A 57,671-nucleotide genomic window follows, 5' to 3' on the forward strand; every position below is an offset into this window, starting at 1 on the left:
CTCTGTGAAGGTTCTCGGAACAATCGGGTGCCCATCAAACATAATTGGTTCGCTATCCAAAAATCCTAGCTCTGCAAGCACTTTCATTTTTTCCCAATGGCCCGGATAGCGCACGGTCTTCTCGTATAAGTTTTTGACTTTGTCTTTAAGTGTGAACGCAGTACTATGTGCATCTGTATTCACCATTTCACATTCGCCCACGGGTTCAGGAAAACTTATTTTTTCGAGTCCGGTGAGCGGTGGCAACTTTACAATCTCCCCGTTTTTAATAGCAAGGGCTGGTTTCGTATAAAGGCCTAATACACTTTCCAAACGGAAGACAACTTGGTACCAAAGAGGGGGAATTGGATGTCGCGGAATCCCTCCACAAATCATGACCGCTTCTTCAGCTTCATCAAGCAGTTCTATTCCTTGGGCGGCCAAGAAGTTCGTTATACCAGGAGCTACTCCACAACCGGGTACAATAATGATTCCAGCCTCCATGGCTTGTTGGCTAAGCGCATTTTTTTCAGTAAAATTCGACCCGACCAAGTCGACAAGATGGCAACGGGAAGTGATTGCAGCTTTGATTGCCGTTAAACTTAAGGAGTGGGGAAGACAGGCAATTGCCAAATCCGCATTTGATAAAACAGCTGCTATATCTTCTTCAGTTGCGAGGGCAGCCGTTTGGCCTTGAACCTTTGTGCTTTTTGCTGTTTCAAGACATTTATCTATCCCTTCTTTTCTGACGTCAACAACGGTTACCTTCGTAATCTCTGCAAAATGGCTAACTTCCCGGACAACAGTCGTTCCAATCATCCCTGCACCTAGCACGACGACATGCACATTAAATACCCCCTGTAATATATAGTTTTATAGATAGGTAGCGGCATCCAAAAAGATGCCACTACAATGGTTATCAGTTTTCAAGTGGGTCTGTACCAAACCATTTTTTATATATTGATTTATACGTACCATCTTCTTTCATTGATGCGAGAGCTTCATTCACTTTAATAACAAAGTCTTCATTCCCTTTGTTAACTGCCATGCCAATTTCATCTTTGTTTAAAATTCCGCTCGCAATTTTAATTGGTAGGTCCGCTTCTTGGATATTGTAGCTGATCAATAATTGATCGTTGATAATGACATCCAGTCGTTTATTTGTTAAATCTTGAAGATAATCGCTAACAGATTTGTAGAGTTTTACATCAGCCCCATCCACACTTCTTGCAACTTCTTCAAATGTTGTTCCCCCGCCAACGCCAACTTTTTTTCCTGAGATATCTTCTAATGCTTTAATATCATCGGTGTCGTTGCGAGTAACCAGGACAGAACCAGTAATAACATACGGATCTGTAAAATCTACACTCTTTTTCCTCTCCTCGGTAACAGTCATTTGGCCAATGACGATATCGAATTTATTGGCTTTTAGCCCGCCGATTAGTCCGTCCCACTTGGTAGCAATGAACTCAACTTCAACACCAAGCCGTTTTCCAATTTCATTTGAAATATCTACGTCAAACCCTTGAAATTTATTTTCATCGTCTAAAAAGTTGAATGGCGGATAAGTCCCTTCGAAAGAGACTCTCATCACTTTGTCTTTTTCAATTCTCTCAAGGACACTGCTTGAGCTTTTGTTTGCTTTCGTATCCCCCTCGGCTTTCGTGCATCCACTTATAATGCCTAGGGTCAAAATTGCAGTGATCATTAGTAAAAATCTTCTCTTCATCTTCTAACCTCCTTATATTTAATAGAAGTAAACGCTTACAATTATCTACGACCCTCCTTGTTTTTTAAGATTGTTTTGTAGTCAGTAGTTAAAAGGGAATTGAATTGTAGCTCAAAAATGTAGTACAATTCATTTACTATATAATAAATCACAATATTTTGTTAGTCAATGATTTCAGAAATATTAATTAGGGTGGAGGAATATTGTTGAAAAAATCTTCAATTGAGAAGACGGTTTATTTCCGATTGCGGAACGCCATTTTGAAAAGACAGATTGCGCCCGGCACCCAACTGGTTGAACTGACAATATCGAAGGAACTGGATGTAAGTCGGACTCCAATTAGAAATGCGATTAAACTACTTTCTGAAGAAGGGATGGTGGATATGATTCCGAACAGGGGCGCATTTGTTGCCAATCCTACAAAAAGTGAAGTTGAGCAGGCATACCAGCTTCGGTTAGAATTGGAATTGATGGCTATCCGCGCTTCATTGTACAAGTTGGATGAAGAAGATTTTGAAGAGATGTGTGCCTGTATGCAAGAAGAAAAATTAGCTCTTGAAGCAAAAGACATGGAACGTTATTTAAAGGCGAATAAAAGCTTTCACATGGTAGCTGTCAAAAAAGCAGGCAATACCTTTCTTGCAGAATTCTTGGGGGTTTTGATGAATAAAATTGATATTTATATAATGTTATTCGATAGCTTTTTTGACAATTCCCCAACGACACCGAAAGGGCCATGCGAGCACTTGGCAATTGTGGAAGCGATGAGAAGCAAGAGAATGGAAGAGCTTGAAAGATTGGTCCGGATTCACGTTGAGCATGCTCTAGAAAGTCTGCGAGACCGGGTGAGGGAATACAAAATGCCTAATGAAATATTTAAGGAATTGTATGGAAAGAAACAGTAAGCAAGTCTATTTTAGATGTGTTTACGATAGAACAGAAAGCTGAAAAATCGAGGATACTCAATTTTCACTCCTCATAGCGGGGGTTGAAATAAGCCCCCGCTTATTAATATCTTCCTTTATTCCAATAAACCCGTATCCTCTAAAAATTGTCGTGCGACGTCCTCCGGTTTTTCACCTTCAGCGTTCACCCTGTAGTTCATATCCCGCATCTCGTCGTCCGTCACTTTGCCGGCGAGCTGGTTTATGACCTCCTCGAGTTCGGGATACGTTTCGAGCGTTTCTTTCCGCAAGAGAGGGGCCCCTTGGTACGGCGGGAACAGCTCTTTGTCATCTTGTAGGACGGTTAGTTCATACTGTTGCAGTTCACTGTCCGTCGAATAAGCATCCAACAAGTTAATGTCCCCAGATTGGATTGCCTGGTAGCGGAGTTTCGGCTCCATCGTTTGGACGGAAGGGAAGTCGATTCCGTACAAACTGCGGATGCCGCGGTAGCCGTCTTCACGATCGTTGAATTCGAGGGTGAATCCGGCTTTGACTGCACTTTGGACTGCGACGAGATCGGAAATTGTTTTGACGCCGTACTGTTCCTCGAACGACTTGGATACCGCGATCGTGTATGTATTGTTATACTCCATCGGCGGCAGGAGGACGAGATCGAATTGTTCGGCAAGCCCTTGTTGTGCCTGCTCGTATACTTCGTTCCGGTCATTGCTGACTGCAGCCTCTTTTAAGAACTCCGACAGCGCTGTCCCTGTGAACTCAGGATAAATGTCGATGCTCCCTGATTGCAACGCGTTGAAGACGAACGATGTTTTGCCGAGTCCAGGTTTCAGTTCGACGGACAAGTCCGTCTCTTCTTCAATGAGAAGCTTGTACATGTTAATTAATATTTCGGGTTCCGCCCCTAATTTGGCGCCGATGACAATCTGTTTCTCATTGCTTGAAGGAAAGAGGGGAAGGACGATGATGAGTATGGCAACGACGAAAAACGTTGCTAGTGCAATGGAAGCTCGCCGGAACGACAACCCCTCGAATTTTCTCAGCAACAAGTCGAATGACAGGGCGAGAAGTGCGGCAGGTATTGCGCCGAGCACGATAAGGGAAGGGTTGTTCCGGTCGATGCCGAGCAAGATGAGATCGCCGAGACCGCCAGCGCCGATCAGTGCAGCAAGTGTGGCGGTTCCTACAATTAGTACCATCGATGTCCGGATGCCTGCCATGATGACGGGCATGGCTAGAGGCAGTTCGACTTTCGAAAGGCGTTTCCATCGGTTCATTCCCATCGCGGTCGCCGCCTCAATCAAGGAAGGGTCGATTCCCTTAATGCCTGTATAGGTGTTGCGCAAAATCGGCAGCAATGCATACGCAACGAGTGCGATGATGGCAGGAATTTTGCCGATGCCGAACAACGGGATCAGCAGCCCGAGCAAAGCGAGTGACGGAATCGTCTGCAGTACGGCACTTGTCCCGATGACTGTTTCTGCAATCCGTTGCCGGTTTGTCAAATAGATGCCGACTGGGATTGATATGAGGATGGCGAAGAAAAGGGCGATGAGGGAGATTTGGATGTGCTCGATTAACGCCCACGCTAATTCGCCTTTCCGATCTTGAAAAACGTTTAAGATGTCACCCATGCGCTACTTTTCCTCCTTCGTGCCCGTTTGCCAAATAGGCGATAATTGTCTGTCTTGAAATGGTGCCGGTCGGTTCGCTTTCTTGCTGGATGACGGCTCGATCTGATTGGGATAGCGCATGAAGCACTTCATCCCACCCGGCGTCGATGGACAATACGGGCAATTGTTCCGTAGAAGTCGACATCGGTTCGATATGTTCGGCTAAAACGAATGGTTTCAGGCTACCGCTCTGGATGAATTGACGGACGAATGGTGTAGCAGGGGTTAACGTAATTTCATCCGGGGTGCCCAGCTGTTCGATTTTGCCATCCTTCATAATGCAAATACGGTCTCCAAGCTTCAACGCTTCTTGAATGTCGTGGGTGACGAATACAATCGTTTTCTGAATGGACTGTTGCAACCGCACCAAGTCATCCTGCAACTTCCCCCTGCTGATCGGATCAAGCGCGCTGAAGGGCTCGTCCATTAAAACGATATCGGGATCTGCGGCAAGGGCCCGGACGACGCCGACCCGCTGCTGCTGGCCGCCGGAAAGTTCATGAGGCTTCCGATGCCGGTATGTATCCGGATCAAGTCCTACCATTTCAAGAAGTTCCGTCACGCGGTGATGGATCCGGCTTTTATTCCAATTTTTCAGCTCCGGAACGATCGCGATGTTTTCCTCAATCGTCATATGCGGGAACAATGCGATTTGCTGCAACACATACCCGATCCGCCACCGCAATTCATGGATTGGGTACTCGCTGACCTTCTTGCCGTCGATCCAAATCGTCCCGTCCGTCAGTGGAATGAGGCGATTGATCATTTTTAACGTTGTTGTCTTGCCGCAACCGCTCGGCCCGATCAGCACAAAAAATTCCCCTTTGGCAACCTCTAAATTGACTGAATCAACGACGAGCGTTTGATTATCATACGATTTTGTTACACGGTCAAAACGTATCATCGAATCCACTCCTTTATTTCACCATCGTGACATAAAAAAGCGTTTAATGAAAATGATTTGGTAATCTATGGACGGAATTTGTTGCATAGGATTAATAAACACCCGTGCATCGGTCAAACATAGTTGATATGGAAATATGAAGTTTTTCTATCTTGCTATCTATTCAGAATTTTGATATTCTGAATAAAACCCGAGTAAATCAATAGGATATAATTGATTGCGCGGATGCGATGAAAAGGAGTGGGGACATGTCGACGAAAGAAAAGAAGATGAATGTGGAAAGCTTCAATTTGGACCATACGAAAGTGAAAGCGCCGTTTGTGCGTCTTGCCGGGGTGAAGGAAGGGATCAATGGAGACGTCATCCGGAAATACGACATCCGTTTTTGCCAGCCGAATAAGGAGCATCTGGAAATGCCTGCGATTCATTCATTGGAGCATATGATGGCGGAGTTCAGCAGGAATCATTCGGACAAAATTGTAGACATTAGTCCGATGGGATGCCAGACGGGATATTACTTGGCGCTCATCAACCACGACGATTACGAAGACGTGCTCGACATATTGGAGAAGACATTGAATGACGTCTTGATCGCCGACGAAGTGCCTGCTTGCAATGAAGTCCAATGCGGATGGGCCGCGAGCCATAGCCTTGAAGGCGCAAAGAAAGCGGCGAAAGAGATGTTGGAAAAACGGGACGAGTGGACGACCGTTTTTGAATAAAGTTTCGGCTAATGGGGTTTGATTTTTCTCTTAAATAACCCCAAAAAAACGATAGCATTCCTACGATAAAAGGCGTACGATTGACATGATGCCAGGCAGAATAAATCTGCTTATGCAATGTTCATCGTACGCCTTATTGGCGATATACATAACGAGAGGAAAAAGGAATAAATGAATATATTATCCGGAAGAATCGAGAAGGATTTCTTAGGGGAAAAAGAAGTTCCCAATGATGCATATTACGGGATTCAAACGATACGTGCGACTGAAAACTTTCCAATTACGAAGGAGCGCATGCACCCGGAGTTGATTCGCGCGATCGGGATTGTGAAGAAAGCGGCAGCTATTTCGAATGTGCTTGTCAATGACTTGCCTGAGGATGTAGGGCTCTTCATCGTGGAAGCGGCGGATGAGGTCGTTGAGGGGATATTGACGGACCAGTTCATCGTCGACCCGATTCAAGGAGGTGCCGGCACTTCATTCAACATGAATGCCAATGAAGTGATTGCGAACCGCGCACTTGAAATGATGGGGCGTAAAAAAGGCGATTATGGATACATAAGTCCGAATAACCATGTCAATATGTCGCAGTCGACAAATGATGCATTCCCGACGGCGATTAAAATTGCGACTCATCAAATGGTCAATCAGCTGCTGGAAACGATGGAGCGTTTTGTGGACGAGCTGAGGGCGAAGGAACTGGAATTTGACGGTGTCATCAAAATGGGGAGAACTCACTTGCAAGATGCCGTTCCTATCCGATTGGGCCAGGAATTCAGCGCGTATCGGAGTGTCATCAAACGCGATATCGAACGGATCGGGAGGACGAGAGTGCACCTTTCCGAAATCAATATGGGCGCCACCGCAATCGGCACAGGGGTCAATGCAAATGTGCGATACATTGAAACCGCAGTGGAACAATTGCGTGCAATCAGTGGCTTGCCATTGAAATCTGCCTGCAATCTGATCGACTCGACACAGAATACGGATGTGTACACAGAGCTTTCTTCCGCTTTGAAAATTTGCATGATCAATCTCTCGAAAATGGCGAACGATCTGCGGTTGATGGCGTCAGGTCCGAAAGCAGGTTTGAATGAAATCAATCTTCCGGCAAGGCAGCCAGGTTCCTCCATCATGCCAGGAAAAGTGAATCCGGTCATGGCGGAAGTGATGAACCAGATCGCCTTCCAAGTAATCGGCAACGACCATACAATCAGCCTCGCGTCGGAAGCCGGCCAATTTGAATTGAATGTCATGGAACCTGTGCTTGTCTATAATTTATTGCAATCATTGACGGTTATGAACAACGGCATCGAAGTGTTCCGCAAGTACTGCATTAGCGGCATCACCGCGAACGTAGCACAAATGGAAGAGTATGTAGAAAAAAGCATCGGCACGATCACGGCGCTAACGCCATTCATCGGCTATGAGATGTCATCGAAAATCGCACGTGAATCGTTTGAAACAGGCATCCCGCTTAAAGAACTCTGCCTGCGTTACGAAGTGCTCACCCTTGAAGAACTAAACCGCTTGCTCGACCCTCATCAAATGACAGAGATGAAAAAGGAAGGCATAACACCCTATTAATTTTCAGAATATTTCCGGTGCCTGTGCATCGAACAATTCAGACTATACACTACAATTGTATAAAGTTGTTTAGTAAAGGTTGATTTGGCGACTATTTAGTCATTGAAACATGCATGAATATTAACTTGATTGAATTGTCATAAATGTGTCTTGCACAGGCACCGTCTGTGGATAAATAGAATGCCCTCGGAAACGGTAAACCGATTTCCGAGGGCATTTTCATTTTCATTCAAACAATCGATTCGAAGCTTAGCCTTCCGCTCCGCGATAGCCTGTTTCCGCTTTGAAACGTACTTCCGCATAAGAGACTTCCGCGGCTTCCGCACGTTTTGCGCCGAAGTGTGTACCGATGATGGCGGCTAGGAACCCGGCTGGAATGGAAATGATCGCCGGATTGACGAACGGGAAGAGCGGTTCACCGACGAAGAATGCAGCTCCTTCGACCGGGTTGATGACGTTCGGGCTGACTGCGACAAGGACGAGGGCAGTGATGAGCCCTGTCAACATGGAAGCAACCGCACCAGTCGTGTTAAATTTGCGCCAGTAGATCGTGAACAGGATTGTCGGTACGTTCGCGGACGCGGCGATACAGAATGCGAGCGAGACGAGGAACGCGACATTGAGTTTTTCCGATCCAAGTGCAAGCAAGATGGAAACGACAGATACACCGATTGCCGCAAGACGCGCTGCTCTGACTTGCTGCTTTTCCGTCACTTTTCCTTTTTTGATGATTTCTGCGTAAATATCATGTGCGATTGCCGACGCGCCGGACAGCACGAGCCCTGCAACGACTGCGAGAATTGTGGCAAACGCAACGGCGGCGACGAATGATTCAAGCATATCCCCACCGAGCACTCCCGCAAGCATAGGAGCTGCCATATTGCCCGCCGCGTTTTCCGCGACGATAGCGTCCCTGCCGACGAATTTGGCGGCACCAAATCCGAGGAAGATCGTCATAACATAGAAAATCCCGATGATCCACACTGCGTACACGACGGAAGAACGCGCCGTTTTTGCGTCTTTTACCGTAAAGAAACGCATAAGGATGTGTGGCAGACCCGCGGTTCCAAGAACAAGTGCGAGAAGCACGGAAATAAGGCCGATCGGATCTTTATAGACAACACCGGAATGTAAGAATGACTCTCCGTGTGGCGTCGCATTCCGCATAAGATCGAACATGCCGACGAAATTGAAATTGAATTTCATAAGGACTAGGAAGGAAATAACAATTGTCCCAATCATGAGTAGTATCGCCTTGATGATCTGCACCCAGCTCGTAGCAGTCATTCCGCCGAATAAAACATAGACCATCATCATGACACCTACGATGAGGACGGAAATCCAGTACTCGATGCCGAATAGCAGCTTAATGAGCGCACCTGCGCCGACAAGTTGAGCGAGCATATAGAAAAGGACGATTGTAATCGTATTGAGTGCTGCAGCCCCACGGACTTTCTTTGCTCCGAACCGGGAACCGATCATATCGGCCATCGTGTACTTTCCAAGGTTCCGAAGCGGTTCCGCGATTAAAAACAGAACAACGAGATAAGCAGTCAACCAGCCGACGCTGTAATAAAAACCGTCAAAGCCGTTCAGTGAAATGGCTCCGGCAATCCCTAGGAACGACGCGGCCGATAAATAGTCCCCTGCAATGGCCATTCCGTTCTGCCATCCCGTCAACGAACCGCCGGCCGTATAAAACTCACTAGCCGTGCGCGTTTGTTTAGCTGCCCAATAGGTGATGTAAAGCGTCAAAGCGATAACTGCAAAAAAGATTGAATAGGACCAAAAACTCATGATTGATTCCCCCCTTATTTCTGGACGTGTTTTCCGAGCAATTGCTCGACGTCTTTATCGAATTCTCTTGCCTTTTTTACATAAATCTGAGTAAGCACCCAAACCATGATGAACATGCCAAAAGCATAGACCCACGTCCACGTCATCCAGCCAATCGCCCGCGCTTCAAGAATTGACGTATATCCCGTCAATATCGGAAGCATTAAATAGATTGCAAAAAAAGCAATGACATAAGGGCGGAAAAAGTTTTTCTTCTTTTTGACCAATTGCTTGAACTCCGCTGTTTCGATGAGCCGTTCATAATCGAGCAGACCGTCTGTCATTAGTCGCCTCTCCCGCTCAACAGTTGTCTCCGATTTCTTCATCTTAACTGTCATTCATTTCATCCCCTTTGCTACAAAATGTACGCCATCTCGCAGTATACGAGAGTCGATCCCCACATCAACTCTGAGCATTTTAGAAGACTGCAAGGATGTCATATTGTACAACGTACCAAAATAACAGAAAATAATCAATATTATATTTATAAAACTATCAGAGAAATGTGGTGGTGGGTAAAAGGTAGTAACCGAGACTGTTTTCAGAATCTTTTCGGTGCCTGTGCAACAAACAATTCAGATTATACACTACAATTGTATAATGTTTTTTCCCGTGATTGATTTATAAAATCGGTCGTTATTGAAGTGTGCATGAATATAAATGATAGTGAATTGTCATAAATGTGTGTTGCACAGGCACCGGAAAACGCACCGGAAAACGAGCTTAAAATAGAAAAGATCCATCCTTGAGTGTACGACTCAAAAGGATGGATCATTTTTACTCTGCTGTGCCGTTTCGGTCAAATCCTAAATACCGCGTGCCTTGAAAGGTGAGGAGGCCGAGGTCGCTTTCAGCTAACATGCCGTACTCACTTCCGGACATCTTCAATTCCATCCGGTCGCCGCTTTCCACTTGGAACGTGACGTAGTAAGACGTGTGTGCAGAAGAATCACCGCTCCCGCCCCATGTATCCGTGCGCTTCGTCTTCACTTGGGCAGGAACCGTCAGACGCGGCGAGCTATTATTGGCGGACCATTGGCCGGCACCTTTAACGAGCGCAAAAATTATTCCGCCGATCACAATAACAAAAATGACGAAAATAAAGATCGGTACAGCACTAAACATAAAATCGTCGAACGGGGAAAAGCCCATTTCACCACCACCTACTTCATCGATTGCTTCTTATTTTAGATAGAAGCCTTAGAATCTCAAAATACAACCATACTAATGTGACCATTAAGCCGAATGCGCCATACCATTCCATATACTTCGGCGCTCGCTGTTCCGCTCCTTTTTCAATGAAATCAAAATCAAGGACGAGGTTCAGCGCGGCGACGACTACAATGGCGACGGAAATGAGGATGCCGACGATTCCTGTCTCGTGTATGAAAGGGACTTCCATTCCGAAAAAACGAAGGATGAAGTCCGCGATATAAACAAAAAATATCGCACCGGTCGCAGCTACGACGCCGAGCTTGAAGTTTTCGGTTACTTTAATCAAACCTGAACGATACGCAAACAAAAGGGAGAATAACGTTCCGAGCGTCAACAGGATTGCCTGCGTCGTAATCCCTTCAAATTGGGATTCGAATATAGCGGAAATCCCTCCGATAGCTAGCCCTTCCAACAATGCATAGAGTGGGGCAGTGTAAGGAGCTGCCCTTTTCACAAAAATAGTAATGAGGGCTACGACGAAACCACCGAGGAGGCCAATCCACAGCCACGCCTCAATGTCATTCCCCGAAAAATGCTGATGCCAAGTGAAGACCGCCGTTGCACACAACAACAGGAACAGGATGAACGTCTTGTTCACAGTTCCTTGAATGGTCATCGACATTCCGTTTTCTGACCGTAAATCTTTAAAGGTATTTTCCCCTAAGCTTGGGTTCGCTGACCTCATGAGCTATCACGTTCCTTTCTATATGTAATTAAAAGAAAATCGTAACACGCTAGTTTACTATACGGAGAAGGTTGAGAATAGTTTCATGAATTTGAAGGTCTTCATGAGCGAACATCTTTAAAATACAAATTGAAAAAACCCCCCTTCTAGGCCGGAAATGGCATTAGAAGGGGGATTTTTCATGGGCGATTTACATGTTGATCTACAAGAATAAGATTGCCATCCGGATCTTCAAGAGTGAAATGCGCAACCCCGACACTATCTTCATCCGCCTCGGTGAGCAGCTGAACGCCTTTCTCTTTGAGCTGCTGTTGAAGGTCACGGACATCCGTAAATGAATCCAGACTTTCGGCATTTTGATTCCAGCCTGGATTAAAGGTGAGAATGTTTTTTTCGAACATCCCTTGGAAGAGGCCAATAATGGTATCTTCATTTTTCATAATGAGCCAGTTTTGGTCAATGTCTCCTCCAAACGATTGAAATCCAAGGTTTTCGTAAAATGCTTTCGATAGATGAATGTCTTTGACAGTGAGACTGACAGAGAATGCTCCTAGTTTCATTTTTCATTCCCCCTCTTTCTTAGTTTTTGAAAATTCGGGCGTTGAGATTAAGTATAAATGAAGGATTTGGAATGAACAACATTCGTCTTGCACATAGGAATTCCGTTTTTGGACAATCTAACAAGAAAATATCGGATGAGGGGATGTTTATGCAAATAGAATGGTCGTCCGATTGGAAAGAGGGCTTTGTCGAACGGTTGGAGAATCGCAAAGCTTGGGATAATTGGACGTTGTATAAAATGTGTTATGACGTGGAGAAGGCGAAGTTGATAACCGACTTCCACGGCCTCCAATGCCCGAAATACTTACCCGAACTGAAGCCTTTTCCTCATCAGTTGGAGGCGGCGGAAACGGTCATCGAGCGGATGAACGGGAAGGCGATTCTTGCGGACGAGGTCGGTCTCGGGAAAACGATTCAAGCCGGTTTGATTTTGAAAGAGTATTTAATTCGTGGCCTCGTGAAAAAAGCGCTCATCCTCGTCCCGGCTTCACTCATCAATCAATGGATCGAGGAGCTGAATTATAAATTTCACCTTCCAGTGATTCAATATAAAAAAGCGTATGATCTGGACTACTGCAATATCGTCATTGCAAGCATCGATATGGCGAAGAGGAGTCCTCATAAGGAAATCATTTATAACCAGGACTTTGATTTAATTATCATAGATGAGGCGCATAAATTAAAGAACCCGAAAACAAAAAACTATGAGTTCGTGCAAAACTTGAAGAAAAAGTTCTGTCTGTTATTAACGGCGACACCTATTCAAAATGACGTATTCGAGCTGTTCAATTTAATTTCTTTATTAAAGCCAGGGCATCTAGGCAATTTCGAGACATTCCAATCTGTCTTTTCTGCGAGCAAACATAATGTGGAAGAGGACGAGTTTTTAAAGGAATTGATCAACCAAGTGATGGTGCGCAATTCAAGGCATGACACGGGGATTGAATGGACGACTCGGCGTGTCCAAATCATTCCGCTTGAGTTCAGTGAAGAGGAAAAAGAAGTGTACAACATGATTTCAGAGTTGAAAAATGTGTCTTCCGTCTTTTCGGGCGCCTTCTCGATGATCACGTTGCAAAAGGAAATTTGCAGCAGTAAGGAAGCAGCCTTCCTGACGTTGCATGAAATGCATCAGAAACTGACGAATACGGAAGAAATTGCTTACACCGAGGAACTGCTTCGGAAATTGGCAGCACTTCAGGTCAATACAAAAGCGGAAAAGGCGTACGAAATCATTAAGGAAGCGAATGGCGAGAAGGTCATCATTTTCACGGAATACCGGGCAAGCCAAGCCTTTTTAATGAATTATTTATATGAAAAGGGCATCGTCAGCGTCCCATTTAATGGGAAGTTCAGCAAAAGTAAGCGCGAGTGGATGAAGCAATTGTTTAAGGAGAAGGCGCAAGTGTTGATTGCTACAGAGTCGGGAAGTGAAGGGATCAACCTTCAATTCTGCCATCACGTCATCAATTATGATTTGCCGTGGAACCCGATGAAATTGGAACAGCGGATCGGCCGTGTCCACCGGTTAGGGCAAGAGCATGATGTTAATATATACAATTTGGCTATTAAACATACAATTGAGGACCATATATTGGAGTTGCTGAATGTGAAGATTGGCGTCTTTGAAAAAGTCGTCGGCGAGTTGGACGATATACTATCGGAATTCAAATTGACTATTTAGCAAGGAGGATGCACATGTACCCGCAGCAAATTCATCAATACGTACGGCAATTTTTTATCGAAAACAATTGTACGATTTTACGTGAAAATGAGCATTTCATTACCGTTCAATTGACGATTGATATGGATAAAAAAATAATGAATCGGCCGTTTTATTGGAAATACTTGGAGAGCACGGGAGATGAGCCAAATCCTGCGCAACTGACGTTGATCACTGATAAAAACAGGCTCGCTGAAAGTATTGCCGGGGAAGTCGTGCACTACGGCTCGCCCCGGCTCAATCAATTGTTCCGGGTGACGAAAGAGCTCGGCTCCTTCGCGCAAATGTACGAAAGGGCAGGGAATAGGTCTGGTGGCCAAACGATCTTGACGCCGTGGGTAGGGGTCAATTATAAAATAACGTATTCGAGCGATCGAACGCAGGAGATCCTTTATTCATTAGGCATTAATTTGATGACTGGAATGATCATCAACAGCTTTCAGGAATCGATCAGCGGATTGGAATTGGGAAGTACGATATCGCCGAACACATTTCACTTGCCGTATATCATCACACCGCTGCGCGCTTTGGAACGGTTGGACTCGGTGATCGAAAACCTTATCCAGAAAGATGACCATACATGGGCGGAAGAAGCAAAGGAAAGACGACGCAAAGACCTCCTTGTACTCGAGTACTTTTACAGAGAGATTGAAGAAGCCGACCGCCCCGAATGCTACCGAATCGAGAAAAATGCAATCGAAGAACAATACGAAACAAAAATAAAAATCGATATCATCAACGGCGGGCTGTTTTACTTGAAAAAGAATTGATCCTAATTGACCCGGAATTTGAACCGGTGCCTGTGCAGCACACAATTCAGATTATGCACTACAATTGTATAATTAAGATGTGTGAATGTTGATATAACGGTGTTTTTGTGATTTTTAATTGCATAAATAATTAGCGTATCGAATAGTCATAAATGTGTGCTGCACAGGCACCGACACAATTCTGACTTCTTCTCATGCTTTGGCTTTGTTTTAAAATAATAATATAATCTGATAAACTATATATAATAATGTAAAGGAGCGGTGATATATGAAAAAGTTTATTAACGCGACTATATATGGAGACCCAGAATCTCACGAGATATTAATAGAGAACAATCAATTTAAAGCGATCGGCAATGATTTAGGCAATGCAGATGAAGTGATTGATTTGGAAGGTCGTTTAGTGTTGCCGCCTTACGTTGATCCACATTTGCACTTGGATTATATCTTCTCAGGACTCGGTGAAGGGAATGCCAACGTGTCAGGTACATTATTTGAAGGGATTCAGCGTTGGAGTGACAATAAAAAATCATTGACCGAAGAACTCGTGCGCGAGCGTGCGATAAAAGGGATTCAAAAAGAAGTGAGCAAAGGGGTTCAGTTTATTCGTACCCATGTCGATATTACGGACCCTAACTTGACCGGGATGAAAGCTTTACTTAAACTTCGCGAAGAATTGAAAGATATCGTGACATTACAGCTTGTTGCATTTCCTCAAGAAGGATTCTTCCGCTATAAAGGCGCGGAACAGCTAATGGAAAAGGCACTTCAAATGGGTGCTGACGTTGCAGGAGGCATCCCTCACTTTGAAATTTCCTATGAGCATGGTGTGGAATCATTAAAACGCATTGTCGATATGGCAATCAAATATAATGTAATGATTGACATTCACTGTGATGAGAACGATGATCCAAATAGTCGGTTCTTAGAAGTGCTGAACGCGATTGTGATGGAAAAAGACTATGGCGAATATACAACAGCGAGTCATACGACGAGCTTTGGTTCTGTTGAAAACAGCTATGCGAATAAAATGTTAGGGTTGTTCCGAGAATCCAAAATCAACTTCATCTCTTGTCCAACTGAAAACGCACATTTACAAGGCCGTGGCGACAGTTATCCAAAACGTCGTGGCTTAACACGAGTGAAAGAATTATTAGCGAATGGAAACAATGTGGCTTTTGCACAAGATTCCATAGCGGATTACTGGTACCCGTTAGGGAATGGAAATATGATGAACATTTTGGACAACGGCATTCATTTAGCGCATTACACGCATATTGATGAAATTAATAAGGCGCTCGACTTGATCACATTTAACGGTGCGAACGTTATGAGAGTGAATGATGAGTATGGAATCGAAGCAGGGAAGCCGGCCAACTTTATCGTATTGGATGCACATGATGCATATGAAGCAATCCGCGAACGTGCGGAAGTACTTGCCTCCATTCGGAATGGAGAATACCTGTTTAAGCGTAAACCAAGGAAAAATGAGATTGAAATTGATTTTCTGAAACAATGAAGCGTTTACTCCCCTCAGCGCAGTAATGGCGAGGGGATTTTCCTTATTGACGGCGCGTACAAAGGACTTTCCCGCGTTATGTCGAAATAAGATGATTATAGCTAGATGAAAAATGGGAGGCATACATAATGGATCGAGAAGAATCGCGGAGGCTGGCATTTAAGGTTCCAGACCTTCGGAAAAAGGAATTGCGGTCAAAACTGACAGCTTCCGAACAGCAGGAATTGAATAAAGGGAGAGCCATCATGGCTGAAACATACCCAAATCGCACATCCGAGCAATATGCGGACAAGGTCAGATTAATGGCCATCAGAAACTTTACAATAATAGACACTACACGCAAGGAATCACTCTTCCAAAAGCTATTCAAACAGGAGAATCCAAAAGAGTACAGACTTCGGTTCCCGAATGAGGAAGAGGACGTGGCGGAGTATACCTTTCCTTTCACATTCGGCCTTGAACTCCGTGACTTGATGGAGGATGTCGGACTCGGGCTGGATTGGTCGAAAATGTTACCGGTCGATGACGGGATGTGCCATACAGATCCGCTGGAAGAGGATGATAAGGAATGGTTTGAAGGTTTCCCGGACCCTGCTTGGTGTGCAGGCAAACTGCAAGAGGCGAAAAAGCTGGAGGAGACAGCCACTGCTCATAGCGAAGAGATGGTGCAGGCGATCCAGTGGATCCAGACACATTGGGAAAATGGATATAAAATCTACGCGGACATCGACCCTTGGGAAGAGGATGACCTATGAGATAAAAATAGTAGAAAGGGCGAGCACTTTAATGAAGAAGAAAATTTTTGGCGTGCACGATGACAATACGTTGCGTCAATTCAAAAATTGTTTGCGGACAGGGCAGGTGGCGGGCGGCGTGTTATGTGCCGATGGGCATTATGGCTATAGCCAGCCGGTCGGTGGCGTAATCGTGTATGACGGCCAAATTTCGCCCTCGGGTGTCGGGTATGACATCGCATGTGGAAATAAAGCGGTCCGAACCAATTTGAAGTGGACGGATATCAAAAAGGATCTTCCGCGTCTTATGGATGAAATTGCGTCATCCATTTCGTTCGGCGTCGGTCGGAAAAATAAGGGACGGGTGGACCATGAATTATTCGATGATCCGGATTGGGCCGTGTATGAGGAAATCGGCAAGCAGGAGCATGATCGACTGAAGAAATTGGCAAAGGACCAATTGGGTACCGTCGGGGCAGGGAACCATTTCGTCGATTTGTTAGTTGAGAAAGAGACCGGTGCAGTATGGGTGGCGAACCACTTTGGCAGTAGAGGATTCGGCCATAAAACGGCGAGCGGATTTTTGAACTTGGCAAACGGGCGGGAGTTCTCCGATCGCGCGCCGGGAGAAAGCATGGAGCAGGCACCGACGTTAATTGATTTGGATAGTGAATTGGGCGAACTTTATTACCGTGCGATGATGTTGAGCGGGAAATACGCTTATGCCGGGCGGAATTTCGTGATGGATGAAGTGCTTTCCATCTTAGGTGCAACTTCTGAATTAGAGGTGCATAATCACCATAACTATGCTTGGAAGGAAACCCACTTCGGCAAGGAGTACATCGTCGTCAGAAAGGGAGCAACCCCTTCAGCTCCAGGGCAAATGGGCTTCATTGGCGGGAGCATGGGTGACATTTCCGTCATTGTCCGAGGTAAGGATAATGAAGAGAATGCCAATGCCTTTTATAGTACAATCCACGGGGCAGGCAGGATCATGAGCCGGACCGAAGCGGCGGGCCGGATGAATTGGAAAACTCGTACGCGTAGGGGCGGGAAAATTACTCAAGAGCGGATGGATCAAGCCATCGAAAAGTTTGGTGTGGAGTTGCGCGGTGGTGGACCGGATGAAAGTCCATTCGTTTATCGTAAATTGCGGGACGTTCTTGAAGCCCACAAAGACACGATCGAGGTCCTCCATACATTGAAACCGGTCGGCGTCTGCATGGCTGGTGCCAATGAATATGACCCGTTTAAAGATTGAGGTGCCTGCGCAGCACATTATTCAGTTTATTCACTACAATTGCATATAGAGATAATGGAAAGTGGAACACGTCAGTGTTTCACTTTTTGTATTTGAATATAAATGCGATTTGTTGAATTGTCATAAATGTGCCGTGCACAGGCAGCGTTTGAAAAGTTTCGGTCAAAGGTACCGAATTATAGCCAATTCTATTTCGTTGGCAAAAGTATCTTGTACACTTTAGAACCAAAACTATTAGATGGAATTTTTGAAATACACCTAACAATCTGATGTTGGTTATGCTATATTTAATTGTGAAAATATAAAAGGGGGAAATGAACTATGAAGAAATTCGGTGCTTTAGTTTTATTGTTGTCCTTTATGCTTGTGGTTGCAGCATGTGGCTCCGATAAGGGTACTGGTTCAGAGGCAGGAACAAAATATAGAGTCGGAATCGACAATACGTATCCGCCTTTTGAATTTGAAGTAGATGGCAAACTTACGGGAATTGATATTGATATTATTTCAGCGATCGCAAAGAACCAAGGATTTGAAATAGAGTTTGACGCAATGGATTTTGGTGGAATTATCCCAGCGATGCAAGCAGACCAACTTGATATTGCAATCGCGGGTATGAGTATAACTGACAAGCGTAGAGAAGTTGTTGATTTTTCGGATCCATACTTTGATGCAGGTTTGTCATTAGTCATTAATGGCAAAACGACAGATATTAATTCACTTGAGGATTTATCAGGCAAAGTGATCGCTGTTAAAAATGGTACGACTGGTGCAAGTTTCGCTCAAGAACATGAAAGTGAGTATGGCTACCAAGTTGTTCAGTTTGATGACAGCCCGGCAATGTTCCAGGAAGTTCAAAATGGAAATGCTGATGCTCTTATTGAAGACTACCCTGTCATTGCATATGCAATCTCACAAAACAACCTCGATTTAAAAATTGTAGGGGAACGTTTAAACGGGGACCAATATGGAATTGCAGTTCTTAAAGGAAAGAACAGTGATGTTCTAAAGAAAATTAATGATGGATTACAAGAACTTCGTGATAGCGGGGAGTACGATGAGATTTTGGCTAAATACCTTGGTGAATAAATAGAAACGTAAAAATATAGCGTGTTTTTCGCGCTATATTTTTTTATAGACTCGGAAAGATAAAATTCACGATAGGTCCTTTACCAATCACGTCTCTGCTGTCGCTAAAGCAGTAGGTGATTCGGAGTGTTCTCAAAAGGAGATGAGTAGATGGAAACAATAATTGCCGCATTTCCCTATCTAATACTAGGAATGAAAGTGACACTCTATATCTTTTTCTTTTCAATTATTTTTGGTTTTTTAATTGGATTACTAACTGCTCTTATGCGGTTAACAACTATAAAACCGCTCAATTGGATTGCAAAAGTGTTTGTGGATATTATTCGAGGAACTCCATTTATTGTTCAACTATTCTTCATTTATTTTGGATTGAATGGACTGGAGTTCGTTTCATTAGACCGGACAGTTGCTGGGATATTAACTGTTTCAATTAATGCAGGGGCCTATTTTTCTGAAATAATCCGTGCGGGAATTCTGTCGATTGACAAAGGGCAAACTGAAGCTGCGAGATCCCTCGGTCTTAATAAAGTGCAAACGATGCAAACCATTGTGTTGCCACAAGCGTTTAGAACGATGTTGCCGACTATCACGAATCAATCCATTATCAGTTTCAAGGATACTTCCCTCTTATCCATTATCGGGATCGCTGATATTGTCCAAAGAGGAAAAGTACATGCGAGTACAACGTTTAAACCTTTTGAAGTATGGTTGACAGTTGGTGTCATTTATTTTGTAATCATCTACCTCATGTCGTTACTTTCCAGCTTTATTGAAAGGAGGTACAAAATTAAATGACGTTAATTCAAGTGAGAAATTTAAAAAAGTCTTTTGGGGAACTTGAAGTACTAAAAGATATAAATGTTGAAATTAAGGAACAGGAAGTTGTATGTGTAATCGGACCATCTGGTTCAGGTAAGAGTACGTTTCTAAGATGCTTAAACCGCTTGGAAGGGATTACGGGCGGGCATGTAATAATTGACGGAAAAGATATAACAGATCCGAAGCTTGATATTAATAAAGTAAGAGAGAATGTCGGGATGGTTTTTCAACAGTTTAATTTATTTCCACATATGACCGTTCTTCAAAATATTATGCACGCCCCTTTAAAACTACGAAAAGGTGATAAGCAGTCTATTGAAAAGCAAGCCCTTGAGTTGCTGTCAAAAGTCGGATTGTCCGATAAAGCGCATGCTTCGCCAAGCGAACTTTCAGGCGGACAAAAGCAGCGTGTGGCAATTGCTCGGGCGTTAGCAATGAACCCTAAAATTATGCTTTTCGATGAACCAACTTCAGCACTTGATCCCGAAGTTGTAGGGGAAGTGCTTTCTGTAATGAAACAACTTGCGTTAGAAGGAATGACAATGATCGTTGTGACGCACGAAATGGGTTTTGCGCGTGAAGTTGGGGACCGTGTTATTTTTATGGATGGGGGCTATATCGTAGAAGAGAATACACCAGAAAAATTGTTTGGAAATCCACAAGAAAGCCGAACAAAAGCATTTTTAAGTAAAGTACTATAACTCCCGATGTGTGCCGGCACCGTTCAGTTTATTCACTACAATTGCATATTCTAAAAAGTAAAAGTCAGCCAACATAATCTTTTGTTGGCTGACTACTGTTTATTTATACATTTACGTTATTTCGACATGTTCAATGCGGATTCCGATACATAGAAGTCTTTTCCGTTATAAACGGTTACACCGTCAAGGGTCTTTGTGAATGACTTTTTGTTTTGCGTTACATGGGCCACGTTTTTATTCACAGGCAGTTCGATCCTTATATTTTGCTTTTCTGCGATGAATACAGGGTTGTTCTCGTCTGTCATATCAATACGCGTCTGATAGCCCTTTTTCTCAAATGACTCGCGTGCGTTGACAAAAAGCTTGTCCGTTGTTTCTTTAAGATCGAATCCGAGGAATGCAGCCATTGATTTTGCAATGTCTGTGTTATCTATCAATCCGTACGGTTTTGATGGACCGTAGGCGTATAGGAAGACATCTTCCCCGGTATGACCGCCTGTCGAGAATCCAATATTCGCGCGATTTGAAAGCATTTTCGTCATATCCGATTGTAATGATTTTGAAGCTTTTAATGCTTCGATTTCTTCTTCTGTCAGGTCATCTAAACCATATAATTCAGCTACTTCTTTCATATTGGAACGATCGTCGTTTAATTGCTTTAATGCACCTTCAACAGTCATCGTAGCTTTCTTCAAAGGATCAACATAAGCCGAAACCGGAATTGTAGAGTAGTTGCCATTTGTGTTGACATTCCCCATTGTAATACCGCTGTTCGCATGGTCACTCACTGCGATTACCATTGTGTTTCCATCTTTTTTCGCAAATTCCAATGCCTCGTTAACTGCATCGTCAAATGCTAGTACATCACTGATGATGCCGACCGGGTCATTTGCGTGCGCCGCCCAATCGACTTTACTTCCTTCAACGAATAGGAAGAAGCCATCTTCATCTTTGGACAGTGTATCGATCGCTTTCTTCGTCATTTCGGCAAGCGTTGGTTCTTGATTGCTCGTGGCTTGTCGGTCAAAGTCGTAGGCAAGAGCTGAAGGAGCGAAGGAGCCCCAAATTTTATCTGAGTTTGATTTCAATAAATCGTCACGTGTTTCGACAAGGTCATATCCCTTTGCATCCAGTACTTCAGTTAAATCTTCACCGTCGACGCGGGCGTTTTTCGATGTACCAGGCAATAAAGCCTCTTTTCCTCCCCCGAGAACAACATCGATTCCCTGGTACACTTGTTGCTCAGCGATATCCTGGTAGTTGCTGCGGTGTGTTACGTGGGAAGAGAAGCCTGCAGGCGTCGCATGTTGAATTTCTGATGTAGAGATGATTCCTGTAGACTTGCCTAACAGCTTTGCACCTTCCAAAACGTTCGCAACTGGCTTGTAGGCGTCCTCGGAATCAACCTTATCTACACCTGGCGTATTGACGAGCGCCGGAAGAAGTCCAACGATCTTATCATTGCTCTTATGTCCCGTCGCCAATGCGGTTGCAGCAGGCGCGGAATCGGTGATCGCTGATTCAGCGGAATGCGTCCGCACGCCTCCGACTACGATTTCATCCATTGCAAGGTCATCGCCTTTGTACCATCTTGCGAGAGAGGTAGCACCTGCACTCGTTCCATCCATCACCATCATGATGACGTTGGTAGGTTCACTCTTCTTGTTCTTTGCCTCAGTGATACTATTGTAGCCAAAACCTAATGCGGAAAATGCTACAACAGCAGCGATGGAGATGCCTGCTGCTTTCTTTCTGAAACGATTCTTCATGTTGAAATCCCCCTCAATGAAAGTAGTAAACTCACTATTGATTATAGAGATTGATTATTAATCTAGTATGAGTTTGAAGTAAAGTATTTGTTAAATATCGCTGGAAAGCAAAAAGGGAAAAAGAGAGGGCTTATCCCAGTGAAAGTCATGTAATGACTCGTGGAATAGCCCTCTCTAACACTCTAATTACGTTCATTGGCTCAGTTTACGACTATCGAATCTGCGTCAATTCTGAGTGTAGAACGCGTTGTGCAGTAATGATCTGATTGGCCGCTGTTAGTCCGTAAACAGAGAACAAGCCGCCGTTTTGGTTCGGAAGGATTTCCACTTCATACTCAAATGGCGTCCCACCTAAATTCCGGGTTATCAAAGTAGATGCATTCGCATTTACGCTAAAGTTTGTGGATGAAATTATTTGTCTTGTCCCATTAAGCCGGAAGACTCGAACAACACCAGTGAGTGTTCCGCCTGTAATGTTGAGGATTTTGACTCGGACTCTAGCTGCATTTGCAGGTTGATTCCCAGTGTTCTCAATTGGCCCAGTAGTGAATGGCATTTACAACACCTCCTTTAAAATTATTTAATCTGCAGATTATAGTGTCATTCTATTCGGCTTGCTGATGAGTGAATAAACGAATATAACGATATACTATAAAAATAATTAAGAATGCCAAATACAGCGAGGAATTAGACTAGAAAATTGTGTAACCTGTCCAATACAACATGATTTACTTAGATGAAAAAACTATATAGTGAGACAACCCCTGATAGTTGAAACCATAGTTGATGATTGTAGTCCAAATAAAAGATAGAGGACTTGCCTGTTTTGTGGAGAATATTATTGTTGAGCTGCTAAAAAGGATTGGGCGTTGTAACGGAGGAAAGTCATTCAACGTCAACTATGAAAGGATGTCAGGACCATGGAATTACAGAAAGAACAAGCAGTAAATTTTCTTCAACTAATCGTCGCGGGAAAGATTGACGAGGCATATGAAAAGTACGTAAGCCCAGATCTTCGCCATCATAATCCATATTTCGCCGGGGACGCAGAATCACTCAAGCAGGCGATGAGAGAGAACGATGGCATGAGCCCGAACAAGACACTCGAAGTGAAGCAGACGATTGAAGAGGGGGAAAAGGTAATGGTTTTTTCCCACATCAAACAAAACCCTAATGATCTCGGAGGCGCAGCCGTTCATATTTTCCGCTTTTCCGAAGGCAAGATCATTGAAATGTGGGATGTCGGCCAACCAGTACCAGAAGAATCCCCGAATAAGAACGGGATGTTTTAAATCGGTGCCTGTGCACCACACAATTCGGATAATACACTACAATTGTATATTAAAAATGAGGAAGTCAATCAAATCAATGTTTGGTTGACTTCCTTTTGTATTTATATACCTAAGGTTGAATTGTCATAAATGTGTGGTGCACAGGCACCGGAACAATTCTGACTAAAAAAAGGCTTGACTTCTCAGATGAGCATGATAAGATTCAAAGCAATTACTTTTTCGTAGAAGTATTTCAATTACATAGATATTGAGAAATGGTGCAGTAATTCGATTGTGTGCAGAAACAAGAGACTGAATGGGTGGTGAAAATTCAGGCAGCAATCAGGGTGAAGTACGCCATTGGCTTTTCTCAATTTGAAATGAAGTGGATGGCCGATCTTGTATTGGCTCATCAAGTAGGGTGGTAACGCGGAGAACTCCTTCGTCCCTTTCCAAGGGATGGATGGGGTTTTTTTGTTTTTATTTTCAAACGTTCAAAAACTGTATCGTCAATGGAGAAGGAGATGTCATCAATGAAAAAGGAACTAACTTTCGTAGCTTCAATTATCCCAATATTGGCATTAGTAATCGCGGCAGCTTCATCGATTTTCATTTGGAAGGCTGGGATGCATGTCCCGTTACTTATCGGGGTGTTTGTTGCTGCAATCATTGCGAAAATTTTTGGTTGGAGTTGGCATGAAATCGAAAAAATGATGGTCAATGGGGTATCCCGGGCATTGCCCGCAGTTTTTATCTTACTGATCATCGGGATCATTGTTGGAACTTGGATTGCCAGTGGTGTGATTCCAACGATGATTTACTATGGTTTATCGATCATTGAACCTTCCTTGTTTATTCCGCTCGTGGCACTCATTACGGGTATTGTTTCGATCACATTAGGAAGCTCATTTACCTCCATTGCGACGATCGGGATTGCTTTCATGGCGATCGGAGAGGGATTGGGATTTGCCCCGGGGCTAGTCGCGGGGGCCGTCATTTCGGGGGCCTACTTTGGTGATAAACTATCGCCGTTGTCCGATACGACAAACATCGCTCCTGCAATGGCTGAAACAGATTTGTTCAGCCATATCAAACACATGCTCTGGGACACGATTCCTGCATTTGTCATTGCACTTATTTTATATTGGTTTGTCGGTCTTTCAGGTGCAGCAACACATGCTGTGGATTCAAATGGCATCGACCTAATTAAAACAGGATTGGTAGATGTATTCACCATCCATCCACTACTGTTGCTGATGCCCGTATTTACAATCATTTTGATGATGATGCGTGTACCGGCCATTCCAGCGTTAACGATTGTAGGACTGTTAGGGGCTGTGCTTGCTGTCATCGTTCAGGGCTCTTCCATTTCCTCCATCGTGCAAGTGATGACGGGTGGATTTTCAGTTGATTCAAGGATAGCAACGGTGGACTCTTTGTTGAATAAAGGCGGTCTTTTATCGATGTTGGGGACAATCGGGCTGTTAGTCATCGCCACTGCTTTAGGCGGGATTTTAGAAGAAACAGGATCTTTTGAAGTGGTCACAAGAAAAATGATAGCAGGTGTCCGTTCAACGGGAACGTTAATCAGCACGACCATTCTTTCGACTTTTGTCGTGGCATTCGCAAGTGGAGCACAATTTTTAGCGATTATATTACCGGCAAGAACATTTGTCCATACGTATAAAGAGATGGGAATCGATACGAAAAACCTTTCCAGATGTGTTGAAGCGGCGGGTACGGTAGGCATTAACCTCGTACCATGGGGTGTTCCTGCGATTTTTGCAGCAAGTACTCTAGGGGTCAGTCCAGGACAATTTATTCCTTATGCATTCTTCGCGTTTTTAGTTCCGCTGATCAATATCGTTTTCGGTTTCACCGGCTGGACCATTACGAAGAAGAGCTATCATAAGGAAAATGAAATAAAAACGAAAGGAGCAATTTCGCTATGAGCAAAGTTATTTTACACGTGTTAGGAACGGCTCAAGATGCCGGTCTTCCACATCCAAATTGTTTTTGTAAAAACTGTACGGAAGCTATAGAAAATCCAGCATTTAGACGCACCGCAGCGTCATTAGCCATTGTGCTGCCAGAGGAGAAGGCTTGGCATTTAATAGATGCAACCCCAGATATGAAAGATCAGATGGCAAGAGTGCAGATGAAGCACAATTTGCAAGGGCAGCTCATGTCGAGCATCTATTTGACGCATGCTCATCTCGGCCATTATCCCGGATTATTATTTTTAGGGAGAGAAGCGATTGGTGCAAATAAGGTGCCGGTATTGGCAGGAGTGAAAATGAAAAATCTGTTGGAGGAACAAGCGCCTTGGAGCCAATTAACAAAATTGAACAATATTGACCTGCAAGAAATACATGATGGCCAAGCAATTGCTGTTTCACCGGACATCACCGTTACGCCTATTGAAGTCCCTCACAGAAATGAGTTTTCTGAGACATTTGCGTTTTGGATCACGGGGACGAAGAAGAAAGTTTTGTACATTCCGGACATCGATCGATGGGAACAATGGGACAAGGACATATACGAAGCGTGCAAGGAAGCGGACATCTGCTTACTTGACGGCACATTTCATTCCACTGAAGACCTTGCAAAAATCGGCCGGGATTATCGGGAAATTCCTCATCCGCTCATGACCGAAACAATGGACCGATTACAAGATCTAGTGGACCAAACAGAGATTTATTTCATTCACCTCAATCACTCGAATCCCGCGCTTGATAGGGACCGAACGGTTCGGAAGGAGCTTGAAATGAAAGGCTTCCATATTGCGGAGGAAGGTATGGAGTTTGTTCTATGACATTGGTACAAACCTATAAAGTTTAGTATACTCATGGAAACTATTTGCGAGAGGGGATAGTGGAATGAAAATTGGATATGAGGAAGGCATCATTTATGATTTCAATAAGGTGCATAAGCCGATTCGGACGATTGCAGCTGGTTCGACGGTGACGATTCAAACGTACGATTGTTTTCAAAATCAGATTCAATCTGCGGATACGGAAGTGACTGCGATCGATTGGGATAAAATCAATCCGGCGACGGGACCGCTTTACGTCGAAGGCGCAATGCCGGGCGATGTGCTGAAAGTGAAGATCGAGAGAATCGATATCGGGGACCAAGGCGTCATGGTCGTCGGTCCGGATCTAGGTGTAATGGGACACGCTCTATCGAAAATGGAATCAAAAATATTGCCGATCCAAGATGGCCATGTCCAGTTCAATGAGTTGCAAATCCCTGTGAATAAAATGATCGGCGTCATCGGCGTTGCACCTGAAGGGGAAGGTGTGAATTGCGGAACACCTGGCGCGCATGGCGGAAATATGGATAATAAAATGGTGACAGAAGGGGCGACGTTGTACTTTCCGGTGTTTGCGGAAGGTGCGTTGTTCGCGCTCGGCGATTTGCATGCCGCGATGGGCGATGGCGAAGTGAGTGTGTCGGGCGTTGAAGTTGCTGGGGAAGTAACCGTGACCCTCGATGTTATTAAAGGAATGTCCTTGCATAATCCGATGTTAGAAAATGAAGATGTATTCACGCAAATCGTGTCCGCTCCGACTCTCGACGAAGCAGCAAAAACGGCCGCGGTGGAAATGATTGAGCGCATCGCAGACAAGTCGTCTCTTCCTGTAAGTGAAGTGACGATGTTAATGAGTGCTGTCGGACAATCGGAAATATGCCAAATCGTCGACCCGCTCATGACGGCAAGATTCGTCGTGCCGAAATGGGTGCTTGATCAGTTGGGCGTTACATTTTTTGAATAAAACCAAGCAAGAACGATCCGCGCCCAAAGTGGCGAGTTGCGTGTCCAAAGCCAGTGGTCCGCATCCAAAGCGGAATTCTATAAGCTAAATATAAACAGGTGAAGGGATTTCCCTCACCTGTTTTTTACTGTTCTCTATCATCCCGCTGTTCTTTTCGCGCTTTTGCGTCAAAGTCTTCTGCAAATTCCTGTGTGCGGTTTTCGCCTGGGTTATTCGTATTGCTGTTTGTGTTGTGTGCCTCTTTGTAAGTGTCAAAGCTATTATGCGTTCTCTCATTCATTGTCTTCTTATTGTTTTTATTCATCGACCGTTCACCTCCTACACGTACTATGCACGCTAGCGAAAGATGTATACGTTGCTGGCCGCAATGAAAAGAAGGGATTGGAAATGCATTTGGCGAAAGATGGGTTGTGGGATTTATTAACATTGGGGGAAGCGAAATGGACTATGATGTCATTGTAGTGGGAGCCGGCCTTGCCGGTTTGGTGGCGACTTCGGAAGTGATTAAAGCGGGGAAGCGAGTGCTTTTACTAGACCAAGAGCCGGATACGTCAATGGGCGGGCAGGCGTGGTGGTCGTTCGGGGGATTGTTTTTAGTCGATTCGCCGGAGCAGCGGAGGCTTGGCATAAAAGACTCAAAGGAGCTCGCTTGGCAAGACTGGATGGGAAGTGCGGGATTCGACCGGCTCGATGATGAAGATCATTGGGCGATGAAATGGGCGGAAGCGTATGTGGACTTTGCTGCGAATGAAAAAAGAGATTGGCTTCATTCGCTTGGCGTCCGGTTTTTCCCGGTCGTCGGCTGGGCGGAAAGAGGGGGCTATTTAGCTGAAGGGCACGGCAATTCAGTGCCGCGATTCCATATTACGTGGGGAACGGGACCTGGGCTCGTGAAACCGTTCGAGCAAATGGTCCGTGAAGGGATGTCCAAAGGGCTTGTCGACTACAAGCCGCGGCATCAGGTGGATGAGCTGCTTGTTGAAAAGGGAGCAGTTGTCGGTGTGAAAGGATCTGAACTCGAACCGAGCGACGCAGCGAGAGGGGAAAAGAGCTCCCGAACGATCATCGGGGAATTTACATACGGGGCTCCTGCAGTCGTTGTGACGAGCGGCGGGATCGGTGCGAACTTCGATCTCGTCAGGGAAAACTGGCCAACACGATTAGGGGAGCCCCCGAATCAGATGATTTCAGGTGTGCCAGCCCATGTCGATGGGCGGATGCTTGCGATAACGGAAAACGCTGGCGGGAGGATTGTGAATAAAGATCGGATGTGGCATTACACGGAAGGCATCCGGAATTGGAGTCCGATCTGGCCTTTCCACGGCATCCGCATCTTGCCGGGGCCGTCATCCATCTGGCTGGACGCGGAAGGGAACCGTTTCCCTGCACCTAATTTCCCGGGCTTCGACACGTTGGGGACGTTGCAGGCGATCAAGGAAACGGGCTATGACTATTCGTGGTTCATTCTCACTGAAAAGATCATTGAAAAGGAATTTGCATTGTCCGGCTCTGAACAGAATCCGGATTTGACAGGGAAGAGCATTAAGAAGGTCCTGTCGAGGGTGCTTCCGGGTCCGCCGGCACCAGTGAAAGCGTTCATGGATCACGGTGAAGACTTCATCGTGGCGGAAACGTTAGAAGAATTGGTGGCTGGAATGAACCGTGTCGCGGGGAACGACTTGATCGATGCCAGCAAGATCGAGCGGCAGCTGCTTGCAAGGGACCGGGAGATGGATAATACATTCACGAAGGACTTGCAAATTACGGCGCTCCGCGGGGCGAGAAATTATATTGGCGATAAGCTGATCCGCGTTGCGAAACCACATAAGCTGCTCGACCCGAAAAACGGACCATTGATAGCGGTCAGGCTCAATATTTTAACCCGGAAAACATTGGGAGGGCTTCAAACGGATTTGTCCGGACGTGTGTTAAATGAATCCGGCAATCCCGTTCCCGGATTATACGCGGCAGGGGAAGTCGCCGGCTTCGGAGGCGGTGGAGTGCATGGATACCGCGCGTTGGAGGGCACTTTTTTAGGGGGCTGCCTGTTTGGTGGAAGGATTGTCGGGCAAACTCTTTCCGAATAAAGAAGGAGTTTTGCCACGTAACATTGAATGAAGGAATAATGACAGAAAAAAGGGGAAGAGAACATGACGGTTGAACAGTTTTTGGTGGAGCAAAATAAAACGATCAGGGATTTGCATTTGACTAGCGCAAGCAGTTCTTGGATGGCTGCGACGACGGGGGAAGCCGAGTGGAATCAAAAGACGGCGGAGGCGCAAACGGAATTTAATACGTATCTTTCGAATCCGGAACGTTTCGAGCAAGTGAAGGAGTACCTTGCTCAAGATGATTTGACGGCAATCCAGCGACGCCAGCTCGAAAGTCTCCATACCGGTATGGCGGGAAAACAGATTCCGGAAAAGGACTTAAAGGAAATGGTGGAGCTCTCGACGGAATTGATTGGCGTCTTCAACACGTTCCGCGCGACGATCGACGGAAAGCCGGTATCGGAAAATGACGTCCGGGAGATTTTAATTAAAAGCAATGATTTGGCAGAACGCGAAGAGGCGTGGCACGCAAGCAAGCAGATCGGAAAGGAAGTCGAGGAAAAGCTATTGATCCTCGTGAAGAAACGGAATGAAGTTGCGCGCTCGCTAGGTTTCGAAAACTATCACCAAATGAGTTTCGAGCATCAGGAACTGGACCGGGATGAAATCTTTTCAATCTTCCACAAGCTGAAGGACCTTTCTGACGAACCGTTCCGTGAAATGAAGCAGGAATTGGACAGTGAACTCGCTGAGCGCTTCGGCATTTCAATCGACGAGCTTCGTCCATGGCATTATGCGGATCCGTTTTTCCAAGAGGCGCCGCCTTCCAAGGATCTGGACTTGGATCCGTTTTATGAAGGAAAAGACCTCGAGAAGCTGACGATTGCAACGTTCGAAAGCATGGGCATGGATATTACGGATATGCTCGCGAAAAGCGATATGTATCCGCGCGATAAGAAAAACCAGCATGCGTTCTGCACGGATATCGACCGTGAAGGCGACGTCCGCGTTCTATGCAACAATGTGCCTTCTGATTATTGGTCCGTCACGACGTTGCATGAGTTCGGCCACGCGGTTTATTTCAAATATGTCGATCGGGAGCTTCCATTCCTGTTAAGGACTTGCGCACATACGTTGACGACGGAAGCGATTGCGATGCTCTACGGCCGTTTCGGGAAGAATCCTGCTTGGCTGCAACAGTTTTTAGGGTTGGATAAAGCTCAAGTGGAGGAATTGACGCCGCTTATCGAGGAATCTTTACGCAGGCAAATGTTCATTGCTGGCCGCTGGATCATGACATTCACGTTCTTTGAGCGCGAGTTGTATGAAAATCCGGATCAAGATTTGAACGAGCTTTGGTGGAAGATCGTGAAGGACGTCCAGTTTGTGAACCCGCCGGAGAACGTCGACTACCCACATTGGGCGGCGAAGATCCATTTCACGCTCGTCCCGGTGTATTATCAAAACTATTTGCTCGGCGAGTTGACAACGTCTCAATTACAGTCCTATATCGAGAAGAACATCTCAACCGATCTGTTCACGCCTGAAGTCGGCGCGTATTTGGTGGAAGAGTATTTTAAGCCGGGCGCGCTCTACCCGTGGAATGAAAAGATCGAAAAAGCGACAGGTGAAAAGTTGAATCCGCAATATTTCATTGACCAATTCGTGACGAAAGCGCTCGTATAAATAACATATGCCGAACAAGATATGGAATCTCGTTCGGCATTTTCTTATCTTCTTTTCTTTTTCGGATCTAGCGCGGCCGTCTTGCTTTTATCAACAATCTTTTCGAATTCCACAAACACATAATATACATTTTCCTTTATTTCCTCGACGTTCGTCACTTTACCTTTGCGCCCTTTGAGGTTCACACTGTCATCGATGGAAGGGATTGTTCTGAGCACTTGATTGAGCACGTAATTGTTATTTTCGTAGAAATGAATGGCATACATAATTCGAATCTCCTTTAGTAGTGTGATAGTTGGAATCCATTCATTTTATGATTGTCCAAGGGATTTAGAACAAAGGATTTTTAGCGAGCCGTGTCGAATAAAAGGAATAACGACAGGTTGAAAAAGGGAGTGGTATGGATGAAGCTTGCAGAGGCATTGATTGCCCGTGCGGATTATCAAAAAAGGAACGAGCAGCTGAAAAGGCGAATCAGTCTTAACTTGAAAATCCAAGAGGGCGAAGAGCCTGCAGAGGATCCAAATGAAATGTTGGCGGAGCTTGACAGCAATATAAAAGAATTGACGACATTGATTCAGCGGATCAATAAAACAAATTGCTCTGTTCAATTCGATGAATCGCGCACGCTTGCAGATGCCTTGGTCGAACGTGACCAGAAGTGGGACAAGCGGTTGGTCCTTGCAAAAATTGCAGAGGAAGCATCAATCCGAAACGACCGATATAGCCGAACTGAAATCAAGATTGTCAGCACCGTTGACGTTTCAGCTATTCAAAAGCAAGTTGACCAATTATCGAAAGAGTTCAGGGAGCTCGACACGAAGATTCAAGGTTTGAATTGGAGCATTGATTTGTTGTAAGCGGGCAAGCCCATAATTTAACAAAACTATATTGATTTGCAAGTCGGTAGCTGCATCGCAAAGGTGAGTACAAACCCGCCAACTGGGATAGTTGGACTAATGGTAGGTAGATGGGGCTATACCAATCGGTTCGAAGCCGTCATGAACAATTGAAGCCCAGTACCGTGACATATGTACAAATTAATGTAATTGTAACGACCATGTACTAATTTGCAAAGGCAGTGAGGGTGGGGTTGGGGACTTGATTTTGTAAATAAAAGATTGGCGGCGGACACCCAGTGCAATTGGATGTCCGCCGTTTTTTATTCATTTCCTTCATTTAAAATCGACCGGACAATATGGATTGAATTCCATTCGCCGAATGAAAAATAGGTGATCGGATATTTCTTAGTGAAAAGCCGCGCATGGATTTCTTGCACTTCGTACCCTTTCTTGCGCAGGGCAAGCGTATTCTCCCGCAGTTCCTGTAAATAGGCAAGTTTCTTCTGCAACGCCATGCGCCCGTCCTTCACATATCCTGCATGGCAGCAAAACAATTCCCCGAAGTCATACGACAGCGCCTTTTCGAGTGAGCTGATAATGGTAGGAATGCTTTCATCACGTAAAATGAGTTTTGTTTTAGGATGTATATATAAATCCCCGGAAAAAAGCTGTCCCTCTTCTTTATTCAGAAAGGCTAGATGATCTTTTGCATGTCCTGGTGTTGCGATAACCGTCCAATCAGCGTTTCTTGAACGGAATGTTTCCCCGATTGGCTGTGCTTCAAAAGGTTTTCTTCTTCCCCAGAAAAATTTTCGATAGAAGGGGTAGTCCGCTTTTCGGGCACAATCATTAATCGCCATTTCATTCATGAAAATAGGCAGGTTCAATTCCGATTGCAAGTACTGTGCGCCTCCCGAATGATCCTCATGGGCATGCGTAATGACGACTTTGTCAACGTCTGCTTGCGCAAAGAAAGCTTTGAACTCCTCCGCTAGTGATTGGGAGCCGGTATCAATAAGCACCCCATCTGTTTCAAAACAATGCACATTCAACTTTACATTGTTCAAACGAACGACACCGTTGACAAATCTGACATTGCTAATTTCATCTACCATTGATTTCGTTTTCAAGAACAAGAGCTTCACCCCTTATCGTCTCATGATTCACTTACTAGTAGACTACCATATCGTGAATGATTATTCATTCATTAATGAATAGTCTTTTAAATAAAGGATTTTCACTCGCATAAATCGAATATAGTAGCAAAAAGGGGGTTGCGATATGTCGATCGGAACAGAATATTTACGTGTCATTCGGGAACGGTTCACGGCCATAAAAGGGCAAGGAGAAAAGACTTTCGCCCAATTGGATGAAGGTGGCTTTCACTGGACGATGAACGACTCGTCAAACAGTATCGCGGTTCTTATCCAGCATATAAGCGGAAACATGGTATCGAGGTGGACGGATTTCCTGACGACGGACGGTGAAAAGCCGGACAGGAATCGGGATGGGGAATTCGAGGCGAAACAAATGTCCAAGGCGCAATTGCTGGATTGTTGGGAGCATGGCTGGGGAGTATTTTTGAATACCTTGGAAAGTTTGAATGAGCAAGACTTGGAAAAAACTGTTCATATTCGCGGCGAAGCACATTCCGTCATCGACGCGATTGAACGTCAAATGGCGCATTACGCTGCCCATGTCGGACAAATCATGTTCATCGGGAAGCAGATCACAGGGGAGCAGTGGAAGAATTTGAGCATTCCGAAGGGGGAGTCAGACGCGTATTTGGCTAAGATGCTGAAAGGGAAATGAAAAGTATCTGTTTTTTCAAGATCAAGCTCCCTGGCGCTTAAAAAAACAGCAATATGTATATGTCCTGCCAACCAATGGGAATCCTACCTATAGTACATAGTACAGGAGGGCAAGATATGAACAGTCAAAGCAATGGAAAACTGCCGGAGCATCCGGAACCGTTCTGGAGGACGAGTGTTGAATTTCCGTCTTTTCCAAGTTTGAAGGAAGACCTTGAAGTGGATGTCATCGTCGTTGGAGCAGGCATCACGGGCATTACATCCGCGTATTTATTGGCAAATGAAGGACTTAAGGTAGCGGTCATTGAAGCGGACAAAGTGTTGAACGGGACGACGGGACATACGACGGCGAAAGTTACGGCGCAGCATGATTTGATTTACGATGAGTTCATTCAAAACATGGGAAGAAGTACAACGAGAATGTATTACGAAGCGAATATCGAAGCGCTTGAATTCATCAACAAAACGGTGGAGGAACAGGGGATTGACTGCGATTTCACTAGAGAGGATGCATATATTTACTCTGTTTCTGAGAAGTATGCCCGCAAAATTGAGAAGGAAGCGGAAGCTTATGAAAAGCTTCATATTGATGGCGGTTTAGTCGATAGCATTCCTTTTGATATTGACAACGTGCAAAATGTCCTCGTCATGAGGAACCAAGCCCAGTTTCACGTCACCAAATATTTGGTTCACCTGATTGATTTATTCACACAAAAGGGCGGTCAGCTTTTTGAGGATACAGTCGCTGTCAATATTGAGACGGGCGAGCGGCCGGTTGTGCTGACGCGTGGAGAGAAACGGATCAGCGCCAAGCATGTTTTGATATGTACCCATTTTCCGTTTTACGAAGGAACAGGTCTTTATTCGACAAGGATGTATGCCGACCGTTCGTATGCGCTTGCTGTAAAGACGAAAAAACCATTCCCTTCAGGCATGTACATTAGCGCGGATGATCCGACCCGTTCGTTACGGTCTGTCAAAGACAATAACGGCGAGGAATTGGTTCTCATCGTTGGGGAGAACCATAAAACTGGTCAAAATAAAATGGAAACAATGGAGCATTACAAAGCGTTGGAGCAATTCGGCGAAGAGATTTTCGGTCTTGAAAAAGTCGTTCAAAGGTGGTCGGCGCAGGACTTGGTCACGTTGGATAAACTTCCTTATATCGGTGAAATAACGTCAGGAAATCCGAACATCCTTATCGCAACGGGCTTCCGGAAGTGGGGAATGTCGAATGGTACCGCCGCTGCATTGCTGTTCCGCGATATGGTCACAGGTAAAGAGAACAAGTTTGAAAAATTGTATACACCATCGAGATTCTATGCACATCCAAGTTTGAAAAATTTCCTCGTCCAAAACGCGAACGTTGTAGGGCAATTGATCAAAGGGAAGCTTGAATCACCGAATACAAGACCGGATGATTTAGCTAAAGGGGAAGGCAAGGTCGTGACACTTGACGGGCATCGGAAAGGCGCTTACCGGGATGATGATGGAAAAATCCACATCGTCGATACGACGTGCACCCATATCGGATGCGAAGTCGAATGGAACAGCGGCGACAGGACGTGGGACTGCCCGTGCCACGGATCTCGCTTTAAACCGACAGGCGAAGTGATTGAAGGGCCTGCGGAAAAGCCGTTGCAGACGTATGATTATACGATGTTGGATAATTTGACATCAGAGGATTCGGGATATTGAATGAAAAACAACCTATCTTGGCGAAAGCCGGATGGGTTGTTTTGATTATACGGTTTAATGTAAAAGGATTTTCTCCGTGATGAATCGAATAGTAAGAAGAGAACAAACGGAGGTGGAAAGATGAATACAGCAATCACATCAAAGATGAAAATAAATAAACCGGCAAGTGACGTGTTCGAGGCGATTGTCGATCCTGGGAAAATGGGCGGCTATTGGTTTTCTTCGGGGACGGCGAGAGTCGAACAAGGGAAGACGATCACGTGGAAGTATGAGGAATATGGTGCTGAAGGGGATATCCATGTTTTGACTGTCGAGGAAAACAAGAAGATTGTTTTTAATTGGGGAGATACGACGGTCACGATGGCGTTCCATGAAGCGGATGGAAGTACGATTCTGGAAGTGACTGAGTCGGGCTTTAAGACGGATGACCCCGAAATCGTCAATAAAATGCTTGACCAAAAGGGAGGCTGGGTCTACATGCTCACTTGCTTGAAGGGATATGTGGAGAACGGCATTACGACGTTGCGGGCTTCGTTGGTTCATTAAATGAAGAGATTGCAGGAGAAGCTGGAGGCTAGTTTGAAGAACGCGATGGGGTCATGGTCAGTTGCAGTGGAGGACGTAAATGAAGGTGTCTCGTTTTCTTTGAATGGCGATGAATCCGTTTACGCGGCCAGCCTCATAAAAGTGCCCATCATGGCGGCGGTGTTTGCGGCGGCGGAGGAAGGTGGTCTCCGGTTAGGGGATCGTTTGCCGCTGCGAAGGGATGATATGGTCGGCGGAAGCGGTGTGCTGCAGTTCATAACGCCCGGCATTGAGTTGCCGATTTATGATTTAGTGACATTGATGATCATCCAAAGCGATAATACTGCAACGAATATGTTGATTGATGCAGTCGGAATGGAAAAGATTCAAGCTGTAATGACCGAGATAGGGATGGAACGAAGTGAAATCCATCATAAACTGATGATTGTTCAAGCGAATCGGGTGAATAGTAATGAAATAACGGCATCTGACATGAACGGTTTATTGACGCAAATTGCGCGTGGCCAGTGTGTTTCGTTGCACGCTTCCGAGCAGATGGTCCGCATTATGAAGCATCAGCAGCTTTCGAATGGCTTGATTGACAGCTTGCCAGCGAAAAACTCTTCCATCGTCGGTGTCATTCCGGATTGGGAGTTTGCCGGGAAAACGGGCAATGTCGAGGGGATCATGCATGAATGTGCGCTGCTTTATGTTCATGGACGCTGCATGGCGGTTACAGTGCTGTCCAAAGGATGTGTAGAGGATGAGGCGCGGGAGATGATTGCGCAAATCGGTAGTGAAGTGTACGCATATGCCAGATAAGGATAATTCCTTATCTGGTTTTTTCATTTATGCGTTTCTGCGGCGATTTATGTGCGCATTTGCGGATTTATGCGCAAATTTTGGAGTTTATGGACTTCTAGGGCGTTTTATGCGTGAAATAAAGGATTTATGCGTTTTTGCTCACCGGGGGAGGACGCCACGACGGGAAAAGAGGGAAATCCATCACCGTGGCGAATACCCTTAGTATGAAATCGTAATTAGGGGGAATGAACATGGGAGATACAGTGGCAGTTAAGCCGTTTGAGACGTACGCGCAAGAATATGTCGGGAAGCATTTGATTCCGGGGGCAATAATCGGCATTGATTCAGACGTGCAGCGGATTTACGAGCTGGTATTTGGCTATCGGAATGCGGAACAGCAGCTGCCTGTGACGGGGGATACGGTTTTTGGGATCGCTTCGATGACGAAGTCTTTTACGTGCGCTGGTATTATGAAGCTTCAGGAAGCTGGGAAATTGTCGGTGCATGACAACATCGTCGATTACTTGCCTGAGTTGAACAAGTCAGGCGGGCAAGTAGAGCGGATCACGATTCATCATCTGATGACGCATACGGCAGGCTACCCGCCGCTTGCGACGCATGTGTATGCACGGAAAAATAGCATCGAGCAAGATCCTTCCGCGAAAGATTACGGATTGGACTTGTTGAACAATCCGGGTCCGCATATCGAGACGTATGATGAAATGCTCGCGTTCATGGCGAATGAGGACTTTGAATGGCTCGGAGAACCGGGGCAGTTTTACAGTTATTCGAATGATTCGTACGGGCTGCTCGGCGTCATTATTAGCAGGGTGAGCGGACAACCTTATGAGCAGTTCATCGAGGAGAATATTTTGAAGCCAGCTGGCATGAAAAACAGCTTTTTTGACATGCGGCTGTTGAACGAAAAGGAAGACGTAACGACGCTCTACATGAAAGCGAAGGACGGTTCGCACGTTTACGAGGCGCCGCTTTGGTGGGATGCGCCGTCAATGCGTTCAGTCGGTTATTTGAAGTCGACGGCAAATGACATTCTCCGTTATTTAGAAATGTATTGGAATGAAGGCGTCGTAGGTGGAACGCGGATTTTATCGAAAGAAAGCATTGAGCAAATGATTCATCCGCACGTCGAATACGAGCCTGGCAGATGCTACGGCTATGGGCTCCGAATCGTCCCCGATTATTTCGGCTCCACGTTGATCAGCCACGGGGGTGGATTGAAAGGCGTCTCTTCGTATATGTGTGCAATTGTCGAGAAAAAGAAGGCGGGCGTCATTTTGACGAATGTTTCAGATGTGCCTGCAGGCGATTTGCTGATGAATGCGATGAATGTCACAGAAGGCAGGGAGCTGGATGCATCTTATTCAACGTATGAAGTGCAGGAGATCGATGCTGAGGAACTTCAGAAGTTCGTAGGGTCTTTCATTTCCAGCGAGGGGATGAATGTGCAGGTGGCGCTGAATGAAGGGAAGCTCACGATCGAGTCGAATGAAGCGTGCAGGACGTTGAAGTGCATCGGGAAAAACTTTTTTATCGATGAGGACGAGAAGGAAGGCATTTTGCAGTTCCTTGAAAATAGTTGCGGGGAAATTGAGCGGATCGTCTATGGAGGAAGGCATATTATGAAGCAAATTATATAAATGGTAGCAGGTCTTTCACGGGTTTGTGAGAGGCCTTTTTTTTATTCTCCTGAAGTCATGAGCTGCATACTAGGGGAATGTCATGGGCAGGGATGGTTTGCTTACATAGAATAACAGCATCAAGTATTTTGGAGGTGTGGAAGAATGTCGAATGAAGTCGGTGGAAATGTAGGGTATGGAAACGGTTTTACGTTGATCGTCGTTTTGTTTATTCTACTGATTATTGTCGGTGCAACATACTTGGGTGAAGGATACTGTTAAGATAAAATTGTTAGTAAATAAATTAACCGAAAATGCATGAAAATCAAAAAGTAGAGGTGGACACAGCCGTGTCCTCTCTATTTTTTTGTTGCTAATTTTGTCAATCCTACTTCAGTTAATTATATGTTATTATAGGCAAGTCGGAAAAAAACATATAACATTTTCATTCTTATCCGACTAATTCGGCGCTTATGACGATTATTTTGTTTTGTATATAAACACCTAAATTGTCGAATAACTAAAGTGATGACCGAAAGTGATTTCGGGAAGGTCCTAGAAAATGGCATTGTTTGATCCACACATAGTTTATGCATCTAGAGAGGGGGAAACCGCTTTGAAATTCCTTATATTCATTGCGGCGTTACTTGTTATCTTTTTCCTTGCGTTCATCGTAAGCAATGGTAAAAGGAAGATTAAATATAAATCGATTATCATGATGATCGGTTTGCAGCTCGTTTTGGCTTTCGCTTTATTGAATACGGAAGTCGGCCTCATCCTGATCAAAGGAGTGGCGAATGTATTTGATAAGCTTTTAGCATATGCCGCGGAAGGGATCAACTTTGTTTTCGGCGGGCTCGCCAATGAAGGCTCGTTCCCCTTTTTCCTGAATGTTTTATTGCCGATTGTCTTTGTTTCCGTACTTATCGGGATTGCTCAGTATATTAGGCTGCTTCCTTTAATCATCCGTTTTCTCGGATTGATATTGAGCAAAGTCAATGGACTAGGAAAATTGGAGTCGTTTAATGCGGTCGCCTCAGCGATTTTTGGGCAATCCGAGGTGTTCATCTCCATTAAAAAACAGCTGCCGCATATTCCTAAGCATCGGATGTATACGATGTGTACGTCAGCTATGTCAACAGTATCCGCGTCGATCTTAGGGGCGTATATGACGATGATCGATCCGAAGTATGTCATTACGGCTCTCGTACTGAATCTATTCGGCGGTTTCATCATCGCGAATATCATCAACCCTTATGAAGTGTCGGAGGATGAGGATATTATCGAAGTCCCGGGAGAGAGAAAACAGTCTTTCTTTGAAATGTTAGGCGAGTATATTATGGATGGCTTTAAAGTGGCGGTCATTGTCGGCGCTATGCTGATCGGCTTTGTCGCATTGATCGGCATGATTAACAGTATATTTGAAGCGGCTGTCGGCATCAGCTTCCAGACTGCGTTAGGATATGTATTTGCGCCATTTGCATTTATCGTCGGCGTCCCGGCAGCAGAAGTGGTACAAGCCGGCACGATTATGGCAACGAAATTACTGACGAACGAGTTCGTGGCAATGATGGACTTGGCTAAAATCACGTCATCGTTATCGGACAGGACGGTCGGCATCATTTCCGTCTTCCTTGTGTCATTCGCCAACTTCTCTTCGATCGGAATTATTGCCGGAGCTGTGAAAGGCTTGAATGAAGAACAAGGAAATACAGTCGCTAGATTCGGCTTGAAATTGCTCTACGGGGCAACGTTGGTCAGCTTATTGACAGCGGCTATTACTGGAATCATGTTGTAAGAGGGAGTCCCCGAAGCGGGGCTCCTTTTTTTATGGACAAATCCCTTCAATGGAAGTGGGCGTGCCGAAGCGTTATTATGGAATGGCAGCAATTTGGAAGATGAAAATTATGGGGAGTGAGGCAATTGATAAATGATAGAGCGAAGAAGTTCAACGGCATCCCGCTGTCGATTCTTGATCTAGCGATGATCAACGAAGGGAGCGATGCGGGACCATCTTTCAGGAATAGCGTCGATCTTGCCCAACATGCAGAAAAATGGGGATATAACCGCTTTTGGCTTGCCGAACATCATAATATGCCTGGCGTTGCAAGTTCAGCGACGTCTGTCATCATCGGTCATGTCGCAGGAGCGACGAAGACGATCCGTGTCGGTGCAGGAGGCGTCATGCTTCCGAATCATGCGCCGCTCGTCATCGCCGAGCAGTTCGGAACGCTCGATGCACTTTATCCGGGTCGGATTGATCTCGGTCTTGGACGGGCTCCCGGCAGCGACCAGGCGACGGCTTATGCGTTAAGGCGGACGTTGCATAGCAGCGGCAATGATTTCCCTGATCAGCTGGACGAGCTGCGCGCGTATTTCGAGTACGATCCTGATGCCCGCGTCCGCGCATTCCCTGGGGAAGGACAGGAAATTCCGATCTGGCTTCTAGGTTCGAGCGATTTCAGTGCGCGGCTTGCTGCGGAACTCGGTCTGCCGTTTTCATTCGCGAGCCATTTTGCACCGACTTATATGATGCATGCGTTGAACCTATATCACCGCAATTTCAAGCCTTCGAAGGACCTTGAAAAGCCGTATGCGATGCTAGGTATTAACATCATCGCTGCGGATACAGATGAAAAGGCGCAATGGCTAGCAACTTCCCACCAGCAGATGTTTTTGAATATCCGAAGAGGGATTACGAAGCAATTTACACCCCCGATCGATGATGTTGACGTCGTCTGGAATGATTTTGAAAAAGCGGCCGTCGCTGAACTATTGGAATGGCCATCGACGATTGTCGGCAGTCCTGACACGGTCAAGCGTAAACTGGAAGCGTTTATGGACATGACGAAAGCGGATGAATGTATTGTTAGCTCGGGAATCTTCCACCATGAAGACCGCCTTCGCTCGTATGAAATTGTCGCAGAAATGATGGAATGACGAAGACGACATCTGATAAAATTTCAGGGATCTACACTGTAAATGGGGATTTCCTCAGCCTGATTGAAAACGCTTGTCAGCCTAGGCGCGAAGTCGAGCGAAGACGCGAATAGAACTAAGGTTCATGAGCGGACGAGCGAGACGAGCAACAACGGATGCGAGCGTTTGTCAACAGGCTGAAGCCAAGTATCGGGCAACGACCCGATGCTTGGCTCTTTTACATTTTCCTTCTCTTCTCCTGCTGATCGATCAACTTCGTCCCGACAAGGTCGCCTGTAACGTTTACGGCGGTTGCCCCCATCCCGATCAAGGCATCTATGGCGGTGAGCAATGCTACCGCCTCCATCGGCAAGCCGAGTTGGACGAAGACCGTTGCAATCATGACGATGCCTGCACCGGGAACGCCTGCGGTTCCAATCGAGGCCAGGGTCCCAATCAGCACAACCATTAGCATATCGGGAATCGTGAGCGGAGTACCGGCGACATTGGCGGCAAATACGGCCGAAACGGCAATTCTGATTGCGGCGCCGTCCATATTGACCGTAGCGCCTAGCGGCAGGCTGAAGCCGTATAAACTTTTGGAAATCCCCATCTTTTTCGCTGCATCCAATGTCAGCGGCAGCGTGCCCGCACTGCTTTGGGTGACAAATGCAGTGAGCATCGGTGTGCGTGCATATTTAAAGAAGAACCCGGGTTTGATTCCGAAAAGAAGTAGAAAGATGATATACAGCCCGATGTGAACGAGCAATGCAATATAAAAGACGCCAATCATGCCGCCTAACGAAACGAGCGTATCGATTCCTTGGCTTCCGACCGTATTCGCCATGATCGCAAAGACACCGATGGGTACGTATTGAAGGATCGCCTTCAAAATGATAAGCGAAGCTTCATTCAAAGCTGTAATTGTCGACAATAAGGAATCGCCGAGCCCGACATGCTTCTCGGAGGAACGCATGACGGAAATTGCAATACCGAAAGCGAGCGCGGTGAAAATGATGCCGAGCAGATTCATTTCCGTAAAAGCAGTGACGATATTGGACGGCACGATATTGAGTAGCACATGGATGATGCCGGGGTTTTCCGGGACGTCGAATTTCTCATTGCCGGTGAGATGCATTCCTGTACCGGGCCGCAAAATGCTGGCGACAACTAGACCGACTACAATCGCAAGCGCTGAAGTCACCGTGTAGTAGATGAAAACTTTGCTGCCCATCCGTCCTAAGTTGGCAATATTCGTCTGATTCACCCCGACTATGAGCGTAAACAAAATGAGGGGGATGATCAGGAACGTGAGCAGACGGAGAAGCAGATCCCCGAGCGGTGCTAGGCTTGCGGCTTGTTCCCCCAATAAGAAACCTGCAAGTACTCCGAGAACTAAGGCGACCGATATTTTTATAATTAATGAAGTCCGTACATATGCTGTAAATATGCTTTTCATCTAGTCCGCCCCTTTTCACAATCGCAAGTATCAAATGAATTCCGAATTCTACGTTAATATAGTGTGGTCAACGTGTCAAAATACATGCTTCTAAAAAAAGGGATGTGGCTCTAGGACGTCGAAGAGTTACAAAAGGAGGGATTGGCGAATGGGTCAAGAACAACAAGAAGGTGCGGTGCGGAAGGTATTTAGGGAAGCTCCTGTAACGACGGTGTTCAAGAAATTCGGGAATAATCGGGATGTTTCGCTCGTATTCGGAGATCCGATCGAAGTCGGCTTGACGAAAGTGGTGCCTATCGCGAAGTTGAGATACGGGTTCGGAGGCGGGGGTGATGGCGCTGGCGCTGATGGCGGCGGCGGAGGATTTTTAGTCCGTCCAGTTGGCGTCTATGAAATAACGCCCGATCGTGTGAAATTCATACCGGCACGAGACGGAAGGCTAATAGCCGGCATGGTGTTGCTCCTCGGTCTTTCCTTTGCGTTAGGCAGGAAGGGAAGTAAAAAGCGCTAATCAAAAAAGGACTCTCGTCAAAGAGTCCTTTTCCATTTTATTACGTAGCGCTTTTCCGCATCGACCCGATTAAAAATCCGACCAATCCGAACACAATTGCCGGAACGATCCAGCCGATCCCTTCTTTGTGGAGGGGCAAATAGCCGAGCACATCTGCAACTGGATCGATGGGTAGACCGAATGCCTTCAGCATATCGAAAAAACCTACAATTCCAGCCGCAGCGAGTGCAAACAAATACACTTCCTGGTAGCCGTTAAACCGATCATGAAAGAAGCTGACCGTAATTAAGACAATCGCCAGTGGATAGATACCGAAAAGGACTGGCAATGTAAACGAAATTAATTGCGTAAGCCCGATATTGGCGACAAACATGCTGAATACACAGACGACAATTACGACCAATCGATACGAGAGCTTAGGAAATATCGTCGAGAAAAAGGAGGCGCATGATGACACAAGCCCGACGGAAGTCGTCAGACAAGCAAGAAATACAGCTGCGCCAAGCAATACTTGTCCAGTCGTCCCCATTAGTGAATAAGCAAGCTGTGTTAAAATGACACCACCATTTTCCGCATTCGGAGCGACGAGTCGACTTGTTGTCCCGAGATAGGCTAGTCCGACGTAAACGAGACAAAGTCCGACAGCGGCAATACCACCGGACTTCATCGTGATGGCGGCAATCGCTTTCCGGTCTGAAATGCCCCTTCCCTTAATCGCGTTAATGACGATGATGCCGAACACGAGAGCCGCAATGGCATCCATCGTCAAGTACCCTTGGATGAAGCCGTTAATGAAAGGATGATCGATGTACGGTTCCTGCGGCGGGCCACTTTTGCCGGCAGGCTTGATGACGCCGATTGCGACAATCAAAGCGACAATAGCAAGAAGGACCGGGGTCAGCACATTCCCGAAACGGTCGACCAGTTTATTTGGCTTTAAAGACAGCCAGGCTGTAATAGCAAAAAAGAGGATTGAAAACAGGATTAGTCCAGTCCTTTCCAATGGTTCGGAAATGAACGGAGAAAGCCCCATCTCAAATGAAACCGTTGCCGTTCGCGGAACTGCAAAAAAAGGTCCAAGTGCCAAATAGACAATTATCGTGAAAACAAGTCCGAACAAAGGATGCGCCTTGCCTGCAAGATCCCTCAACTGGCTTCCGCTCAAGGCGACCGCCATAACACCGAGAAAAGGAAGACCGACGCCGGTGATAAGAAACCCAGCGATCGTTATCCAAACATTTTCCCCCGCAAGCTGTCCGACTAACGGCGGAAAAATCATATTGCCAGCGCCAAAAAACAGCGCAAACATTAATAATCCTAACTTAAACGTATCTTTCTTCGAAAAATCATCCATCAATTATTCCCTCCAACTACCAATTACTAACGATCGTTTACGCATAAACTTCGGCAGAAACTCATATATTCCCAAAAAAGTCCATAACTGAAATAACTCACGCATAACCGTTCAAAAAAAACCACCAACTGATTTTAACATAAACATTTCAATAATCTTTCCCTACATCATCAAATATTAAAAAAAGAAAAATTATTAATTTCTGATAATGCTCTTTTGGTAAGTTTGAAAGTATGTTAACATTCAGAAGAGAATAGGATTTCACTAGAATGAATGGAATGAGGAGGAGAAGGGATGTTGAACGTAACAGAAAATCGGTTTGCTAATTACCCTCAACAGCCACATGGGGGAAAACTGGTGGACAAAGTATTGACGGGGGTTGAGAGGGAGGAGGAGCTTGAAAGGGCTAGGCTGCTACCTTCTATTATGGTCGACTTGGAAGCGGTCATAACGCTTGAAATGATCGCGACAGGGGTCTTGTCTCCGAATGAAGGATTCATGAATGAAGTTGATTATAAATCCGTTTTGACTGAAGGCAGGTTGGCGAACGGTACGGTATGGCCGGTTCCCCTCAGCTTTGCACCAATCGGCAATCGCAACAAAGAAATCATCGGAACGCTTTCCGTGGGGGATGAAGTGGCGCTCTCCGATGAACAGAACGAGCCTGTGGCAATTTTGAAAATCGAGGATATTTTTGATTATGATAAGGAATACCGGGCTTCCCATCTATTTGGCACGACCGACCGGAACCATCCCGGCGTGGACGCGATTTACAGACGTATGGGTGATGTCGCGCTAGGTGGGCCGATCCGATTGCTTCGCCGAGTCGATTGGGGACCGTTTGAAAAGCTACGTTTGGAGCCGAAAGATACGTGGCATGAATTTTATGAAGTGAAAAAGTTCCGCTCTGCAGCAGGATTTATTACCGGGGCGAATCCTTTGCACCGTGGCCATGAATATATCCATAAAAATGCGTTGGAAGAAATCGACGGGTTGCTTCTTCAGCCTTTGGTTGAAATGGCAAAACGCGAATATACGCGCCATGAATTCCGGATGCTATCGTATCGAAGCGTGCTGGACACGTATTATCCAAAAGGTCGATCCATCCTCGCTCCACTTAGGGTGACATATATTTTCGCCGGTCCAAGGGAGACGGTTCTGCATGCGCTTATTATGAAAAATTACGGCTGCACACATGCGCTCATCGGGCGAGATCACGCGGGTATCGGCGATTATTATGATAAGTATGCGAGCCATAGCATTTTTGACCAGTTCAAACCGGAAGAGCTCGGAATTGACATTCGGCTTTTCCATGAGGTGTTCTACTGCACGCGCTGTGACAGCCCTGCGACAGAGCAGTCTTGCCCGCATGACAACCAATACCGGATCAATATTTCCGGCACGGGAATCCGTGAAATGCTCCGCCACGGCATTATGCCGCCAAAGGAAATCGTCCGCCCGGAATCGGCAAGGATTGCGATCCAAGGCGTTCAACCGAAAGGTCTGGATGAATTTGGAAGCGCTATCTCGCCTGTAGGGAAGATCGTGAAGAGCATGTTCCCGTTCTATTTGGAGCGGACGAGACTCGGAGGACGGAAGCGGGTTACACCATTGACCGTGGATGATTTGACGAATGACGATCTCGAAATGGTGAATTTGGATGTCCGTGCGAATGCCGACCGGATCTACCGGGAGGTATTCGAGGAGTATACGAGTGTGGGAGATACGAATCGCGGCATGCAGCCGGAATGGGTAATGGATGCGAGAGAGTCGTTGCAAACGCAGCAGCAAATGGTCATCCAGGACCTGGAGGAGAAAGTGAAGCAGGCACCGGCGACCGCTTCGGATGAATTCATGTATCAGGATAAAGAGGAAGCGCTGCGGGAATTGGAAGTGGCGAAGAAGATCCTTGGCGATATTCCGAAAGTGCTCCGCGCTGCCGATTTCGATTATCGGACGTGGAATGTCCTGCCGTATAAACGCTATCGCGGCAGCGACGAGCCGAATGAGGAGAAGCAAGCTGTTGTCTTGAGCGGTTCGGAGGAGCAGGAAGCCCCGGAATGAGCATAACTCTTTGAGCTTGCGCTATAACATAAGCAAACTCGCGCAAAACTTTTATAATGAGCTCTCCGCTTTACGCGGAGAGTTTTTTGCATGAATGTCACGATTTATGATCACTTGTGGATGCATATGATCATTAGTGGAGTTTTATGATCGCTTGTACGGATATATGATCACTTGCACGGATATATGATCACTTGTACGGATATATGATCACTTGCCGTGATATATGATCACTTGCCGTGATATATGATCACTAGCCACGATATATGATCACTCATCAATAAAAAAAGCGCTGGAAACCGGCCGTTCCGGTTCCCAGCACTCTCTTTAGAAAAATGAATGAAAAGGTATATACGATTCCTTGATTCCATGAATCATCGCTCTTTTAATCGACGATTGACTCGTAGGTGCTGCGCGGAATGGGATTTTGTACTTCTTCGCACATTCCTTCGCTAATCCGCTGCTTCGATGGGATGAATGCTCACTTGCAGATATAATTAAATCCGTATTTTTAACAGCTGCTTTGATACGGGTCTTGCTTTCATCTCCACTAAAAATATCTAATGAAAAGTTGCCGCTTTCCGCCAGTGGCATGAAATCCGCACTTCGGAAATCAGCTCCGATAATGACAATCTTTTTGTTTTTTAATAGGTTTAACTCAATATCAGTCCATAGGCTTTCCTTTTTCACTGAACTATCTTTGTAATAACTGGACGGCTTCGGGTCTGGTCTTGCGAGTTCACCCGTCCGTTCCGGATAACACCAGACGACACGAAAGGAGAGGGGGTCCGTTTCATGATAAGCGATTGCCACGACGCTGCCGTCTCGTAAACTATAAGTATCAATATCTCTTTGGCTAATTAAAAATTGATAAGGGGACTCCCCATCCAATTTAATTCTCGTTAGTTTCCCTTCTTTGATCATTTGATCTGCCACTAATAATCCATCTGAAGTCTTTGTGATGACACAATAATCGATTTCAATCCGATTGCTCTCATGTTTGGTTACACTGCTTTTTCTTTTTATGAACACCAGATCTTTCAGATGATCCCCAATCGCTTCAATATAATCCCCATGTTCAAAGCCGTGCATCCGGACAATTTTTTCAGGGACGTATATATCCCCATGCTTTCCTTTTAATATTCCGCCCTTCAATTTTCTTTCCATTGGAGTTCCCAGATTGGTAGAATCGCAACTGCTTGTTACAATCATCCTCTGAGATGTTTCATTGCTCAACTTGAGGGCTTCATCCGGTTCCTTTTTAGGCTCTTCCGGAACGTTGAATGAAGGAATGGAACCCCATAACGCTTGAGACAGTTCGATGAAATCAAATAACTTATTGACCCGTTCCCTTGTTTCCGCAACATTTTCTTTGGTCAGTTGATTGATGCAGCTAATTAGTTCATCTGAAATCTGTTTCACTTTTTCAACTCCTCAATTTAATAATAACTCAATTTTCCCAAGATGCCGATAAAAAAGATTCGACACAATTCGTACTCCATAATGGAAAACAGTACCAAAAAATATTGAAAAATTTTCAAGCAAACTCGTTGTAGACTCACCGATTTCTATGGTAAGCTATTTCCTGTTTTGAATATCTTAAATAGAAATGAAGGCGATATATAGATGGCAGCAGTTGCAGCCAACGGCCCGGGGAAGAAACTGAATTTGTTTCATCTGACGTGGCCGATTTTTCTTGAGTTATTTTTGTTCATGTTGATGGGGTTGGCGGATACGTTCATGTTGAGTGCGCTGTCTGACGATGCGGTATCAGGGGTTGGAGCGGCGAATCAATACGTGATGATCGCCATACTCGTTCTTGAGGTCGTCGGAAACGGGGCTGCTATCGTTGTTTCGCAATATTTAGGTTCGAGGAGATATATTGAAGCGTCAAAGATTTCGGCGCTCGCCGTCTCTTTGAATCTATTAGTCGGGCTTGGAATAAGCGGCGTGTTCATCCTATTCACGAGCCGCATGATGAATGCGATGAATTTGCAAGGGGATGTCCTCGCACATGCGGAAGCGTATTTGATCATCGTCGGCGGAGGGATTTTCCTCCAAGCAATCATCAATTCACTCGCCGCGGTCATCCGTGTGCACGGGTTCACGAAGCAGACGATGTTTGTGTCACTTGGTATGAACATCATCCATGTCGTCGGAAACTATGCGCTCATCTTCGGGAAGTTCGGCATGCCGGCGTTAGGCGTGCAAGGGGCGGCGATTTCATCGGTCGGGAGCCGGCTGATCGCGATGTTCGTCTTTATATGGCTGCTGTACAAGGTGCTTGAATACCGCATCGAATTTCGGTATTACATTACGTGGTCGAAGGACTACATTAAAAAGATCCTCAACATCGGGCTGCCTTCTGCTTTCGAGCAGATCCTTTACCAGGCGTGCCAAATCGTCTTCCTATACTATGTCACGTTCTTAGGTACGGAAGCGCTCGCCGCGAGACAATATGCGACGAACATTTCAATGTTCAGCTATTTGTTCGCGCTAGCAATCGGGCTTGGGACGTCGATTATCGTCGGTCGTCTCGTCGGAAGCGGGGAGAAGGATGAAGTGTACCGGCAAGTTTGGGCATCATTGAAACGTGCGCTCGTCTTCACGGTCGTGTTGGTGGCGCTCGTCATGACGTTCCGCTATCCGCTCATGCGCCTCTTTACAGAAAACGAGCAGATCATCGAGCTCGGTGCATCCGTCTTATTGTTATCGTGTTTGCTCGAAACAGGACGGACGTTCAACATGGTCATCATCAATTCGCTCCGTGCATCGGGCGACGCGAGATTCCCCGTTCTCATGGGGGCCATCTCGATGGTCATGATGAGTCTCCCGCTCGGCTATTACCTTGTGTTCGTACTCGACCTCGGGCTAGTCGGCGTCTGGCTTGCCGTCATCTTGGACGAATGGGTGCGCGCGATCGTCATGTCGCTTCGCTGGAAAAGCAGGGCGTGGGAGAGATATGCACTTGTGGAACCTGTCCCTGAAATGGAAGCAAAACCGGAAATTGTATGATGAAATAAAAAAAGAAGGTCTCTCATTTTATCGAGAGACCTTCTTTTTTTGTTCTGATTACTATCGCTTTTAGAAGAAAAAGAAGGGGAGCAAAGCGAAAGTTACGATCGAGCCAAGTGCAATGCCTGCACCAAAAGCAAATGCACGTCCCCCAAAGCCAAATCCGCCTCTAAATCCGTATCCGAAACCGCCCAAATTCCTCCGACCAAATGGTTCTAAAAAAACTCGATTGCCCCCGACTCCTCTAATGATCCCCCTATGGAATTGTCCATCCCGAGTTCCGATGACGACGGCTCTTCCAATATGCTTATTGCACAAAGAATGATAATTCTGAACTGACATCGTGTTGTCACCCCATCTCACATGAATATATAACATTATATGTAAGGGACTTTTCATCATAGGGGACAAACACACTTGATGCATTCGTTTAGAGCAGTACCCGGTTCAACTACGATAGTCGAGCAATCTCCGATGAGGGTCTTGCCAATAAGTCCTCTGAATGAAAGTCTGTACCCTCCAAGAAGCTCCGGACTAAGTAATAGCCGACAGTGTAACCGGCCATATGTGGATATTGACCCAAGCCATACAGCACTTCTTGATGGACATCGCTCTCTTTCGCGTGATTCCGATTTGGATAGACGAATTCCTTCCATAATCTAGCCAACTGTTTGTCGGAATAAAGTGAGGTCCATAATGAAGTGGAGGCCTTGCCGAATCTTTCCTCGACAGCCATTTCCGCCAACCCTTCAAGGATGACCGTATCTAACAGTGTGTACTCCCGTTCCCGTTTCGGATATTTGTTCAGCCGGCATACATGGTTGTATTCATGCGTCAGTAACGCCCTAATTTCAGTTTCCGTATTGGTAGGGCAAATGAATAAAAATAACTTATCAGTATACGATAATCCCGATTTACCATTGAATTCAAGCATCAAGTCTTTATTCGCGATATCCGATGGGAAAATAAAGATGGGGACAGAAGGACCGTTCCATTCACTTCGCAAAAGCTCCATTTCCTTTGCTGCGATTTCCCATACATTTTTTGCGTATAACTTTTTACCGAGTTCTCTTCCTTGCTTTGCACTCATATACATGCCGAACATCGTTAAGTGATGATGGATTTCTGCAGCGGAAGCAGTGGGGAAGTGTTTAATCAAATACTTGCATACTTTGACAGGGTCTCCTTGAGATTCCGCAATCCACTTGTCTGTCCGGATAACAGCCATGCTGCGACCCCCCTTTTTAATTATCATATTCGACTATTGAGGGGAAGGTCTTGTGAATCAAAACCTACTAAATTACTATGCATTATAGGGATTAATCTGCTATAATCATTTAAACTAAGAAACGCGAAGGAGCTGAACGGTTTGCGTGTAGTGAATAATATAGCCGAATTGATTGGTGAGACGCCTTTAGTGAGGTTGAATCGGCTTCCCGATCCGCAAGGTGCTGACGTGTATGTGAAGCTTGAATATTTCAATCCGAGCAGAAGCGTTAAGGACCGGGCGGCATACAATATGATAATCGAAGCAGAAAAAGCTGGTTTATTACAACCAGGGGATACGATCATTGAACCGACATCCGGAAATACAGGGATCGGAATCGCGATGAATGCCGCTGCAAGAGGGTATAAGACGATTATCATCATGCCGGACTCCTCCACACTTGAGCGGATCAATATATTAAAAGCATACGGTGCAACGGTCGTGCTGACGCCTAGTGAATTAAAAATGCCGGGTGCCATTCAAAAAGCAGAGGAGATTGCAGCGGGAATTCCGAATAGCTTCATTCCGATGCAATTTGAAAATGAGGCGAACCCGGAAATTCACCGGCATACGACTGGACCTGAAATTATCCGGGCGATGGAATCGTTGGACCGCAAACTGACAGCATTCGTTTGTACGGCGGGTACGGGCGGCACCGTTACGGGAACGGGCGAATATCTGAAGGAATACGACAGTACTATTACGGTACATGTAGCGGAACCGGCGGGATCTCCCGTCCTATCCGGCGGGAAGCCCGGGAAGCATAAGCTTGTCGGAACGAGTCCCGGATTCATTCCTTCAATCTTGAACACATCCATATACAATGAGATTTTTAAGATTGAAGACGAGGATGCTTACCAAACAGTCCGTGATTTGGCTGCGCGTGAAGGCTTGTTGCTCGGTCCAAGCGGGGGAGCTTCCGTCTATGCTGCGATGCAAGTGGCGAAACGATTGACACCGGATGACACGGTCGTCTGTATTGCACCTGATAATGGTGAACGCTATTTGTCGAGTGATTTATTCGATTTCTAAAGGAGAGGAATATATGTCCTCTCCCTTTTCATAACATTAATTCCGACTAAACGAATACGGAAAGTCGAGGTGCTAAGAAATGTATGTAACGATCGATGGAATTGAGAAGAGTTTTCTCAATGAAAGAAAAGAGCAAATCCAAGTGCTCGAACACATTGATATCGAAATGGAGAAAGGAAGCTTCGTCTCCATTGTTGGACCATCGGGGTGCGGCAAATCGACGCTCCTCTATATGATTGCAGGGTTGGTGAAGGCGGATAAAGGCAGCATCCGCATTGCCGGGAATGAAGTGAAGAAGCCTGGTCCCGACCGTGTCGTCGTTTTCCAAGAGGCCGGATTATTCCCATGGTTAACCGTATTGGAAAATGTGAAGTATGGCCTGCTGCTGAAGAGGATGCCGAAACAGGAAGCCGAGGCGAAAGCGATTGACATGTTGAAGATGGTCCACCTGAGCAACTATATCCATTCGTATCCGCATCAACTTTCGGGCGGAATGAAGCAAAGGGTTTCGATTGCAAGAGCGTTAGTGATGGAACCGGATATTTTATTGATGGATGAACCTTTCTCCGCGCTCGATGAACAGACGAGAATGGTGCTGCATAAAGAATTGATCGACATATGGAAGAAGACGAAAGTGACGATTTTCTTCGTGACGCACAATATCCGGGAAGCCGTTTTGCTATCGGAAAGAGTGATTGTGTTCGGCACACGTCCCGGTAAAGTGAAAGAAATCATACCTGTTCCGACATCGACGGACGGCGTACTGCCCGATAGTGTGACATTGCATACGGAACAGCGGATTTTAGCCATTTTGGAAGAGGAAATTGAGAAGGTGTTGAAGGAGGAAATGGGTGATGACTACAGCTTTAAGACGAATCATCTTCATCGCAATGATAGCGGTGATATGGGAAGTCACATCTAGACTTTCGGTATTGCCGGATTTCATGTTTCCCCGTTTGACACAAGTGTTGGAGACGCTTTTCAACGGTCTCGTGAACGGGCAGATAGTAGCGGCGATCGGCAAAAGCATGAGCCGCTTGTTGATCGGATTTGCAATCGCAATTGTCTTAGGCGTCATCATGGGCTACCTCATTTGGCGCTATAAGTTGGTCGAGGATACACTCGGCTTTCTCGTCACCGCGTTGCAATCCATTCCGAGCATCGTCTGGTTTCCGCTCGCGATCATTTGGTTTGGATTAAATGATTTCTCAATCCTATTCATCGTCACGATCGGTGCGACATGGACGATGACCGTCAGTGCGACGAGCGGCTTCCGGAACGTGCCGACGTTGTACCAACGGGTCGCCAAAACATTCGGCTCATCGGGGGTCCATTTCATTCGCACCGTCATCTTGCCGGCGTCCGTCCCGCAATTGTTATCGGGACTCCGCATCGCTTGGGCATTTTCATGGAGGGCGTTAATGGCAGGGGAATTGCTTGGCTCGGGCGGAGGGCTAGGGCAACTGCTTGAAACGGGTCGATCCCTCGGTCAAATGGATCTTGTCATATCAGTCATGATCATTATCGCGGTGATCGGGACGATTATGGATAATGTCGTGTTTTTACGTTTGGAGCGTTCTGTTCAGAAAAAATGGGGTCTCGCATGATCCGCATATAAAGGAGAAATGGATAATGAAGAAGTCATTGATTTTGACGTTGTTAACGGTTTTAGTAGTGGGGATCCTATCTGCTTGCGGATCTTCCTCGTCAGGCGGCAAGTCGGTGAAAATCGGGTACTTCCCGAATTTGACGCATATCGCCACGATTGTCGCCCTTGAAAACGGCTACTTTGAAGAAGAGTTTGGGGATGACGTAAAAATCGAAACGAAGACCGTAAGCAACGGTGGTCTGTTCATGGAGGCGATGACGACGAAATCGATTGACGTCGGTACAGTTGGACCTGGTCCATTGCTGAACTTCTACGTGAAAAACCCGACGTTCCGCTTGATATCTGGCGCGGTAAATGGAGGAGCAGTGCTAGTCGCGAGTGAAGGTGGCGGCGTTTCAAAGCTTGCCGATCTCGATGGCAAAAAAGTCGCCATCCCGGTCATCGGAAGTACACAGGACGTCATGCTCCGTAAAGCATTGAAAGAAGTAAATCTCGAAACAACATCGAATGGCGGCACGGTCGAATTATTCGCAGCGGCCCCGGCAGATACCGCTACACTATTCGTCCAAAATTCCGTGGATGCTGCGGCGACGCAAGAACCGTGGGGAAATATCCTCGAAACGCAGGCAAACGGCAAGCTGATCCTCGACTGGGATGAATTTGCATGGGGGAAGGAATCGACAAACACAGTCGTTGCAGCAAGCGACGAGTTCTTGAAGAACAAAGAGTTTGCAAAAGCGTATTTGAACGCCCATAAACGTGCAGTTGAGTTCATCCAACAAAAACCGGAAGAAGCGCAAAAATTAGTCATCAAACATATTCAAGAATTGACTGGCAAGGAAATAAACGAAGAAGAAACAGCTGCGGCATTTGCTAAGCTTGAAGTGACGACAGAGGTGAACGAGCAAGTCATCCAGGAGATGGCGGATATTAGCAAGGAAGCGGGATATGTAACGAGCAGCGATATTGATGGGATGATAGATCTAACTTATTTGTTGGGAGAATGAAATCGATCGTAACGGAACCTGTTACCGGGTTCCGTTTTTTGCAATAAAAAAAGGACCCCTATCTAGTAGAGGTCCCCTGTACTTACGAATCCGCCTTTGCTTCCCGCATGCGCCTAGCCTTGCTCGTAGCAAGTGATAAAGAAATGGCTGCGCATAGGAACGAGATGACAACTACTCCACTACCGACAGTTGGCATACTTGTGACCGAATCGGTATGCCCCAATACGATTCCGCCAATTCCCGAGCCCACTGCAATCCCGACCTGTATAGCGGAATTATTGAAGCTCTGATTGATATCAGACGAAACAGGGTCCGCCTGGATGACGTAATCCTGCAGCGGCGGTGCAAGTGCCCAGCTTAATGCGCCCCAAATCATCATGACGACAAGGAAGAACGGAAAAGAAAATGTCGAGTACGGCAATGCGAATAGACTTAAAGCGAAAGCGCCAATAATAATGAGGATGCTTTTCTTTGATCCGATCCAGTTTGCAAGGTTGCCTCCGAATGCCCCGCCGGCTACGGCCGAAATCCCGAATAAGAAATAGCTCACACTGATCCAATATTGGTTCAGATGCAAATTCTCTTCCAAAAATGGTGTGAGGTAGGCATAAACCGTGTAATGGCCAGCCAACATGAACATCATCGCCAAGTGGGCAAGGACGATTTTTTTATTCGCAAGCGCTTTGATTTGCGCGGAAAGCGGTAGAACATCCCCCTTCTCCATTTTCTCAAGGAATATGGTGACAAGAATGAAAGCACCGATCGAAAGAACAGCGATCCCTAAAAAGACGCTGCGCCAGCCGAACGCATTCGTAACGAGAATACCGAGCGGCACACCTAATACGAGGGAAGAGCTAAGCCCCATGAAAATATAACCGAGCGCTTTCGCACGGTAAGGTGCGTCGACAATCCGCGCGGTAATCGTTAAGGAAAGCACGATGAGAAGCGCTGCACTCAGCGCAGTGATAATGCGGGCAATCATGAGAAATGTGAAAGTTGGGCTGAGATAAGTCACTATATTGCCGGCAAAAAAGACTGCCATTGATAGTAAATAAAGCTTTTTCCTCTCAACTTTCGCGGTCAAAGATAATAAAACCGGACCGGCGATGGCAAACACGAGCGCGTAAACAGTTATGAGCTGCCCAGCCGTCCCGATTGAAATGTTCAAGTCATCTGCAATAATCGGCAAAATCCCGCCGACGATCAATTCAACGAGACCGACTATAATCGTTGATATGGCAATGATGAAAACTCTAAAGTCCATGGGAACTCCTCCTGTTGGTCTATTTATAGTGTGAACCTTCTATGCGAAATAATTATCGGAAAATGAAAAATCCCGACTACAAAGTTTGTTTCCTTTGTAGTCAGGAGTTAATGGTTCCTGGTAGAGACCCTCAAACCGTATTATTGAGGTTATACATATATAATAATCGTATGAAATTTTCCATTCACCAATCTAACATGGCTCGGCAAATATATCAAGAACAATTTCCTTTTCCTTATCCACTATGGTTACATAGAAAGTACCGATTATTTATTTTGGAGGAACCGATATGTACGATCCGACAGTTTTTGAAAATCTGAAAGTGGCATTTGAAAATCGGGTGTATGATCTAGATACGATTGAACGTGAAATAAGGATCATGAACCGAGTAGATCAAATGGATTTAGCCATTCTTGCGAGGAGATTCGCTGTTCAATTTACTCTTTATCATCTAGAGGATGTGTCAGCAGAAATCATTTTGAAGGCATCCTTACAAGATTTAGCGGATGAAATATTGGAAACGCCCGGGGGCAATGCCGGCTGTACATTGACAGTGCACTTTCAAAAGCGCATTCAACATGAAACGGAGCAGTGCCCGCTTATCGAAGAGTCGTTACGTGCCATTTGGGAAAATGAAGTGCTCGTCGTTCAGACGTTGAGTTTCATGTACGGAGGGGATGATTCCGGTTACTTGAATAATATCGAAGTGAAATTCAGGACGAAGATTAATGAGGAGAATATGCGGGAAATACCAGATTTCCTACATAGCGTTCTCGACGCGTTGCGTGTGCTGCATGCCATTTGACGATGAAAAAACTTTGGAAACTCTCTATCTTCATGCGGGAAATCGCTATATAATGAAGGACATATGCGCGTTTGAAATGAGTTATGCGCAAATGCGAGCGTTTATGCGTTAATTTTGCGTTTTATGCGCTTTTTGAAGGTTTTATGAGTGTTTCAACGGCTTTATGCGTGTTTACCAAGATTTATGCGTATCTGGACTGTTTTATGCGCGATAGGATTTTATTCTGACAGAAGGAAAAGGTGTACAACATATGAGTTTATTGACAGTATCAAATTTGAGTCATGGGTTCGGTGATCGGGCGATTTTCGATGATGTGTCGTTCCGTTTATTGCAAGGGGAGCATATCGGGCTGATCGGTGCGAATGGGGAAGGGAAATCCACATTCATGAACATCATCACTCGGAAGCTTGAGCCGGATGCGGGAACAGTCGCTTGGGCGAAGCGGGTGCGGGTTGGCTATTTGGATCAGCATGTCGTGCTTCAGCAAGGGATGAGCATCCGTGATGTGCTCAGGACAGCGTTTCAATATCTGTACGATCTTGAAGCGGAGATGAACGCCTTATTCGCGAAGATGGGGGAAGTCGATGCGGATGAACTCGAGAAGCTGCTTGAGGAAACAGGTCAGATGCAGGACGAGCTGACGAACAAAGACTTTTATATTATTGATTCGAAAGTCGATGAAGTGGCGAACGGGCTCGGTTTGGATGAATTCGGGCTAGAGCGTGACGTCAATGATTTGAGCGGCGGACAGCGGACGAAAGTATTGCTCGGCAAGCTGTTGCTTGAAAAGCCGGATATCCTCCTTCTTGATGAGCCGACGAACTATTTGGATGTTGCGCATATCGAATGGCTGCGCAATTACTTGCAGAACTATGAGAATGCGTTCATCCTCATTTCGCATGATATTCCATTCTTGAACAGTGTCATAAACTTGATCTACCATATGGAGAACCAGCAGATCACGCGCTACGCAGGGGACTATGATGAGTTTTTGCGTGTCCATGAAATGAAGAAGCAGCAGATGGAAGCAGCGTTTAAAAAGCAGCAAAAGGAAATCGCCAATTTGAAAGATTTCGTTGCGCG

General features: G+C 45.7%; 55 protein-coding genes and 1 riboswitch (2 of these 56 running past the window's edge). Of the genes, 35 read left to right on the top strand and 20 right to left on the bottom strand.

Features of this window, described 5'->3' with window-relative positions; all coding sequences use genetic code 11:
• A protein-coding gene (locus AB1K89_RS12420) for a saccharopine dehydrogenase family protein (protein WP_413055032.1) crosses the window boundary here: on the bottom strand, window positions 1-825 show its 5' portion. The gene continues 336 nt to the left of window position 1, outside the view; 825 of the gene's 1,161 nt are visible here — the first part of the coding sequence; it begins with the start codon at window positions 823-825; its stop codon lies off the left edge, out of view.
• A 73-nt stretch (window positions 826-898) separates the two neighbouring features.
• The gene (locus tag AB1K89_RS12425) at window positions 899-1,708 is read right to left on the bottom strand and encodes a transporter substrate-binding domain-containing protein (protein WP_413055033.1); all 810 of its coding nucleotides are present in this window, start codon (window positions 1,706-1,708) and stop codon (window positions 899-901) included.
• Window positions 1,709-1,914: 206 nt separating this feature from the next.
• On the opposite strand from AB1K89_RS12425, the gene AB1K89_RS12430 reads away from it, so the two are divergent.
• Window positions 1,915-2,613, top strand: a complete 699-nt coding sequence (locus AB1K89_RS12430; protein ID WP_413055034.1) for a GntR family transcriptional regulator — start codon at window positions 1,915-1,917, stop codon at window positions 2,611-2,613.
• Between the two features lie 116 nt (window positions 2,614-2,729).
• Here the strand turns inward: AB1K89_RS12430 and opuFB are convergent, their stop codons facing one another.
• Both opuFB and AB1K89_RS12440 read right to left on the bottom strand, forming a co-directional pair.
• Window positions 2,730-4,247, bottom strand: a complete 1,518-nt coding sequence (gene opuFB, locus AB1K89_RS12435; RefSeq protein ID WP_413055035.1) for an osmoprotectant update ABC transporter permease/substrate-binding subunit OpuFB — start codon at window positions 4,245-4,247, stop codon at window positions 2,730-2,732.
• Window positions 4,240-5,190, bottom strand: coding sequence for an ABC transporter ATP-binding protein (locus AB1K89_RS12440; RefSeq protein WP_413055036.1), 951 nt, complete (start codon window positions 5,188-5,190; stop codon window positions 4,240-4,242). The genes opuFB and AB1K89_RS12440 overlap by 8 nt, the downstream gene beginning before the upstream one ends.
• A gap of 248 nt (window positions 5,191-5,438) precedes the next feature.
• Between AB1K89_RS12440 and AB1K89_RS12445 the strand changes: the two genes are divergently transcribed.
• Window positions 5,439-5,912: an S-ribosylhomocysteine lyase gene (locus tag AB1K89_RS12445; RefSeq protein ID WP_413055037.1), complete on the top strand. Its 474-nt coding sequence runs from the start codon at window positions 5,439-5,441 to the stop codon at window positions 5,910-5,912.
• 171 nt (window positions 5,913-6,083) lie between these two features.
• Window positions 6,084-7,499 carry an aspartate ammonia-lyase gene (locus AB1K89_RS12450; RefSeq protein ID WP_413055038.1) on the top strand — a complete coding sequence of 472 codons (1,416 nt, stop codon included), beginning with the start codon at window positions 6,084-6,086 and terminating at the stop codon, window positions 7,497-7,499.
• A gap of 249 nt (window positions 7,500-7,748) precedes the next feature.
• Here AB1K89_RS12450 and AB1K89_RS12455 read toward each other — a convergent pair whose 3' ends face one another.
• The 5 genes from AB1K89_RS12455 to AB1K89_RS12475 all read right to left on the bottom strand — a co-directional run bounded on the left by AB1K89_RS12455 (window position 7,749) and on the right by AB1K89_RS12475 (window position 11,795).
• Window positions 7,749-9,296 (bottom strand): solute symporter family protein, encoded by a 1,548-nt coding sequence (locus AB1K89_RS12455; protein ID WP_413055039.1) that lies wholly within the window; start codon window positions 9,294-9,296, stop codon window positions 7,749-7,751.
• A gap of 14 nt (window positions 9,297-9,310) precedes the next feature.
• A complete protein-coding gene (locus AB1K89_RS12460; protein ID WP_413055040.1) occupies window positions 9,311-9,673 on the bottom strand; it encodes a DUF485 domain-containing protein in 363 nt (120 codons plus the stop codon).
• Between the two features lie 439 nt (window positions 9,674-10,112).
• Window positions 10,113-10,487 (bottom strand): DUF2500 domain-containing protein, encoded by a 375-nt coding sequence (locus AB1K89_RS12465; RefSeq protein ID WP_413055041.1) that lies wholly within the window; start codon window positions 10,485-10,487, stop codon window positions 10,113-10,115.
• A 16-nt stretch (window positions 10,488-10,503) separates the two neighbouring features.
• Window positions 10,504-11,235, bottom strand: a complete 732-nt coding sequence (locus tag AB1K89_RS12470) for a Bax inhibitor-1/YccA family protein (RefSeq protein WP_413055042.1) — start codon at window positions 11,233-11,235, stop codon at window positions 10,504-10,506.
• Window positions 11,236-11,414: 179 nt separating this feature from the next.
• Window positions 11,415-11,795 carry a VOC family protein gene (locus AB1K89_RS12475; RefSeq protein ID WP_413055043.1) on the bottom strand — a complete coding sequence of 127 codons (381 nt, stop codon included), beginning with the start codon at window positions 11,793-11,795 and terminating at the stop codon, window positions 11,415-11,417.
• A 143-nt stretch (window positions 11,796-11,938) separates the two neighbouring features.
• Here AB1K89_RS12475 and AB1K89_RS12480 point away from each other — a divergent pair, with 143 nt between their 5' ends.
• From AB1K89_RS12480 to AB1K89_RS12515, 8 genes are all read left to right on the top strand, one after another.
• Window positions 11,939-13,480, top strand: a complete 1,542-nt coding sequence (locus AB1K89_RS12480; RefSeq protein WP_413055106.1) for a DEAD/DEAH box helicase — start codon at window positions 11,939-11,941, stop codon at window positions 13,478-13,480.
• A gap of 14 nt (window positions 13,481-13,494) precedes the next feature.
• On the top strand, window positions 13,495-14,289 hold the full coding sequence (locus tag AB1K89_RS12485; RefSeq protein WP_413055044.1) for a YqhG family protein: 795 nt from the start codon (window positions 13,495-13,497) through the stop codon (window positions 14,287-14,289).
• A 268-nt stretch (window positions 14,290-14,557) separates the two neighbouring features.
• A complete protein-coding gene (locus tag AB1K89_RS12490; protein WP_413055045.1) occupies window positions 14,558-15,808 on the top strand; it encodes an amidohydrolase family protein in 1,251 nt (416 codons plus the stop codon).
• 128 nt (window positions 15,809-15,936) lie between these two features.
• Window positions 15,937-16,563, top strand: coding sequence for a hypothetical protein (locus tag AB1K89_RS12495; protein WP_413055046.1), 627 nt, complete (start codon window positions 15,937-15,939; stop codon window positions 16,561-16,563).
• Between the two features lie 31 nt (window positions 16,564-16,594).
• Window positions 16,595-17,803, top strand: a complete 1,209-nt coding sequence (locus AB1K89_RS12500) for an RtcB family protein (RefSeq protein ID WP_413055047.1) — start codon at window positions 16,595-16,597, stop codon at window positions 17,801-17,803.
• A 321-nt stretch (window positions 17,804-18,124) separates the two neighbouring features.
• Window positions 18,125-18,889: a transporter substrate-binding domain-containing protein gene (locus tag AB1K89_RS12505; protein WP_413055048.1), complete on the top strand. Its 765-nt coding sequence runs from the start codon at window positions 18,125-18,127 to the stop codon at window positions 18,887-18,889.
• Between the two features lie 150 nt (window positions 18,890-19,039).
• Window positions 19,040-19,684 (top strand): amino acid ABC transporter permease, encoded by a 645-nt coding sequence (locus AB1K89_RS12510; protein WP_413055049.1) that lies wholly within the window; start codon window positions 19,040-19,042, stop codon window positions 19,682-19,684.
• Complete coding sequence (locus AB1K89_RS12515) at window positions 19,681-20,409, top strand: amino acid ABC transporter ATP-binding protein (RefSeq protein ID WP_413055050.1); 729 nt, start codon at window positions 19,681-19,683, stop codon at window positions 20,407-20,409. Before AB1K89_RS12510 ends, AB1K89_RS12515 begins: the two co-directional genes overlap by 4 nt.
• A gap of 116 nt (window positions 20,410-20,525) precedes the next feature.
• Here the strand turns inward: AB1K89_RS12515 and AB1K89_RS12520 are convergent, their stop codons facing one another.
• Both AB1K89_RS12520 and AB1K89_RS12525 read right to left on the bottom strand, forming a co-directional pair.
• Window positions 20,526-22,178, bottom strand: a complete 1,653-nt coding sequence (locus tag AB1K89_RS12520; protein ID WP_413055051.1) for an alkaline phosphatase — start codon at window positions 22,176-22,178, stop codon at window positions 20,526-20,528.
• A gap of 211 nt (window positions 22,179-22,389) precedes the next feature.
• Window positions 22,390-22,734 carry an ATPase gene (locus tag AB1K89_RS12525; protein ID WP_413055052.1) on the bottom strand — a complete coding sequence of 115 codons (345 nt, stop codon included), beginning with the start codon at window positions 22,732-22,734 and terminating at the stop codon, window positions 22,390-22,392.
• Between the two features lie 364 nt (window positions 22,735-23,098).
• Here AB1K89_RS12525 and AB1K89_RS12530 point away from each other — a divergent pair, with 364 nt between their 5' ends.
• The 4 genes from AB1K89_RS12530 (at window position 23,099) to AB1K89_RS12545 (ending at window position 27,228) form a co-directional block, all read left to right on the top strand.
• Entirely contained in the window at window positions 23,099-23,470 is a 372-nt protein-coding gene (locus AB1K89_RS12530) for a nuclear transport factor 2 family protein (protein WP_413055053.1), read from the top strand.
• 512 nt (window positions 23,471-23,982) lie between these two features.
• Window positions 23,983-25,401 carry a Na+/H+ antiporter NhaC gene (gene nhaC, locus AB1K89_RS12535; RefSeq protein WP_413055054.1) on the top strand — a complete coding sequence of 473 codons (1,419 nt, stop codon included), beginning with the start codon at window positions 23,983-23,985 and terminating at the stop codon, window positions 25,399-25,401.
• On the top strand, window positions 25,398-26,264 hold the full coding sequence (locus AB1K89_RS12540) for an MBL fold metallo-hydrolase (RefSeq protein WP_413055055.1): 867 nt from the start codon (window positions 25,398-25,400) through the stop codon (window positions 26,262-26,264). The genes nhaC and AB1K89_RS12540 overlap by 4 nt, the downstream gene beginning before the upstream one ends.
• 64 nt (window positions 26,265-26,328) lie before the next feature.
• Entirely contained in the window at window positions 26,329-27,228 is a 900-nt protein-coding gene (locus AB1K89_RS12545) for an acetamidase/formamidase family protein (RefSeq protein ID WP_413055056.1), read from the top strand.
• A gap of 124 nt (window positions 27,229-27,352) precedes the next feature.
• Here the strand turns inward: AB1K89_RS12545 and AB1K89_RS12550 are convergent, their stop codons facing one another.
• Window positions 27,353-27,532: a hypothetical protein gene (locus tag AB1K89_RS12550; RefSeq protein ID WP_252504316.1), complete on the bottom strand. Its 180-nt coding sequence runs from the start codon at window positions 27,530-27,532 to the stop codon at window positions 27,353-27,355.
• Between the two features lie 136 nt (window positions 27,533-27,668).
• Between AB1K89_RS12550 and AB1K89_RS12555 the strand changes: the two genes are divergently transcribed.
• Together AB1K89_RS12555 and AB1K89_RS12560 are read left to right on the top strand one after the other, a co-directional pair.
• The gene (locus AB1K89_RS12555) at window positions 27,669-29,315 is read left to right on the top strand and encodes an FAD-binding dehydrogenase (RefSeq protein WP_413055057.1); all 1,647 of its coding nucleotides are present in this window, start codon (window positions 27,669-27,671) and stop codon (window positions 29,313-29,315) included.
• 63 nt (window positions 29,316-29,378) lie between these two features.
• Window positions 29,379-30,965 (top strand): M2 family metallopeptidase, encoded by a 1,587-nt coding sequence (locus tag AB1K89_RS12560; RefSeq protein WP_413055058.1) that lies wholly within the window; start codon window positions 29,379-29,381, stop codon window positions 30,963-30,965.
• A 44-nt stretch (window positions 30,966-31,009) separates the two neighbouring features.
• On the opposite strand, the gene AB1K89_RS12565 is transcribed toward AB1K89_RS12560, so the two are convergent.
• Complete coding sequence (locus tag AB1K89_RS12565; RefSeq protein ID WP_413055059.1) at window positions 31,010-31,231, bottom strand: hypothetical protein; 222 nt, start codon at window positions 31,229-31,231, stop codon at window positions 31,010-31,012.
• Between the two features lie 138 nt (window positions 31,232-31,369).
• Between AB1K89_RS12565 and AB1K89_RS12570 the strand changes: the two genes are divergently transcribed.
• Entirely contained in the window at window positions 31,370-31,825 is a 456-nt protein-coding gene (locus AB1K89_RS12570; RefSeq protein WP_413055060.1) for a DIP1984 family protein, read from the top strand.
• A 302-nt stretch (window positions 31,826-32,127) separates the two neighbouring features.
• On the opposite strand, the gene AB1K89_RS12575 is transcribed toward AB1K89_RS12570, so the two are convergent.
• Complete coding sequence (locus AB1K89_RS12575; RefSeq protein WP_413055061.1) at window positions 32,128-32,943, bottom strand: MBL fold metallo-hydrolase; 816 nt, start codon at window positions 32,941-32,943, stop codon at window positions 32,128-32,130.
• A 145-nt stretch (window positions 32,944-33,088) separates the two neighbouring features.
• On the opposite strand from AB1K89_RS12575, the gene AB1K89_RS12580 reads away from it, so the two are divergent.
• The 8 genes from AB1K89_RS12580 (at window position 33,089) to AB1K89_RS12615 (ending at window position 41,222) form a co-directional block, all read left to right on the top strand.
• Window positions 33,089-33,619, top strand: a complete 531-nt coding sequence (locus tag AB1K89_RS12580; RefSeq protein WP_413055062.1) for a DUF1572 family protein — start codon at window positions 33,089-33,091, stop codon at window positions 33,617-33,619.
• A 116-nt stretch (window positions 33,620-33,735) separates the two neighbouring features.
• The gene (locus tag AB1K89_RS12585) at window positions 33,736-35,316 is read left to right on the top strand and encodes an FAD-dependent oxidoreductase (RefSeq protein WP_413055063.1); all 1,581 of its coding nucleotides are present in this window, start codon (window positions 33,736-33,738) and stop codon (window positions 35,314-35,316) included.
• A 120-nt stretch (window positions 35,317-35,436) separates the two neighbouring features.
• Window positions 35,437-35,862 carry an SRPBCC family protein gene (locus AB1K89_RS12590; RefSeq protein WP_413055064.1) on the top strand — a complete coding sequence of 142 codons (426 nt, stop codon included), beginning with the start codon at window positions 35,437-35,439 and terminating at the stop codon, window positions 35,860-35,862.
• The gene (locus AB1K89_RS12595; protein ID WP_489686569.1) at window positions 35,863-36,663 is read left to right on the top strand and encodes a serine hydrolase; all 801 of its coding nucleotides are present in this window, start codon (window positions 35,863-35,865) and stop codon (window positions 36,661-36,663) included.
• Between the two features lie 233 nt (window positions 36,664-36,896).
• Window positions 36,897-38,303, top strand: a complete 1,407-nt coding sequence (locus AB1K89_RS12600) for a serine hydrolase domain-containing protein (protein WP_413055066.1) — start codon at window positions 36,897-36,899, stop codon at window positions 38,301-38,303.
• 144 nt (window positions 38,304-38,447) lie between these two features.
• The gene (locus AB1K89_RS12605; protein ID WP_413055067.1) at window positions 38,448-38,564 is read left to right on the top strand and encodes a YjcZ family sporulation protein; all 117 of its coding nucleotides are present in this window, start codon (window positions 38,448-38,450) and stop codon (window positions 38,562-38,564) included.
• Between the two features lie 334 nt (window positions 38,565-38,898).
• On the top strand, window positions 38,899-40,080 hold the full coding sequence (locus AB1K89_RS12610; protein ID WP_413055068.1) for a NupC/NupG family nucleoside CNT transporter: 1,182 nt from the start codon (window positions 38,899-38,901) through the stop codon (window positions 40,078-40,080).
• Window positions 40,081-40,205: 125 nt separating this feature from the next.
• The gene (locus AB1K89_RS12615) at window positions 40,206-41,222 is read left to right on the top strand and encodes an LLM class flavin-dependent oxidoreductase (protein WP_413055069.1); all 1,017 of its coding nucleotides are present in this window, start codon (window positions 40,206-40,208) and stop codon (window positions 41,220-41,222) included.
• A 217-nt stretch (window positions 41,223-41,439) separates the two neighbouring features.
• Here AB1K89_RS12615 and AB1K89_RS12620 read toward each other — a convergent pair whose 3' ends face one another.
• Window positions 41,440-42,660 (bottom strand): dicarboxylate/amino acid:cation symporter, encoded by a 1,221-nt coding sequence (locus AB1K89_RS12620; RefSeq protein WP_413055070.1) that lies wholly within the window; start codon window positions 42,658-42,660, stop codon window positions 41,440-41,442.
• Between the two features lie 148 nt (window positions 42,661-42,808).
• Here AB1K89_RS12620 and AB1K89_RS12625 point away from each other — a divergent pair, with 148 nt between their 5' ends.
• Window positions 42,809-43,171, top strand: a complete 363-nt coding sequence (locus tag AB1K89_RS12625) for a hypothetical protein (protein WP_413055071.1) — start codon at window positions 42,809-42,811, stop codon at window positions 43,169-43,171.
• Between the two features lie 40 nt (window positions 43,172-43,211).
• Here AB1K89_RS12625 and brnQ read toward each other — a convergent pair whose 3' ends face one another.
• Window positions 43,212-44,525 carry a branched-chain amino acid transport system II carrier protein gene (brnQ, locus tag AB1K89_RS12630; protein WP_413055072.1) on the bottom strand — a complete coding sequence of 438 codons (1,314 nt, stop codon included), beginning with the start codon at window positions 44,523-44,525 and terminating at the stop codon, window positions 43,212-43,214.
• A 294-nt stretch (window positions 44,526-44,819) separates the two neighbouring features.
• On the opposite strand from brnQ, the gene AB1K89_RS12635 reads away from it, so the two are divergent.
• Entirely contained in the window at window positions 44,820-46,589 is a 1,770-nt protein-coding gene (locus AB1K89_RS12635; RefSeq protein WP_413055073.1) for a sulfate adenylyltransferase, read from the top strand.
• Window positions 46,590-46,916: 327 nt separating this feature from the next.
• Here AB1K89_RS12635 and AB1K89_RS12640 read toward each other — a convergent pair whose 3' ends face one another.
• The gene (locus tag AB1K89_RS12640) at window positions 46,917-48,011 is read right to left on the bottom strand and encodes a DUF2325 domain-containing protein (protein ID WP_413055074.1); all 1,095 of its coding nucleotides are present in this window, start codon (window positions 48,009-48,011) and stop codon (window positions 46,917-46,919) included.
• Window positions 48,012-48,215: 204 nt separating this feature from the next.
• Between AB1K89_RS12640 and AB1K89_RS12645 the strand changes: the two genes are divergently transcribed.
• Entirely contained in the window at window positions 48,216-49,604 is a 1,389-nt protein-coding gene (locus AB1K89_RS12645; protein ID WP_413055075.1) for an MATE family efflux transporter, read from the top strand.
• Window positions 49,605-49,673: 69 nt separating this feature from the next.
• Here the strand turns inward: AB1K89_RS12645 and AB1K89_RS12650 are convergent, their stop codons facing one another.
• Together AB1K89_RS12650 and AB1K89_RS12655 are read right to left on the bottom strand one after the other, a co-directional pair.
• Complete coding sequence (locus AB1K89_RS12650; RefSeq protein ID WP_413055076.1) at window positions 49,674-49,946, bottom strand: hypothetical protein; 273 nt, start codon at window positions 49,944-49,946, stop codon at window positions 49,674-49,676.
• A gap of 109 nt (window positions 49,947-50,055) precedes the next feature.
• The gene (locus AB1K89_RS12655; protein ID WP_413055077.1) at window positions 50,056-50,832 is read right to left on the bottom strand and encodes a DUF2268 domain-containing putative Zn-dependent protease; all 777 of its coding nucleotides are present in this window, start codon (window positions 50,830-50,832) and stop codon (window positions 50,056-50,058) included.
• Window positions 50,833-50,973: 141 nt separating this feature from the next.
• Between AB1K89_RS12655 and cysK the strand changes: the two genes are divergently transcribed.
• The 4 genes from cysK to AB1K89_RS12675 all read left to right on the top strand — a co-directional run bounded on the left by cysK (window position 50,974) and on the right by AB1K89_RS12675 (window position 54,519).
• Window positions 50,974-51,903: a cysteine synthase A gene (gene cysK / locus AB1K89_RS12660; RefSeq protein WP_413055078.1), complete on the top strand. Its 930-nt coding sequence runs from the start codon at window positions 50,974-50,976 to the stop codon at window positions 51,901-51,903.
• Window positions 51,904-51,982: 79 nt separating this feature from the next.
• Complete coding sequence (locus AB1K89_RS12665; RefSeq protein WP_413055079.1) at window positions 51,983-52,825, top strand: ABC transporter ATP-binding protein; 843 nt, start codon at window positions 51,983-51,985, stop codon at window positions 52,823-52,825.
• Complete coding sequence (locus AB1K89_RS12670) at window positions 52,758-53,510, top strand: ABC transporter permease (protein ID WP_252504286.1); 753 nt, start codon at window positions 52,758-52,760, stop codon at window positions 53,508-53,510. Before AB1K89_RS12665 ends, AB1K89_RS12670 begins: the two co-directional genes overlap by 68 nt.
• Before the next feature lie 25 nt (window positions 53,511-53,535).
• Entirely contained in the window at window positions 53,536-54,519 is a 984-nt protein-coding gene (locus AB1K89_RS12675; RefSeq protein WP_413055080.1) for an ABC transporter substrate-binding protein, read from the top strand.
• Window positions 54,520-54,601: 82 nt separating this feature from the next.
• On the opposite strand, the gene AB1K89_RS12680 is transcribed toward AB1K89_RS12675, so the two are convergent.
• Window positions 54,602-55,783, bottom strand: a complete 1,182-nt coding sequence (locus AB1K89_RS12680; RefSeq protein ID WP_413055081.1) for an MFS transporter — start codon at window positions 55,781-55,783, stop codon at window positions 54,602-54,604.
• A 77-nt stretch (window positions 55,784-55,860) separates the two neighbouring features.
• Window positions 55,861-55,960, bottom strand: a riboswitch (purine riboswitch).
• Between the two features lie 112 nt (window positions 55,961-56,072).
• Between AB1K89_RS12680 and AB1K89_RS12685 the strand changes: the two genes are divergently transcribed.
• Both AB1K89_RS12685 and AB1K89_RS12690 read left to right on the top strand, forming a co-directional pair.
• On the top strand, window positions 56,073-56,588 hold the full coding sequence (locus AB1K89_RS12685; protein ID WP_413055082.1) for a hypothetical protein: 516 nt from the start codon (window positions 56,073-56,075) through the stop codon (window positions 56,586-56,588).
• Window positions 56,589-56,838: 250 nt separating this feature from the next.
• Window positions 56,839-57,671 carry the 5' portion of an ABC-F family ATP-binding cassette domain-containing protein gene (locus AB1K89_RS12690; protein ID WP_413055083.1) on the top strand. It continues 724 nt past the right edge of the window, so the window shows 833 of its 1,557 coding nt (coding positions 1-833); its start codon is at window positions 56,839-56,841; its stop codon lies off the right edge, out of view.

This window comes from Sporosarcina pasadenensis, assembly GCF_047228845.1.
Lineage (GTDB): Bacteria > Bacillota > Bacilli > Bacillales_A > Planococcaceae > Sporosarcina.

Excerpts from the sequence above, each read along its gene's own strand:
- AB1K89_RS12425 (WP_413055033.1), bottom strand. The coding sequence starts at position 1,708 with ATGAAGAGAAGATTTTTACTAATGATCACTGCAATTTTGACCCTAGGC.
- opuFB (WP_413055035.1), bottom strand. The coding sequence starts at position 4,247 with ATGGGTGACATCTTAAACGTTTTTCAAGATCGGAAAGGCGAATTAGCG.
- AB1K89_RS12440 (WP_413055036.1), bottom strand. The coding sequence starts at position 5,190 with ATGATACGTTTTGACCGTGTAACAAAATCGTATGATAATCAAACGCTC.
- AB1K89_RS12445 (WP_413055037.1), top strand. The coding sequence starts at position 5,439 with ATGTCGACGAAAGAAAAGAAGATGAATGTGGAAAGCTTCAATTTGGAC.
- AB1K89_RS12450 (WP_413055038.1), top strand. The coding sequence starts at position 6,084 with ATGAATATATTATCCGGAAGAATCGAGAAGGATTTCTTAGGGGAAAAA.
- AB1K89_RS12455 (WP_413055039.1), bottom strand. The coding sequence starts at position 9,296 with ATGAGTTTTTGGTCCTATTCAATCTTTTTTGCAGTTATCGCTTTGACG.
- AB1K89_RS12460 (WP_413055040.1), bottom strand. The coding sequence starts at position 9,673 with ATGACAGTTAAGATGAAGAAATCGGAGACAACTGTTGAGCGGGAGAGG.
- AB1K89_RS12465 (WP_413055041.1), bottom strand. The coding sequence starts at position 10,487 with ATGGGCTTTTCCCCGTTCGACGATTTTATGTTTAGTGCTGTACCGATC.
- AB1K89_RS12470 (WP_413055042.1), bottom strand. The coding sequence starts at position 11,235 with ATGAGGTCAGCGAACCCAAGCTTAGGGGAAAATACCTTTAAAGATTTA.
- AB1K89_RS12475 (WP_413055043.1), bottom strand. The coding sequence starts at position 11,795 with ATGAAACTAGGAGCATTCTCTGTCAGTCTCACTGTCAAAGACATTCAT.
- AB1K89_RS12480 (WP_413055106.1), top strand. The coding sequence starts at position 11,939 with ATGTTTATGCAAATAGAATGGTCGTCCGATTGGAAAGAGGGCTTTGTC.
- AB1K89_RS12485 (WP_413055044.1), top strand. The coding sequence starts at position 13,495 with ATGTACCCGCAGCAAATTCATCAATACGTACGGCAATTTTTTATCGAA.
- AB1K89_RS12490 (WP_413055045.1), top strand. The coding sequence starts at position 14,558 with ATGAAAAAGTTTATTAACGCGACTATATATGGAGACCCAGAATCTCAC.
- AB1K89_RS12495 (WP_413055046.1), top strand. The coding sequence starts at position 15,937 with ATGGATCGAGAAGAATCGCGGAGGCTGGCATTTAAGGTTCCAGACCTT.
- AB1K89_RS12500 (WP_413055047.1), top strand. The coding sequence starts at position 16,595 with ATGAAGAAGAAAATTTTTGGCGTGCACGATGACAATACGTTGCGTCAA.
- AB1K89_RS12505 (WP_413055048.1), top strand. The coding sequence starts at position 18,125 with ATGAAGAAATTCGGTGCTTTAGTTTTATTGTTGTCCTTTATGCTTGTG.
- AB1K89_RS12510 (WP_413055049.1), top strand. The coding sequence starts at position 19,040 with ATGGAAACAATAATTGCCGCATTTCCCTATCTAATACTAGGAATGAAA.
- AB1K89_RS12515 (WP_413055050.1), top strand. The coding sequence starts at position 19,681 with ATGACGTTAATTCAAGTGAGAAATTTAAAAAAGTCTTTTGGGGAACTT.
- AB1K89_RS12520 (WP_413055051.1), bottom strand. The coding sequence starts at position 22,178 with ATGAAGAATCGTTTCAGAAAGAAAGCAGCAGGCATCTCCATCGCTGCT.
- AB1K89_RS12525 (WP_413055052.1), bottom strand. The coding sequence starts at position 22,734 with ATGCCATTCACTACTGGGCCAATTGAGAACACTGGGAATCAACCTGCA.
- AB1K89_RS12530 (WP_413055053.1), top strand. The coding sequence starts at position 23,099 with ATGGAATTACAGAAAGAACAAGCAGTAAATTTTCTTCAACTAATCGTC.
- nhaC (WP_413055054.1), top strand. The coding sequence starts at position 23,983 with ATGAAAAAGGAACTAACTTTCGTAGCTTCAATTATCCCAATATTGGCA.
- AB1K89_RS12540 (WP_413055055.1), top strand. The coding sequence starts at position 25,398 with ATGAGCAAAGTTATTTTACACGTGTTAGGAACGGCTCAAGATGCCGGT.
- AB1K89_RS12545 (WP_413055056.1), top strand. The coding sequence starts at position 26,329 with ATGAAAATTGGATATGAGGAAGGCATCATTTATGATTTCAATAAGGTG.
- AB1K89_RS12550 (WP_252504316.1), bottom strand. The coding sequence starts at position 27,532 with ATGAATAAAAACAATAAGAAGACAATGAATGAGAGAACGCATAATAGC.
- AB1K89_RS12555 (WP_413055057.1), top strand. The coding sequence starts at position 27,669 with ATGGACTATGATGTCATTGTAGTGGGAGCCGGCCTTGCCGGTTTGGTG.
- AB1K89_RS12560 (WP_413055058.1), top strand. The coding sequence starts at position 29,379 with ATGACGGTTGAACAGTTTTTGGTGGAGCAAAATAAAACGATCAGGGAT.
- AB1K89_RS12565 (WP_413055059.1), bottom strand. The coding sequence starts at position 31,231 with ATGTATGCCATTCATTTCTACGAAAATAACAATTACGTGCTCAATCAA.
- AB1K89_RS12570 (WP_413055060.1), top strand. The coding sequence starts at position 31,370 with ATGAAGCTTGCAGAGGCATTGATTGCCCGTGCGGATTATCAAAAAAGG.
- AB1K89_RS12580 (WP_413055062.1), top strand. The coding sequence starts at position 33,089 with ATGTCGATCGGAACAGAATATTTACGTGTCATTCGGGAACGGTTCACG.
- AB1K89_RS12585 (WP_413055063.1), top strand. The coding sequence starts at position 33,736 with ATGAACAGTCAAAGCAATGGAAAACTGCCGGAGCATCCGGAACCGTTC.
- AB1K89_RS12590 (WP_413055064.1), top strand. The coding sequence starts at position 35,437 with ATGAATACAGCAATCACATCAAAGATGAAAATAAATAAACCGGCAAGT.
- AB1K89_RS12595 (WP_489686569.1), top strand. The coding sequence starts at position 35,863 with ATGAAGAGATTGCAGGAGAAGCTGGAGGCTAGTTTGAAGAACGCGATG.
- AB1K89_RS12600 (WP_413055066.1), top strand. The coding sequence starts at position 36,897 with ATGGGAGATACAGTGGCAGTTAAGCCGTTTGAGACGTACGCGCAAGAA.
- AB1K89_RS12605 (WP_413055067.1), top strand. The coding sequence starts at position 38,448 with ATGTCGAATGAAGTCGGTGGAAATGTAGGGTATGGAAACGGTTTTACG.
- AB1K89_RS12620 (WP_413055070.1), bottom strand. The coding sequence starts at position 42,660 with ATGAAAAGCATATTTACAGCATATGTACGGACTTCATTAATTATAAAA.
- AB1K89_RS12625 (WP_413055071.1), top strand. The coding sequence starts at position 42,809 with ATGGGTCAAGAACAACAAGAAGGTGCGGTGCGGAAGGTATTTAGGGAA.
- brnQ (WP_413055072.1), bottom strand. The coding sequence starts at position 44,525 with ATGGATGATTTTTCGAAGAAAGATACGTTTAAGTTAGGATTATTAATG.
- AB1K89_RS12635 (WP_413055073.1), top strand. The coding sequence starts at position 44,820 with ATGTTGAACGTAACAGAAAATCGGTTTGCTAATTACCCTCAACAGCCA.
- AB1K89_RS12645 (WP_413055075.1), top strand. The coding sequence starts at position 48,216 with ATGGCAGCAGTTGCAGCCAACGGCCCGGGGAAGAAACTGAATTTGTTT.
- AB1K89_RS12650 (WP_413055076.1), bottom strand. The coding sequence starts at position 49,946 with ATGTCAGTTCAGAATTATCATTCTTTGTGCAATAAGCATATTGGAAGA.
- AB1K89_RS12655 (WP_413055077.1), bottom strand. The coding sequence starts at position 50,832 with ATGGCTGTTATCCGGACAGACAAGTGGATTGCGGAATCTCAAGGAGAC.
- AB1K89_RS12665 (WP_413055079.1), top strand. The coding sequence starts at position 51,983 with ATGTATGTAACGATCGATGGAATTGAGAAGAGTTTTCTCAATGAAAGA.
- AB1K89_RS12670 (WP_252504286.1), top strand. The coding sequence starts at position 52,758 with ATGACTACAGCTTTAAGACGAATCATCTTCATCGCAATGATAGCGGTG.
- AB1K89_RS12675 (WP_413055080.1), top strand. The coding sequence starts at position 53,536 with ATGAAGAAGTCATTGATTTTGACGTTGTTAACGGTTTTAGTAGTGGGG.
- AB1K89_RS12680 (WP_413055081.1), bottom strand. The coding sequence starts at position 55,783 with ATGGACTTTAGAGTTTTCATCATTGCCATATCAACGATTATAGTCGGT.
- AB1K89_RS12685 (WP_413055082.1), top strand. The coding sequence starts at position 56,073 with ATGTACGATCCGACAGTTTTTGAAAATCTGAAAGTGGCATTTGAAAAT.